This is a genomic window from Aminobacter sp. J44 (genome assembly GCF_007829415.1).
Lineage (GTDB): Bacteria > Pseudomonadota > Alphaproteobacteria > Rhizobiales > Rhizobiaceae > Aerobium.
Map to the genome: position 1 here is coordinate 1 of NZ_VLJG01000009.1, position 57,671 is coordinate 57,671.

A 57,671-nucleotide genomic window follows, 5' to 3' on the forward strand; every position below is an offset into this window, starting at 1 on the left:
AGAGGCCACACTCGTCGCTTGGATACAAGCCACCGGCACCCGAGGCCATCATCTGGCCTGCGCCAGCAAGCGGAGCAGCACCGTCATCTGCCCGGGCAATAGCCCCAAGGCCGATCATGAACTAAGATTGAAACCGGACCACCCTATGGGGTCAGGCCAATCACTGAACTGTTGAGCATAGTTCCATGTACATTAGAAATAATAATCACCTCACGAGTCGTAGTGCTGTGTTTAGTCGCGAGAGGTGTTTTACGCGCCCGAGGTGACGGTATTCCGGTCGTTGAGCCTCGACCCGAGTAGAACAGTGAGGGTGCGACACCTGGCGCCCGAACCACCTCCGGCCAAAGACAAAAAAAGAACCGCGCCAGGATCCCTGAGCGCGGTTCATAAGAATCAAGTTGCGGAGATGGTCTACTCGTCGCTGAACACCATTCGGAACGCGACAGGCTCATAAGCCTCGAGGAGTTTCATTGCGAATTCCCGCGGTGGTACGTTCAGGGCTTCCGCCCACATCTCCCAGCGCTCCGGAACAATCTTGCCCTGGCCGAGTTCGATCTGCGAAATGTAGGTATAGTACAGCGTGCCGACTTTCGCGGCGAATTCGCGCTGCGTCATTCCCAGCGCCTCGCGCCGTTCCCTCAGCCAGCGGCCAAGTTCGGCGCGATTTTTCGATCGGTCTACAGCACTAATATCAGCGCTGGTTCTGCCTCGTGCCATGTGAACCTACCTTCCCGCCCCCAGCCACTGCTGATTGCAAATGAGCCTGTTCGGCTCGGACGATACACCGGAATTCCAGTGAATGCATTTCATCCCGATCCGTACCCGCAGAAGGTTGTTGTGGTCAAGCTAGCATATTGTAGCATTTGATGTACTTCTCTTGCGGATTGTGAGTTAGCGGGCCAGTGAAACGTGGACCTCCACCGCCTCATCCCCCGTCCGCCACTCCACGCCGAAGATCGGCGTTGCCTCGCTGCGGCCTTTGACAGCGATGCGGTCGAGTTCGCGAATGTTGAAGCGGTCCGCGACGCGGCGGGCGGTTTCGGGACCGATGATGACGGGGGCGTCGTAGTCGCGGGTCTTGCCCTCGAGGCGCGAGGTGAGGTTCACGGCGTCACCGATCGCCGAATAGTCGAAGCGCATCTGCGAGCCCATGTTGCCCACCACACACTCGCCGGTGTTGATGCCCACCCCGATGCCAAGCCGCAGCGGCTCGCCCTCGCCAATCGTCTCGCCCTCGAGCTCCTCGTTGAGGCGGTCGATCGCCTCCTGCATCCTGAGCCCCGCGCGCACGGCCTTAGCGGCATGGTCCGGCTCGTCCATCGGCGCGTTCCAGAACGCCATGATGCAGTCGCCAATATATTTGTCGATGGTACCGCCTTCCTCGAGCACGATGCGCGACAGCGGATCGAGCAGGCGGTTGATGAGGCCGATGAGCCGCTGCGGGTCGTCCTTCAGCTTCTCGGCGATGGTGGTGAAGCCGCGCACGTCGGCTAAGAGGATGGAGAGCGTGCGCTTCTCGCCGCCGAGTTTAAGCTGCGACGGGTCGCTCGCCAGCCGCTCGACCAGCACCGGCGACAAATATTGCGAGAAGGCGCGGACGATCTCGCGCCGCTGCCGGCTTTCCGACGCATAGTCCCATGCCGCCTGCGCAGCGGCGACGAGGACGAAACCGAGCGCGGGGGCGAGCGGCGGCACGAAGACGCGCGCCTGGTGAAGCAGGACATACGAGCCGAGCGCGATGACGGCGAGCGCCACGAGACCGGCGGCAACGGTGTAGGCGCTGCTTGCGCGCCAGACGGCGGCCGCCAGCACCGCAAGGCCGAGCACGACAAGGCGCGTCTCCTCGTTGGCGGCGCTGACGAGGAGGCCAAGGCGCAGGTTCTCGTAGAGCGTTGCCTGGATCTCCGCCCCGGCGACCAGCCGGCCGGTGCGCCAGGTGGCGGACGTGGCGTAGGCGTCGGCACCGCCGGCTTCGACCGTCGGCGCGTTCTGGAGGCTGAGGCCGACGATGACGGTCTTGCCGCGGAAGAAGTTTTCCGGAAGCGAGGTTTCCGGTTCCAGCGCCTGATAGTAGCTGACGGTCGGAAAAGTGCGGCTGGGCCCGAACACCTGCACGAGCCCGCGTCCGACCTTGTCGAGCTCGTGACCGGCGGCACGCAACAGCTGCGCAGCAAAGCCGTCGGGATAAAGCGGCATGCGCCTGAGCGCCCCGTCGCCGTCGAGCGAGATGGTGGCAATGCCGTGCAGCGCGCCCGCATCGGTCAGCTCGGGAAGCGGCATCACCCGCACCAGCTGGTCGGCGTGCTGCGAGGAAAGCACGGTTTCGTCGGCCGCCAGCACGACGTCGCCGCCGACGGCGGCGGCAAGGGCTGCATCGGCTTCCGGATTGCTCGGGTCGGCAAAAATGATGTCGAGGCCGATCGCCTTCGCGCCTGCCTTGCGCAGCGCCTCGACAAGGTCGGCATGGACGCCGCGCGGCCACGGCCATTGCAGGGCAAGGTCGGCGAGCGACGGCTCGTCGATGGCGACGATCACCGGCGCCTCGGGGTCGACTGGCGGGACGCCGAGGGTCGAGATGACGTCGAAGGCGCGCAGCTCGAGCAGCCGCCATGGCGTCGAGCTGGACAGGGCCGCGACGCCGATGAGCACGGCGGCAACGATTACCGCGAGCCCGTTGCGTCGGTCCCCGCGGCTGATGCGCCACGGCACCTGAAGTGCCATCAGAAGCGAACCTTGATCGAGCCGGTAAAGGTCCGGCCCCAGCCTGGCGTCGCCGGCGCCACCTCGAACTTTTCGTCGAGCAGATTGTAGGCGGCGAACTCGATCAGGAAGCGCTTGTCGAACGGCTCGAAGGTGGCAAAAGCATCGACCGTCCAGTGCCCCGGCAGCGTCGGCCCGGTGTCGGAGCCCAGGCGCTTGCCGACATAGGTGCCAGCGAGCGTCAGCTTGACGTTTGCCGGGTTCACCCAGGTCACGCCCACCCGCGCCGAAGTTTCCGGCACGAACGGCAGCGGCTCGCCAAAGCCGAGGCTGTTCGGGTCGCGGTTTTCGGAGCGCGTATAGGCGAAGGTGCCGAACAGGCCAAAGCCGTGGCCGAGCTGGACATTGGCGGTGGCCGCGACGCGGTCGATGCTGCCGCGGGCAAGGGCGGTCGACTCGATCGTGCCGGGCGTGGTGATCGACAGGTTGCGCAGGTTCTGGTGCTGGTAGTCGAGCGTCGTGAACAGGTGCTTGTTCCACTCCGCGCTCCAGCGGGCGGCAAAGGTTTCGGCGCTGCCGCCGATGTCGAGCGGCGCCTGGTTGGGCTGCAGCCCGACGATGCCGACCGGCGCCAGCGATGTGTCGTTGATGCTGTTGGTCTCGCGGATGTAGCCGCCGCTCAGCCAGTGGTCCTGGAAGGGCGACCAGGAGATGCCGACGCGCGGGTCGACGCGGGACAGCGACATGTCGCCGTCGATGAAGGTGCCGAACAAGCCCGCTTCCGCACGCAGGTCCGGGCGCATGTCCCAGAGCGCATCGGCATAGGCGCGGCCGAAGCGCAGGTCGAGGCTGCGCCCGTCGACCGTCTCGTCCGAACCGAACGGGAAGATCAGCAGGTCGCGCCAGCTCTGGTCATAAGATAGCGTGCCAGCCTCGACGCCATAGCGCCAGGTCACGTCGCCGGTCGCAACCGTGTGATTCACCGCGCCGGTATAGGTGCGCTGGCTGACCGAGGCCGAGGTTTCGCGGGCGGCCACCACGTCGGGAATCGTCGTGTCGATCAGCAGGCCCTGCTCGAGGCTCGACTGGTCGAGGTCGGTGACGAAGAAGGCGGTGTTGAGGACGTTCCTGTAGCCGAAGGTATGGCTCCAGCCGACGCCGCCTCGCGAGGAGCGCAGGTCGAGGTAGCGGTTGTAGTTCAGTGCGTCGAACGCCAGCGTCGGATCGTTGAGCAGCACCGTCGCGTCGGTGATATTCGGCTGCCAGCGGTTAAGGTCGGCATAGACGACGACGCGGTCGTAGGGTGTCGGGCGGGCGGTGAAATAGCCCTGGCCCGAGATGAGCTCGTTGTCGAGGTCGAGCCGGGCGAAGGGCACGCCCGTGCCGGGGGCGTTGCGCTCGCGCAAATCGTCGTCGCGCTTCATGCTGCCGGACAGATAGAGGCTCCACGGGAATGGCGAGACGTTGAACGCCTGCACCTCGCCAGAAGCCGTCCAGCCGTCCCCGTCGCCGTTGCGGATGAAGCCGCCGCCGGCCGCACCCTCGATGAACGGGCGGCGCAACAGGTTGGCGCTTCGCGAGCGGCCCGCCAGCATTTCCGGCGTCAGCATCAGCCCCTGGAACAGCGAGGAGAAGCTGCGCACCGTCGTGGTCGGGGCGACAGGATCGCGGCCGGGCTCCATCGAGGTGTAGAATGGGTCGGGCGCGCCGGATACCGCCTGGTCGAGCAGCGTCGTGCCCGCGAACGGGTCGAACACGGCGTCGCCATAGAAGCGGCCCCACGCGTCGAGGCCCTGCAGGCGGAAGGCGTTGTTGAGCAGCGAGCCGGCATCACGGTTGCCGGTGAGCGCGGCATAGTTGCCGCCGCGCGCCCGCGAGCGTTTCAGTGTCTCCTGCGCATGGCGGATCGCCCCGTCGGCATCGTAGTCGTCGATCGCAATCGCCGTCGCAAAGGAGGAGGTGGCCGGGTCGTTCGGGTCGAGCCGGTCGGCGTTGCGCAGCGCCTGTTCGGCCGGCACGCGGTCGCCGGACTCGTAATGGGCGGCGCCCAGCATCAGCAGGCCCTGGGCATAGGCGGGGTTAGCGGTGGTGCCGGCGAGAAGGTCCGCGCGCGCCTTGTCGAGCTCGCCGGTCTGCATGTGGTAGCGGCCACGCGCAATCAGCGCGACGTCGAAGGCGGGATCGAGCTCAATGGCGCGCTTCAGCGAAGCTTCCGCCTCCCGCTCGGCGCCGCGCTCGCTCTCGAACAGGCCGAGCGAGTTCCACAGCGACGACGAACCCGGCGCGATCTCGACGGCCTTCTTCAGGTCCTCATAGGCGCCGTCGATGTCTCCCTCCATGCCGGCGCGATAGCGGGCGCGCGCTTCGAGCGCGAGCGGATTTTCCGACTCCAGCGCCAGCGCGCGCTCGACGGCTTCCCTCACCTGCTCGCGGTCGTCCATCAGGATCGCGAACTGAGCGCGCGCGGCCGGCAGCACCGGGTCGTTCGGATAACGCCGCTCGGCGTCCCTCAGCACATTGATGGCGGCAACGATGTCGCGCAGGAAGCCCGCAGCATAGGCGTCGGCGAGCGCGCCATAAGGGCCGCTAGTAGCAACCGGCGGGTCCTCGGCGTGGTCCGGATTGGCCAGCGAGCGGGCAAAGTAACCGCCATAGGCCGCCATCGACCGCCGCTGCGGGTCGAGATGCGGCATTGCCCTGGCAAAGAGCGCGGCGGCGTCCCTATAGCGCTGCTGGGCCGCGAGCAGGAAAGCCTCGGCAAGATCGAGCCGGGCGCGCTGCTTCGCTGTCAGCCGCATCGTCCGCGCCTTGGCAATTGCGGCAAGCGCATCCGCGCGGCCGGTCAGCGAATGCGAAGTCTCGGCGAGGGTGATCCAGTCCTCGGCGTTGCGCTGCGCCTCCGGCAAGGTCGCGACGCGCTGGTGCTCCTGACGCATTTGTCCGAGCGGCAGCGAGGTCACCGGCAGCGAGGTGAATGCGCCGCGGAGCGTCAGATAACAGCATCTGCTCCCGGTCGTCGGGCGAGACGATGATGGTCTTGGTCGGCGCCTGGCCGATGCGCGCGCTGGCCGCCTCGCCGGCGGSGACGCTGACCGAGCCATATTCGTTGAAGAGGTCGACGCGCCCGTCGAGCACGATCAGCGAGGTGCGATCGCCCTCGACATTGAGCGAAAAGTCGGTGCCGCGAATGGCGGCCGCCGCCGGCGTCTCGACCTTGAGGCCAATGCCACCCGTCTCGGCGCGGCCCCAGACGGAGCCCGCTTCCAGCGCAAAGACGCTGTCGGAGGTTTCGCCGATATGCTTGACGACGAGCGTCGTGTTGCGACCGAGCCTCAGCTGCGTGCGGTCGGAAAACAGGATCGCGAGCTGGCCGATTGCATTGGTGCGCAGCGTGTCACCGGGAAGCAGGTCCTGCTTGACGTCAACGCTGCGCCACGAACCGACCTCGATGAAACGCGCTTCCTCGCCCGCCTTGCGCGAGACGACTGAGCCCGCCGCCTGGCCGGAGCGGGGGATGACATCGGCAATGGCCGGCGCAGCTGCGTGCAGCAAGAGCAGGCAACAGGTAGTCGCAACAACACCGCGCATGTACAAGACCGAATAAAGAGGGGCAGTGGCCGGAGCTATTCGCAAGTTAATTTCGGAGTCAAGCGCCTCGCCGCTTCGACATTGCTTAAACCTTTGTGGTAGATCAAAAGAATCTGGGGGGAGTATTTTCGTGGACGAAAAGACGCTTGAGGCAGCAGCAGCGCACGCCGTCACCGAAGAAGGCTTATCCCGTTCGCTCCGGCACCACTAGATGTGGCCCCCGCGAGGAGCCAGGGAAAAGTCTGGATCGGAGGAGAGAGAGGGCGTATGTTGTCTAGTGGATGGCAGCCGTAAGAAGGCAGGCGAAATGATCATTGAGCATTGGCGCAGGAACGAAGCAAGGGTCCGTCAGGCAGGCAGGATTGCCATTGAGGAAGCCCGTCGTGCAGGAGCGCCCGCTTACTATCACGACCCGAAGGCAGGCGGAATCGTGCGTGAGATGCCAGACGGCTCGCGGCAACTCGTCGCGGTCGTCGGCGGTCAGGACATCGTCATGCAGGAACTTGGGCCGAGACGCTAGTTGCCACGCGAAGCCAAGCAGTATTGTACCGTTCTGGGCGGCCCGAACGGTTCCGGGAAATCCACGATCTTTCGATATCTGCAGCCGCCGGGCGACTTCATCAACACGGATGTCGTGGCGAGAGGAATCAATCCTGTCTCGCCAGAATCGGCATCCATGGCAGCCGGCAGGTGGGTCTTGAACCGTCTGGACCAGGTGATCGCAGCCCGACAGAACTTCGTCTACGAATCCACCCTCAGTAGCCACCAATCCCTGGCTCTGATGTCACGATGTCGATCTGTTGAATATGAGGTTTCCCTGGTTTTTGTTGCGCTCAATTCCGTCGACCTGAATGTGCGACGGGTGGCCGAGAGAGTCGCAGCAGGCGGGCACCACATCCCCGAGCACGTTATCCGAAGGAGATATGAAACCGCGTTTTCTCGGCTGCCGGATGCAATTCGGATAGCGGACAGAGTGCTGTTGTTCGACAACAGTTCAGTCGAGCCTGCCATGCTCATGTCCATCGAATTCGGGAACATCGCTGAGAACCATCTCGATGAAGCGTTTTCGTTGCATATGAGACTGGCCGAGGCCGTAGGACAGGCGCTAGACATCAGTTCGGATATGGTACTCAAGGCCGCGCGATACAGCTAAAGCACCTCGATGATCGACCTCACGGTCAGTGCGTATCGAACACGAACGCCGTCCGCCTCTTGGCCAGCACAGGCCGCGACGGCTTCTTCCGGCGATAGGCGCGCTCATCCGGCGGGTAGTCCGGATCGAGCAGCAGCTTGGCGTAGCGCAACGGGACGTTGGCCTGCCGCGCCCGCAGGTATGCGTCTTCCCGTGCCTCCTCGTCATACTCCCCGCGGATGGCCTTCTTCAGCTCGCGGAACACGGGCCGCTTCCCGGTGATATCCCAGTAGGTCCCGGCGCCGACCTTGACGCCGATCCCGAGCAGCCGCTCGAAGGACGACCGATAGTGGCGCCGTCGGTTGAAGCGGTAGACGAACTCCTGGAGATACACCTCGGCGTGCTTCTTCCGGAGGCCGTGGTAGACGCCCATCGACCAGCGCTTCAGCAGCGAGAAGAGGCGGTGTATCTGCTTCAGCAGCACGTGGGCCGGGATGTGCTTGGGGATCGGGATCTCATGATGTCCGCGACCCGCCATGTTGCGGTAGGCGGTGTTGCCGTCTGTCACGATCAGCGTGCCCGGCGCCGTGTTCTCTTCCACGAACGGGTGAAGTGAGGCGCGGCCGCGGCTCTTGATGATGCTCAGCCTAACGCGCCCCATGAGGCCGTCATCGAGACATTCGACAGCCCCCGCGATCATGATCTTGTCGGCGTCGGGCTCGCCCTTGAGACGCTCGAGGGTGTCGGCCTTCCGGCGAAATCGCATCTCGGTCTCGTCCACCTGGACGACCTCGTCAACCCCGCCCAGCGGCTCCCGATAAGGATCGACCATCGCCCGGCGCAGCTTGTGGAGAAGCAGCCAGGCGGTCTTGTAGGAGCCGATCCCGAGCTTACCCTGGAGCTGGAGGGCGGAAATGCCGTTCGAGTGAGTCGTCACCAGATGGGCCGCCATGAACCACGTCCGGAGCGGCAAGTGAGTGCCTTGCATGAAGGTGCCTGCGATGACGGAAACCTGCTTCCGGCACAGCGACACAACCCCGTCCTCGTCCGCCTTCTCGCCAGCGCACTCCCAGACCCAGGGCTTGCCCCTCAGCTTCCATCCCTTCGGCGATCCGCAGTGCGGGCAGACGAAGCCATTCGGCCAGCGGCGCTGCGCCAGATAGGCCGCGCAGGAGTAGTCGTCCGGGAACATCGTCTGGAACTGCTCCAGCGACGGCGGGCGGTCATACCTCCAGCGGAAGACGTGCTCGTGGGCCATGCGACACCGCTAGCATGGCGAGGTGAGGCGGCGCGAGCCAATCCACTAGATATGGTTAAACCGGAGCGAGCGGGATAAGCCCTCACCGAAGAGGCACTTGAGGCAATTGTCGAGCGTGGGCACTATCTCGACCACCTCAAGAAGGTTAATGATGTCTATTACGACCAGATCAAGATAGCCGACCAAAAGGCGGCCTACCTGTTCACCTTTATGGTTGCTTTCCTCGTTACTTCCGCAGAGGGTCGCGACGTCTTTAGCGCGGCGCGCTATGCGCAGGGAAGCTGGCACACCATCGTGCTTTCTGCCTGCATGGCGCTTGCGGTCGTCACCACGATATTTGCGGCGGTGCTGGTCGTGCTTCCGCGCAAGGCGACGGGCGGCACAACGCTCTACTGGGGGGGCCTGGTCCGACAACCGCCAGCGCTTCATCGAGGCCGACCGCACCGGCGACCCGCAGTTCCTGACGCGCGAATATCTCGGCAATGTCGACGCTCTGGCTTCCATCGCCCGGCGCAAGTTCATGTTCGTCGCCACCGCCTTCCGCGGCCTGCTACTCGCCATCCTCGCCTATGTCCTGCTGCTCGCGACGAGGTGAGGTGTCTCACAGCATCAGGTGCCGCCGTACTTCCGGGTCATCCAGCCCCGCCGCTTCGCCGGCGAAGACAATCTCGCCGCGGTCCATGATGGCGACGGAGTCCGCAAGTTCCCGCGCGAAATCGAGATACTGTTCGACTAGCAGGATCGTCATCCCGAGCGTGTCGCGGAGCCAGGCTATCGCGCGGCCGATGTCCTTGATGATCGACGGCTGGATGCCTTCGGTGGGCTCGTCGAGGACGAGCAACTTAGGCCGCATCACCAGCGCGCGGGCAATTGCGAGCTGTTGCTGCTGGCCGCCCGACAGGTCGCCGCCGCGGCGTGACAGCATCTCCTTCAGTACCGGGAACAGCTCGAACACGTAGTCCGGGATCGCCCGTTGCGACTTCGGCAGCGGCGCAAAGCCAGTCTCGAGGTTTTCGCGCACGGTGAGCAGCGGGAAGATCTCGCGGCCCTGCGGCACGAAGCCGATGCCGGCGCGCGCACGGTCGTAGGCCGCCAACCGGTCGATCGGCTTGCCGTCGAAGGAAATGCTGCCGCCTGATAGCGGATGCTGGCCAACGACGGCCTTGAGCAGGCTCGTCTTGCCGACGCCGTTGCGTCCGAGCACGCAGGTGATGCGACCTTCTTCCGCGTTCAATGAGACGCCGCGCAGCGCCTGGGCTGCGCCATAGTGGAGGTTGGCGTTGTGGACTTGGAGCATCGTCATCTCCCGAGATAGACTTCGATGACGCGCGGGTCCTGCGAGACATGATCGATGCTGCCTTCCGACAGTACCGAGCCCTCGTGCAGGCAGGTCACCTTGACGCCAAGCTCGCGCACGAAGTGCATGTCGTGCTCGACAATGATTACCGAATGGCGGGTGGCGATGTCGCGCAGAAGCCGCACGGTTTCTTCCGTCTCCGCATCCGTCATTCCCGCGACCGGTTCGTCGACGAGCAGCAGCTTTGGTTCCTGCGCCAGCAGCATGCCGATCTCGAGCCACTGCTTCTGGCCGTGGCTGAGATTGCAGGCGAGTTCATTGCGCCGCTCCTCGAGCCGGATGGTGGCGAGGATCTCACCGATCCGCGTGCTCTCCTCAGCCGAACTGCGGTCGAAGACGGTGCGCAGGATGTTGCGAGGGCCTTTGAGCGACAGGGCGATGTTGTCCTCAACCGTGTGGCTCTCGAACACGGTGGGTTTCTGGAACTTGCGGCCGATGCCGAGATTGGCGATGTCTGCCTCATCGTAGCGGGTGAGGTCGTGCTCGCCGTCAAAAAAGATCTCGCCCTTGTCCGGCCGCGTCTTGCCGGTGATGAGGTCCATCATCGTTGTCTTGCCGGCGCCGTTCGGGCCGATGATCGCGCGCATCTCGCCTTTGTCGAGCACCAGGGAGAGGTCATTGATAGCGCGAAAGCCGTCGAACGAGACCGACACCGCATCGAGATAGAGAATGGTGTTGTTACTGCTCATCGATCACTCGGCGGGTTGCGGACGTGCGGCTAGGGCCGGCCCGGTGACGGGCGCGGCTGCGGGGCCGGATGGGGATACCGCGGGCGGTTCGGCTGGCGGCACGGGTGCCACGCGCCGGCGAGCCTTGAGCGACGAGCGCCACTGCTCCCACACTCCGACGATGCCCTTTGGCATGAGAAGCGTTACGGCGATGAAGAGGCCGCCCAGCGCAAACAGCCAGACTTCGGGAAGAGCAGCGGTGAACCAGCTCTTGCCCCAGTTGACGGCGATCGCGCCGATGACCGGGCCGACGATGGTTCCGCGCCCGCCAACAGCTGTCCAGATCACCACCTCGATGGAGTTCGCGGGGGCAAATTCGCTCGGATTGATGATGCCCACCTGCGGCACGTAGAGCGCACCTGCAATGCCGGCCATCACGGCGGAGATGGTGAAGGCGAGCAGCTTGATGTTCTCCGGCCGCCAGCCGAGGAAGCGCGTACGGCTTTCGGCGTCGCGCACGGCGACCATCAGCTTGCCGTACTTGGAGCTGACCAGTCTCGCGGTGGCGACCACCGCGAGTGCCAGCATCAGTGCGCTGGTCGAGAACAGCGCCGCACGCGTTGCCGGCGCCTGCAGGCTGAAGCCAAGGATGTCCTTGAAGTCGGTGAGGCCGTTATTGCCGCCAAAGCCCATGTCGTTGCGGAAAAAGGCCAGGAGCAGCGCATAGGTCATCGCCTGGGTGATGATCGACAGGTACACGCCCGTGACGCGCGAGCGGAAGGCGAGCCAGCCGAAAGCGAAGGCAAGCAGGCCCGGCGCGAGCATCACCATCAGCGCTACGAACCAGAACTGATCGAAACCGTACCAGTACCATGGGAGCTCCTTCCAGTTGAGGAAGACCATGAAGTCGGGCAGCACCGGGTGGCCATAGACGCCGCGGCTGCCGATCTGGCGCATCAGGTACATGCCCATCGCGTAGCCGCCGATGGCGAAGAAGGCGCCATGGCCTAGGCTGAGGATGCCGCAGTATCCCCAGACGAGGTCGAGCGACAGCGCCAGCATCGCGTAGCAGAGGTACTTGCCGAGCAGTGCCACTGCATGCGGCGGCATATGGAAGCTGCTGGAAGGCGGCACAGCAAGGTTCAGCACCGGCACCGCGATGGCAGCAGCGACGAGAAGGATGAGGAGCAGGAGGACGCGGCGGTCGAGCCCGCCGGAAAACAGTCGCGAGAATATCATGCTTCTACCGCCCGGCCCTTGAGCGCGAACAGTCCGCGTGGGCGCTTCTGGATGAACAGGATGATCAGCACCAGGACGACGATCTTGCCCAACACAGCACCGGCATAGGGCTCAAGGAACTTGTTGGCGATGCCGAGAGAGAAAGCGCCAAGCAGCGTGCCCCAGAGATTTCCGACGCCGCCAAAGACGACGACCATGAAGGAGTCGATGATGTAGCCCTGGCCGAGATTGGGTGAGACGTTGCCGATCTGGCTGAGGGCGACGCCGGCAATGCCCGCGACGCCTGAGCCCAGGCCGAAGGTGAAGGCGTCGACCCAGGGTGTACGGATACCCATCGAGGCGGCCATGCGCCGGTTCTGGGTGACCGCCCGCATATGCAGGCCCCAGGACGTGCGGTTGAAGATGAACAGCAGCAGCGCAAACACCGCGAGCGAGAAAACGACGATCCAGAGCCGGTTCCAGGTGATCGCCATCTGGCCGATCTCGAAACTGCCGGACATCCAGGAAGGATTTGCCACCTCGCGGTTGGTCGGGCCAAAGATCGTGCGAACCGCCTGCTGCAGCACGAGTGAGACGCCCCAGGTGGCCAGCAATGTTTCGAGCGGCCGGCCGTAGAGGAAGCGGATGATGCCGCGTTCGATGGCTATGCCGACGGCACCCGCGACGACGAAGGCAATTGGCAGGGCGAATGCGAGCGACCAGTCCTGCAGGTTCGGCGCGATGCTCTGGACCGCTCCCTGCACGACAAAGGTCGTGTAGGCGCCTAGCATCACCATCTCGCCATGTGCCATGTTGATGACGCCCATGACGCCGAAAGTGATGGCAAGCCCAATAGCGGCAAGCAGCAGCACCGAGCCAAGCGAAATGCCGAACCAGATGTTCTGTGCCGCGTCCCATGCGGCAAGCACGCTGCGGATGTTGTTTGACGCGCGCTCGGCGGCGCGTCTCAGGTCGCCCTCAGACTTCGCCTCGACGGCGGCAAGCAGCGACAGGACGTTGCGGTCGCCAACGGAGCCCAGAACCTCGACTGCGGCGATCTTTTCAGCGTCGGGCAGGTCAGACTGAAGGACGGCTGCGGCGCGCGCTTCCTGCATCCTCTGCTTCACCGCAGGGTCCCCCTCGGCGGCGATCGCCGCATCGAGCGCCTCGACCATGGCAGGATCTGGATTGGCGAGCATGTTGCTGGCGGCGGAGAGCCGCGCTTGCGGGTTTTTCGCGCCCAGCGTCAGCGAGCTGAGCGTGTCGCGGATGACGCGGCGCAGACCGTTGTTGACCTTGACCTTCTTCAGCCCGGATGCAGAAGCGTCCGGCACTTCCTCGCCGGTCAGCGGGTCGAGGAGCTTGGCGTTCTTCCCAGAACCTTCAACGATATAGACGGCGCCGTCCGACTTGCGCGCCTGCAGCCTGCCTTCGCCGAGGGCTTCCAGCAGCGGCCGTACCGCCGGGTCCCCGGTTGCGCCCAGCTCACGCACCAGCGCTTCGGTCTGGTCGAACTTTTCAGCAGTCGCGAATTTCGCGGCGATTTCGGCAAGCGACGGATCCTGCGCGCGCGCGGTGCCCGCAACAAGCAGCAGCGGCAGCAGGATGAGGCACAGGGCGCGCAGGATCATCGTTAGCTCATTTCAGTCTGGGAGGAAGGAAGGCCGGGGCGAAGGCGGCATTCTTCGCCCCGGCTGTCGGGCATCAGTTGATGCCCTTTCCGCCGCACTTGCCCGTTGCGACGTTGAAGTTTCCGCACGACAGCGGCGCGCGCCAGTCGGCGATGAGGTCCTTGGAATCAGGCAGGAAGTCCGACCACTCGTCGCCCACGACGAGGCCCGGCGTCTCCCAGACGACCTCGAACTGGCCGTCGTCCTGGATCTCGCCGATCAGGACCGGCTTGGTGATGTGGTGGTTCGGCATCATGGTCGAATAACCGCCCGAAAGGTTCGGGACCGACACGCCGACGATGGCGTCGATGACGGCGTCGGCATCGGTGGTGCCGGCCTTCTCGACCGCCTTCACCCACATGTTGAAGCCGATGTAGTGGGCTTCCATCGGATCGTTGGTGACGCGCTTGTCGTTGCCGGTGTAGGCGTGCCAGGTCTCGATGAACGCGGCATTCGCCTCGCTCTCGACCGACTGGAAGTAGTTCCAGGCGGCAAGGTGGCCCACCAGCGGGCCGGTGTCGATGCCGGCAAGTTCCTCCTCACCGACCGAGAAGGCGACGACCGGGATGTCCTCGGCCTTGATGCCCTGGTTGGCGAGTTCCTTGTAGAACGGCACGTTCGCGTCGCCGTTGATGGTCGAGACCACCGCCGTCTTCTTGCCGGCCGAGCCGAAGTTCTTGATGTCCGTGACGATCGTCTGCCAGTCGGAGTGACCGAACGGCGTGTAGTTGATCATGATGTCCTCTTCGGCGACGCCCTTGGACATCAGGTAGGCCTTGAGGATCTTGTTTGTCGTCTGCGGATAGACGTAGTCGGTGCCGGCGAGCACCCAGCGCTCGACGCCTTCCTCATTCATCAGGTAGTCGACGGCCGGAATCGCCTGCTGGTTCGGGGCAGCACCGGTGTAGAAGACGTTGCGCTGGCTTTCCTCGCCCTCGTACTGGACCGGATAGAACAGCAGCGAGTTCAGCTCCTCGAACACCGGCAGCACCGACTTGCGCGACACCGAGGTCCAGCAGCCGAACACGGCGTCGACGCCGTTGACGGAGATCAGCTCACGCGCCTTTTCGGCAAAGAGCGGCCAGTCCGAGGCCGGATCGACCACCACTGCCTCGAGCTTCTTGCCGAGCAGGCCGCCCTTCTTGTTCTGCTCCTCGATGAGCATGAGCATGGCGTCTTTCAGCGTCGTCTCCGAGATCGCCATCGTACCCGACAGCGAGTGGAGGATGCCCACCTTGATGGTGTCCTCTGCGGCAAAGCTCTGTCCGGCGGACATCATGCCTGCGATGATGGTTGCGCCCATCAGCATGCCTCTGGCGCGCGAAGTCAGTTTCATGACACTTCCCCTCTGGTTGTTTGCTGCGCTGCAAAAAGCAAAGCAACCAGCGTGCCAAATTACTTGTCAGTGGTCTTTTTCCTTACCAATTCAAAAAGTTGCGTTTGTAGCTTGATAGGCCGGGAGGTGTAGTAACGACGGGAGGACTACCAGTTAATGCCGAGGCCCTGCATATTATTTGAGCATTTGCACAATATGAGCAAAGTAGATGCAGAGCAGGATTGCGGAGGCGATTACGCAGCTGGCGGAAATCCCCGCCCGTTTGTCATTCATGCCGCGCCTTGCTGCTTGTAGGTTCTGGGCATCCGAAACCCGGTATGCCTGAGCCCAAGCAAAAAGTTTTGCGGCAGCGGTGTCGGAGCCGACGCTTTACACGCGTCTTTAATGAGCCAGCTGCTCGAGCTGGCGATCATCGGTCATGCCGGCGAAGCCTTGCAGAGCCAGAGCCCGCGCTGAGCATTCGACGACAACAGAGCAACGGGAGTGTCACATGCCAAGTACTATCCGTCTGCACCGCGTCTTCGCCGCCAAGCCTGAGAAGTTGTACCGGGCATTCACCGAGCCTGACGCCGTGGCGAGCTGGCTGCCGCCCTTCGGATTCACCTGTACTGTTCAACAGTTGGAGCCCAAAGTCGGCGGCCGGCACAGGATCTCGTTCCGCAACTTTTCCACCGGATCCAACCCTTTCTACTTCGGCGGCACCTATCTGGAACTCGTTCCGAACCAGCGGCTTGTCTACACCGACAGCTTCGAAGACCCGAACATGCCGGGCGAGATGAAGGTTACGGTCGATCTCAAGGCCGTGTCCGTTGGCACCGAGGTCAACATCGAGCAGCAGGGCGTGCCGGACGCGATTCCCGCGGAAGCCTGTTACCTCGGCTGGCAGGAGTCGCTGCAAAAGCTCGCGAAGCTCGTGGAGCCCGAGATTCCGGACGAATAGACCCCTAGCCACAAAGAGGAGGAAGCGATGAATTTTCCCAAGAACATCATCTGCCTCTGGTACGACCAGGATGCCGAGGAAGCGGCCAACTTCTATGCCAAGACCTTCCCCAACAGTTCGGTCGGTGCAGTCCAGCGGGCGCCGAGCGACTTCCCGTCCGGAAAGGAAAAGGACGTTTTGACGGTCGAGTTTACCGTCGCCGGAATTCCGTGCGTCGGCCTCAACGGCGGGCCGATGTTCAAGCACAGCGAGGCCTTCTCCTTCCAGATCGTGACCGAGGACCAGGAGGAGACCGACCGCTACTGGAACGCGATCGTTAGCAACGGCGGCCAGGAAAGCATGTGCGGCTGGTGCAAGGACAAGTGGGGCATTTCCTGGCAGATCATCCCGCGCGTGCTTCTGGAAGCAATGGCCGCGGGCGGCGCCGAAGCCAAGCGGGCCTTTGAAGCCATGATGCCGATGCGCAAGATCGACGTCGCGACGATTGAAGCCGCCCGGCGCGGGTAAGCGCGGGCGGCAGAACCGACCTACCTCAACGCAGCCGCCATGTTGCCGCCGTCGACGGTGGTAACGTCCGCGGTCGTGCGTTCGGCGAGCGCATGGTGCAGGAATGCCTGGGCGACGTGGTCGGCAGTGACTTCAAGTCCGAGCAGGTTGCCGGACATGTAGTCCTTCTCAGAGAGCCCGCGCGCCTTCGAGCGGCTGGCGATCATTTCGTCCGTCAGGAGGCCCGAACGGATGCGGTCGGCATTGACCGCGTTCGAGCGCACGCCGATCGAGCCATATTCCAGCGCATACTGACGCGACAGGAACAGGCTCGCGGCCTTCGGCAGGCCGTAGGCACCGAATTTCGGGCCGGGATTCACGGCCTGCTTCGAGGTGTTGAAGAGCAGCACGCCGCCGGTCTGCTGCGCCTTAAAAATCCGGACAGCTTCCCTGGCGACGTTCTGGTGCGAGAAGAAGTTGAGCTCGAAGCTCTTGCGAAGGAGCGCATCGTCAAGCTCGCCGATCTCGCCCTCGAAGGCAGCACCCGCATTGGAAACGACGATGTCGACGCCGCCATAGGTGCGCACGGCCTTGTCGAAGGCGGCGGCGATGTCGACAGGATTGGTGATGTCCGCACCGACGCCGATCGAGCCGTTGCCGGCTGCTTTCGCGGCTTCCGCTGCGCGGTCTGCGTCAAGGTCGACGACGACGACATGCGAGCCCTGTGCGGCAAACAGCTTGGCCGTTGCCGCACCGATCGCACCGGCGCCTCCGGTCACTAGCGTGACCTGACCGGTGAGCGGCTTCGGCTTGTTGCCGGCGAGCTTGGCCTGTTCTAGCGACCAGTATTCGAGCTCGAAGAGGTCCGACTTTGCCAGCGGGCGGAAGTCGCCGATGGCTTCCGCGCCACGCACGGCCTCGATCCACATCTCGCCGACGTCCGAGGCAATCTTCGCGTCCTTGAGCGTGCGGCCGAAGCCGAACATGCCGAGGCCCGGTACCAGCAGGAGGCGCGGCATCGGGTCGAGCATGGTGCGCTTCATATCATCGCGCGCGTCATTCTCCTCAAAGTAGCGGGTGTAATCGTCGACGAAAGCGACGACGCGCTCCTTCACCACTTGCTCGTAGGCCGCAAGATCGTCGGCGTCTGGCGCGGGCAGGGCAAGGGGGCCCGTCTTGATGCGGATGGAAAGGTCCGGCGTCGACACGCCCCGTGCGGCGCGGCGCTCGAGGCCCTCTGCGTTCACGAATTCAAGGACCTGCGGCGAAGTGCGGAAGTCGCAGACCATGCGGTCGAAGCGGCCTTCGCCGTGTCGGACGGCGACCGCTCCACGCAGCATCGGCGCGATCTGGGCCGGATCGGGCAGGCGATTCGGCAAGGTGATCGGAACCAGCCGGTTGACCTTGTTTGCCGCGATGTAATCTTCCGCCACTGTTACGTGTTGGATCATGCGGTCGTAAGCTTCTTTCGCCGTCGCCCCGAAGGTGAAGATGCCGTGCTTGTCGAGGATCAGCCCCTCGACCGAGGTGTCCTGCTCGTAGATCTCGGCCGCGGCCTTGGCGAGGTCGAAGCCCGGCTTGATGTAGGGCACGTAACCCATCTTCGGCCCGAACACCTTGCGGATCAGCGCCTCGCTGTCGCTGCCCTGGTCGACGATGGCGAGTACGGCGGTGGAATGGGTGTGGTCGACGAACTTGTGCGGCAGGAACGCGTGCAGCAGCGTCTCGACCGATGGGTTGGGCGAGGACGGATTGATGAGGTTGGCGCGCTGCAGCGCGACCATGTCCTCATCCGAAAGCTTGTCCAGCGTGCGTGCCTTGAGGAGCGGTCCGAGCTTCACAGCCGGCAGCCCCTCCGGTTCGATCACCGCCATATCCCAGCCGCTGCCCTTGACGTGCAGCACCGGCCAGCGATCGCCGACTAGGTCAATCGCCTCAAGCTTGACCGAGGTGTTGCCGCCGCCATGCAGCACCAGCCGCGGATCGCCGCCGAGGAGGCGGGTCGTGTAAACCCGCAGCGCAAGGTCGCGCTCAACGCCCTTCTTCGCATAGCTCTCGACGAGGGCTTCGGCTTCGGTTTCGTTCCACAGGTTCTTCATGTCGGGTCCGGCGGTCTGTTGGATTGGATCAGGAACTTTTCGGCAGGTCGGCCAGAAGGCGCTCGGCCATGCCCTGGGTGAGCACGAGATGGGTGGCGAAGCGCCCGGCGAGTGCCGCCTTCAGCGGCTCGAGCTTGGCCTCTTCCTGCACGACCATCATTCGCTTCGGAATGCTGCGCAGCGAAGCGAAGTCGGCGGAGATGACGCGGCGGTTGTAGTCGCAATCGAGCAGCTCGCCCCTCGCGTCGATCATCTGCCCGGCAATCACGCCCGTGGCACCCTGACGGCGCAGCTCTTCGACTTCCGCAGACGTCATCGCGCCGCATTTGACGACGTGCGCGTCTTCGCTGACGAGGCCGACGGAGTAGAGCGCAAGGTCGCAGTCGGCGACACCGGCCAGCTGCTCGCGGATCACCGGCTCCTCGCGCAGCTCGCGCGCCAGCCGCTCGTTCGTCAGCACCAGCGGCGCGTAGAAATTGAGGCCGCGCGCGTTGAGCCGGCGGGCGATCTCCATGGTGCACTGATCCGGTCGGTAGGAGTAGGGCGCGCCGAGATTGCCGCAGAGTTGCACGACGGTGACGTCGTGGAGGTCCGCGTAGGACATGACGTCGGCGATATTGTAGACGGTGCGGCCCCAGGCGATGCCGATTTTCTGGCCGCTTTCGGCGAGCGAGAGGAAGACGCTGGCGCCGAGGGCCGGGATCTCGGTTGCCGGATCAAAGGACGCGCCGTTTTCGGGGGCTACCCAGACGCCGTCTAGCCCGAAGGCGTCCTCGATCCGCCGCGCAAGCACGTCGCTTGCGAAGAGCGCGGTTGAGGTGGCGATGGTGACGATGCCGGTTTCGCGCGCCTTTCGCAGATAGAGCGCGACAGACGCGCGCGAGATGTCGAGCCGCTTGGCGACCTCGTCCTGCCGCAGGCCGTGGGTGTAATAGAGCCACGCTGCCTTGTGCACGATCTGGTCGGCGGGGCGGATGGACATCGACTTCTCCTCTTGGCTCGACATTATTCAATGTGAATGACAAAAGTCAATTCGCATGGCCGTTACGAAGAGGCAAGGGTGGCGGGTTCACGCCGGGGACCCAGATGGTGATCAGTCAGCAAGCTAATGCTGAAGGCAAAACCCGCCGGAGACCGGCGGGTTTTGTCGAGGAAGCGCTCAGCTGACGCCGCCTTACTCGTTCGGGTTCGGCATCCATGCCGGCATGGCAACGTCGGCATGGCGGAACTGCGGCATCTTTGCCGACAGGTCTTCCATGTTCTTGATATCGTTGTCGTTGAGGTCGGCCTGGGTGATGAGGGTCGGCGGCACGACGACGCTGCGGCCCGGATCTTCGCCAGCGAGCATCATGGCAAGCGCACGGACGGAGACCTGACCCACTACGGCGGGGTTGGTTGCCGCGGTTGCGGCCCAGGACGAGCCGGGCTCGCGCATTGCCGAAATGTCTGCGGTCGAGACGTCAGCCGAATAGATCTTGATGTCCGAAGACAGGCCTGCTTCATCGACCGCGATCTTCACGCCCTTGGCGAACTCGTCATAAGGGGCGAACACAACCTGGACGCCGGGGTTGGCGGTCAGCACCGAACGGGCCTGATTGGCGACGGAATTAGCGATCGGGTTGTCGAGCGTGCCGAACTGCGCGACTTCCTGGATGCCTGAATACTTCGCCTTGAACTCCTTCCAGGTCTCGTCGCGGCGGTCGAGCGGGGCGATGCCCGCGACATAGACATAGGCGGCCTTCCAGGATTCGCCGTTGTCCTTGATCGCCTGCTCAAGGGCGAGGCGGGCAAGGTCACGGTCCGACTGCTCGATCTGCGGGATTTTGTCGTTCTCGACGTTGACGTCGAAGGCGACGACCTTGATGCCGGCGTCGACCGCGCGCTGCGCGGCTTCTTTCATCGACTCGGTCAGGCCGTGCTGGATGATAATGCCGTCGACGCCGAGCGCGATCGCCTGGTCGACCATGTCGGCCTGCAGCGCGGCGTCCTGGCGGCTGTCGAAGACGCGCAGGTCGACGCCCAGCGCCTTGGCCTGCGACTCGACGCCCGACAGGTACGCCTGGAAGAAGTCACCGGTCGAAAGGTAGCGCACGAGCGCGATGCGCACGTTCTCCGGCTTGTCGAACGGTGCCGGGCGGTCCTGCGCCAGCGCCGGCAGCGCCAGCAGGCTGGCTGCGGCGAGCGTCAGCCTGCCCAATGTCCTGCGTGTGATGCTCATTCCTCACTCCTCCACGTTATGCCGCTGTGCGGCGTATGCATTGCTCCCTATTTCGTCCTGCTCGACAGCGCGAAGGTGAACACGAGCGCCACGACGAGCACCGCGCCCTTGACGAAATCCTGCGTGTAGTAGGGGGCGTTCATCATGGTCAGCCCCTGCAGGAGAACGCCCACGAAGAGCGCGCCGATGGCGGTGCCGAAGGCGTTCGGCTTGGCGGCTCCCAGTACCGCAAAGCCGATCAGAGCGGCGGCAACCGCGTCGAGGAGCAGATTGTTACCTGAGGCGATGTCGCCGCGTCCAAGTCGCGCAGCGAGCAGAATTCCGCCGATCGAGGCGAAAATTCCAGATATGACGTAGGCCCAGATCTTGTATGCCTTGACGGGTGCGCCGGCGAGTTCGGCTGCCTTCTCGTTGGAGCCGACGGCGTACATCATTCTCCCGAAGCGGGTGAATTCGAGGAAGAACCAGATCAGCACGGCCAGTACGAGCAGTACCATCACTGACACCGGCACGAGGTTCGGCAGGAAGAAGTCGAAGCGGTGACGGCCAAGCGACAGGAACGCTTCGCTGAAGGTGCCGGTAGCCGTCGAGCCGTCCGGCAGGGTCATGCCGGCCGCGATCGAGCGGCCTTCGGTGGGGATGCGCTGCAGGCCGACCAGCAGGAACATCATGCCGAGCGTCGCCAGCAGGTCCGGGACGCGCATGTAGACGATGATGATGCCGTTGATGAGGCCGACGATGGCGCCGATGGCAAGGCAGAACAGCACCGCGACAAACGCGCTCTGCTCCATCACCACCATCGCATAGGCCGCCGCCATCATCGCACTGGTCGCGACCGAGCCGATGGACAGGTCAAAGCCGCCGACGACCAGCGTGGCCGTGACGCCCAGTGCCAGGATTCCGGTAATCGCCACGGACTGGAAGATGAAGACGGCGCTCTGCGGTGAGGCAAAGCCGGGCGCGGCAACCGCGAAGAAAATGATGAGCCCTGCAAGCAGCGCAAGGAAGCCGTAGCGGATGACGATGTTTGCCATCAGGCGGCACCTCTTCTGTCGTCTTTGTCTTCGCCGGCGACCTGCGCCAGCAGTCTGTCCATGTCCAGGTTGGCGTTCCGATGCTCGCCGACGATGGTGTGCTCCGACATCACGAGGATGCGGTCGGCCGTCTCGAGCGCTTCGTCGAGCTCAGTAAGGAACAGGAGCGTCGCGCGGCCCGGCGCGCTGGCGCGCAGCTTTGCGGCAATGTCACGCCGCGCCGCGATGTCGACACCCTGAAAGGGCTCGTCAAGGATCAGCAACTGAGAGGGCTGCGACAGCCACCGGCCGACCATCACCTTCTGCTGGTTGCCGCCCGAGAGCGTCTGCATCCGGTCGCGCTCGTTGCGGCAGACGATGCCGAGGCTCTGGATCTGCTCGCGCGCGATCGCCCGTTCGGCACGGGTGCGCAGGATACTTCCCAACGACAGCCGGGGCAGGAACGGCAGGCTCATGTTCTTGTAGAGATTGAAGTCCGCGACAATGCCGCTCTCGGCGCGATCCTTGGCGACGAGGAAGACGCCGGCTGCGATGGCATCCGCAGACGTGCGCGGCGCATAGTCTTGTCGGGCTAGCCGCATCGTTCCGCCGAGCGGCCGGCGCACGCCGAACAGCGTCTCGGCGAGCTTCGTCTTACCGACGCCCACGAGACCGGTGATGGCGACGACCTCGCCGTCACCCAAGGTGAGCGAAAAGGGGCGGGCGGACGGCGCAATGCGCAGATCGTTCGCCTCGAACACTTTGCGAGTCGCATCCGCGACGGTCACTGCCGCATGACCCATCTGGCGGCCCAGCATCGCGTTGACCGCGCCCTCATAGTCGAGCGGCTTTTCCTCGAACACGCCGGTGATGACGCCGTCGCGGAGTGCTACGATCCGGTCGGCGACGCGGCGAATGTCCGACATGCGGTGCGAGATATAGAGAATGGCGACGCCGTGGGCGCGCAAGCGGTCGATGACCGAGAACAGCCGGTTCGCCTCCGCGCTCGACAGCGACGAAGTGGGCTCATCAAGCACCATCACCTTGGGCTCATGCGCCATGGCGCGTGCGATCGCGACCATCTGCCGGTCGGCGAGCGAAAGATCCGAAATGCTTGCCCCGAGGTCCACCTGGAGCCCGAGCCGGTCGGCAACTGCCCGCGCCTCTCGACGCACCCGGCGCGGGTTGAAGATCAGCGGCGCGCTCTTGCCGCTGAGCCGGTCCATGGTGAGGTTCGTGGCCACGTCGAGCGTCGCAACGACGCCGTCATTGATGTTCTGGTGGACGGTGACCACGCCCGCCCGGATCGCCTCGGCAGGCGAAGCCGGTTCATAAGGCTGTCCCGCCAGCTCCATCACGCCGCCGCCGCGAGGATAGACCCCGCTCATGATCTTGACGAGAGTGGACTTGCCGGCGCCGTTCGCGCCCATCAGCACGGTAACGGTTCCCGTATGCAGTTCAAGATTGACGTCGTTCAGCACCCGGATGGGTCCGAACGACTTCTCCAGCCCTGCAATACGGAACATGGCATCCATGCCGCCATTCCTCCCCTGGACACGACGCTACGGCACGTTGTCGGCAAATGTCAACATGATTGACAATTGCCAGACCGCTCACTAGCGTTTTCGACATTGGAGGCGGCCGCATTCATCTCGCGGCCGGGTGCGGGTGCGACGGGAGGAGTTGCATGGACGCCAAATCTTTTGAGGCGTTAACGGTCGAAAGTTTGCCGGCACGGCTTGGTGGGCTGGAGGAGCTGCGGAGTCGGCTTGGCGCGGAGCCTTCGGCCTGGCGCGTGCGCGAGGTCGGCGACGGGAACCTCAATCTCGTCTTCATTGTCGAGACCGACAAGGGCGGCGTCATCGTCAAGCAGGCATTACCCTATGTACGCCTTGTCGGCGAAAGCTGGCCGCTGCCGCTGAAGCGGTCCTTCTTCGAATACCACGCGCTGACGCGCCAGCAGGCGCGGGCGCCTAGGCAGGTGCCGGAAGTCTACCACTTCGACGAGGCGCAGGCGCTCGTCGTCATGGAGTACCTGACGCCGCACGTAATCCTGCGCCGAGCGCTGATCGAGGGCCGGCAGCTGCCGAGCATCGCCGACGACCTCGGTCTGTTCATGGCGCGCACGCTGTTTCGCGGCTCCGACCTTTCGATGTCGACGCGCCAGCGCAAGGCCGACCTTGCCCTTTTCGCCGACAATGTCGAGCTGTGCGACATTACCGAAAACCTGGTCTTTTCGGATCCCTATTTCGAGGCCGAGCTGAACGCGCATACCAAGCCGCAGCTTGATCCGCTCGTTGCGGAGCTGCGCGCCGACCGCGACCTGAAGGTCACTGCACAGCGCATGAAGCACCTGTTTACCGCCAAGGCCGAAACGCTGGTGCACGGCGACCTGCACACCGGCTCGATCATGGTGACCGACAGCGACACGCGCGTCATCGATCCGGAATTCGCCTTCTACGGGCCGATCGCCTTCGACGTCGGCATGCTATTCGCCAATTTCTGGATGTCCTACTTCTCGCAGGAAGGACACGAGGAGGGGGGCAGCCGCGAGCCGATGCGGGCCTATCTCCTCGACGTTCTGGAACGCTGCTGGAGCGTTTTCCGCACCGAGTTCTCGCGGCTGTGGCGAGAGGAGCGCAATGGTATCCTCTACCAGCGAACGTTATTTGAAGACCAGGGTGATGCGCTTGGCGCCGAACAGGCGCTTGATGAGCTCTTGCACGAGATCTGGGTCGACTTGCTCGGCTTTGCGGGTATCGAGATCCATCGCCGCATTCTCGGCCTCGCGCACAATGCCGACTTCGAGACCATTAGCGACCAGGACCTCAAGGCGCGCTGCGAGGCAAAGGCGCTGAAGTTCGGTCGCCACATCGCCGTCAACCGCGACCGGATCCACTCCATGAGCGAGGCAAATGCGCTGGCGGCACGACTTTGCAAGGGAGCGGTAACGTGAGGGTTGGCGACAGGCACTATCGCACGATCTGGCTGGCCGAGGACGGTCGCTCAGTCGACATCATCGACCAGCGCTGGCTGCCGCACGAGTTCCGCATCGCCAACCTTTCCAGTGTCGAGGATGTTGCGGTCGCCATTCGCGAAATGTGGGTGCGCGGAGCGCCGCTGATCGGCGTCACCGCCGCCTACGGCGTTGCCATCGCCATGCGCGACGACCCGTCGGATGCCAGGCTCGAATCTGTCTGGGACCAGTTGCACGAAACCCGCCCGACCGCGATCAACCTGCGCTGGGCGCTCGACGAGATGACGCGTGTGCTGAAGCCGCTGCCGTCGGAGGAACGCGCAGAGGCCGCATTCGCCCGCGCGGCGGAAATCGCCGACGAGGACGTCGAACTTAACCGTGCCATCGGCAGTCACGGTCTCACCCTGATCCGGCAGATCGCCGCATCAAAGAAGCCCGGCGAGCGCGTCAACATCCTCACCCACTGCAATGCCGGCTGGCTGGCAACGGTGGATTGGGGCACGGCGACGGCGCCGATCTACATGGCTGTCGAGGAGGGAATTCCGGTCCACGTCTATGTCGACGAGACCCGTCCGCGCAACCAGGGCGCGCAGCTGACCGCGTGGGAGATGGCTGGTCACGGCGTGCCGCACACGCTGGTGGTCGACAATGCCGGCGGCCACCTGATGCAGCATGGCGAAGTCGACATGGTGATCGTCGGTACCGATCGCACCACCGCCAATGGCGACGTCTGCAACAAGATCGGCACCTACCTGAAGGCGCTTGCTGCCCGCGACAACGGGGTGCCGTTCTACGTCGCCTTGCCGTCACCGACCATCGACTGGACCGTGAAGGACGGGGTCAAGGAAATTCCGATCGAGGAGCGCTCCGGCGACGAGGTTTCGCTGGTGTGGGGCCGCACTGCTTCGGGCGAGGTTGTGCAGGTCCGCATTTCACCCGCCGCCACCGGTGCGGCCAATCCGGCGTTCGACGTCACGCCCGCCCGGCTCGTCACCGGCCTCATAACCGAACGCGGCGTTGCCCCGGCCTCGGCCGATGGTCTTCGCGCGCTCTTCCCTGACGAGCCCAGATAATAGCTTCCAGTCCGTCCACAAGACGGACTAAGCCCGCTGCTGATGCAGCAACGCACTGACGCATCATGCGTGGAACAAACTGCCAGCCTGACCGTTGCGGCTCAGGATCCGGCGTTGAGGCTGCGTGAGGGATGTCTTCAAGAACAGTTATATGGCTGGTTGCGATCGCGGTTATCGCCATCGCGATCGTCTTCCTGACGAGCGGGCGCGATGCGTCCGACCGTCCCGGCACGCCTTCGCCTCACGCTATCGACCAGGACCAGTAACCTGTCATTGCTCGCCTGCGTGAGCGGTGGCCCCTGCAGCGGGAGACGACATGACGCTCACCATCACTGCCATCGTGCTCGCCCTGTTCGGAATCGCACTTGCAGGCGGCGGCCTGTGGCTGGTGGTCCTGGGAGGCAGTTTCTTCTACCTGATCGCCGGGCTGGTGATGCTGGTGACGGCGGCGCTGCTCTTTCGTCGCTCGCTTGCTGCGCTGTGGCTTTATGCCGTCTTCGTCGTTGCTGCGCTCGCCTGGGCGATCTGGGAGGTCCGCTTCGACTGGTGGCAGCTTGGGCCGCGCGGCGGCATCATCATTCTGATGGGCATCTGGCTGCTGACGCCATGGGTGCGCTGGCGGCTACTTCCTGCGAGCGGGCAGCCGACGGCCGGTTTCGCGCTCGGCGCGGTGGTTCTCGTCGCGATCGCCGTAGCCGTCTATTCGATGTTCCAGGATCCGCATGATATCGCGGGCAACCTTCCTGAAGAGCGGCTCGCGGGGGCGCGCATCGGGGAGGTGCCCGACGGAGAATGGCACCAATACGGGCGGACCGCGCTTGGCCAGCGCTTCTCGCCGCTAGACCAGATCAACACCGAAAACGTTTCGACGCTTCAGGTCGCCTGGCAGTACCAGACCGGAGATGTGAAGCTGCCGGACGATGTTGGCGAGACGACCTACCAGGTCACCCCCCTCAAGGTGGGCAATACCCTCTACCTGTGCACGCCGCACAACTGGGCGATCGCACTTGACGCCACTACCGGCGAAGAAAAGTGGAAGTTTGACCCCAATGCCGGGATGAACCCCGACCGGCAGCACCAGACCTGTCGTGGCGTCACCTTCTGGGCCGACCCCGCGACCGGCGCCGACACGCCCTGTGGCCAGCGCGTCTACCTGCCGACCTCGGACGCACGCCTTATCGCGTTGGACGCTGCCACCGGCGAGGTCTGCACCAGCTTTGCCGACAACGGCGAGCTGCACCTCGAACAGGGCATGCAGTACAACCCCGCGGGCTACTACTATTCGACCTCGCCCCCGGTCATCAGTGCCGGCAGGATCATCATCGGCGGGGCCGTCAATGATAACTATTCGACACAGTCGCAGTCCGGCGTCATCCGCGCCTTTGACGTGCGTACCGGACGCCTGATCTGGAACTGGGATTCCGGCAACCCGGACGATACCGCGCCTATCGGGGAGGGCGAGTTCTACACCACAAACTCTCCCAACAGCTGGTCGGTGTTCAGCTACGATCCTGATCTCGGCCTCGTCTACATACCGCTCGGCAATCAGGTGCCGGACCAGCTTGGCATGGGCCGCAGCGAGCATGTCGAGAAATATTCGTCTTCGATCGTCGCGCTCGACATAGAGACGGGACAGGTGCGCTGGGTGCGCCAGACGGTGCACCATGACCTGTGGGATATGGATGTGCCGGCGCAGCCGGTGCTGATCGACTTGACGCTGCCTTCTGGCACGGTACCTGCGCTGATCGGTCCCACCAAGCAGGGCGACATCTACGTGCTCGACCGCCGCACCGGCGAGCCGGTCATCCCCGTTCGTGAAGTGCCGGCGCCCACCGGCGCAATCCCGGAGGATTTTACCTCACCTACGCAGCCGGTCTCGGACCTGTCACTGGAACCCCCGCCGCTCGAGGAGCGCGACATGTGGGGCATCACGCTGTTCGACCAGCTGGCCTGCCGCATCCAGTTCCATCGCTACCGGTATGAGGGGCGCTACACGCCGCCCTCGCTAGAAGGCACGATCGTCTATCCGGGAAATTTCGGCGTCTTCAACTGGGGCAGCGTCGCGGTCGATCCTGAGCGGCAGATCATGTTCGGCATGCCGACTTATCTCGCCTTCACCTCGCGGCTTGTACCGCGTGATCAAATTCCGTCGAAGGGCGAGGACGAGAAGGCGAGCGAGCAGGGGCTCAACCGCAATGAAGGCGCGCCCTATGGTGTGTTCATGGGGCCGTTCCTCGGGCCCCTTGGCATTCCCTGCCAGACCCCGCCTTGGGGCTACGTGGTTGGCGTGGACCTGCGTACCGGCGAGATCGCCTATAAGCATCGCAACGGCACCGTCTACGACATGACGCCGCTGCCGCTTCCCTTCAAGCTCGGTGTCCCGGGTATCGGCGGGCCGATGATTACGCGCGGTGGCGTGGTTTTCCTCGGAGCCGCGGTCGACAATTATCTGCGCGCCTATAACGTCACCACTGGCGAACAGTTGTGGGAAGCCCGCCTGCCCGCCGGTGGGCAAGCGACGCCGATGAGCTACACCGGCGAGGATGGCAAGCAGTATGTCCTGATCGTTGCCGGCGGCCACGGCTCCATCGGCACGAAGGCTGGTGACTACGTCATCGCCTATCGGCTGCCGTAGTGTTAGCTCGCTAGTGCCGCCTGGTAGGCCGCAGTCAGGTGGCTGCGGGGCTGTCCTTCATTATCTCCTGCCACGCTTCGTAGGCGGCGAGAACGGTCTCGCACTGCGCAGTGTGGCCGGCGACGAAGAGGTCGTCGTAGATCGTCTCGTCAGGATACTCGGTGATCAGCGTCACGGGGGCGCTGTTGCGCTCATCCAGCGAGACGAGGCAGGGGAAGCCGTTGATCATCTCGAAACCGGTCTCCCCGGCGTGGGTTTCGAACAGGGCGATCTGCTGCGCGTTCATTTCGAGCAGGCCTGGGATTCTGGCAAGGTGCTGTGTCACCGCCTCGGTCAGCGAACGTGCAGGCTCGTCCCAGCCCTTGTGATAGCGCACGATGAGGAAGAAGCCCTTGGGCACCGTCCACATCGCGAAGTTGCGCGGTACGTAGCCGGAAAGCGGCCGCGTCCACTCGTGCGAGGGGTAGCCGTGCAGGTTGACGTGCAGCCGCGCGCCGCTCATGGCCTGCGCTTCAAGGCGGATCGCCTTCTCGAACAGAAACGGGCCTGCGTTCTCGGCGCTACGGTACTCCAGGTCGTCGCCGAGCGCGGTGTAGCGGGCGGCGTGCGACATGTGGCGGGGATTGTCCTGGCGCAGGCGCTGGTGCAGGGCATAGCCGTCGGGGTTTTCGCTCGGAGCGAGGGTGAAGTGCGCACCGGGGCGCTTCGCGAGAAACTTCGAGGCCCTCAGGGCACCTACGACGCCAGTCGTCTCGTTGGCGTGCTGGCCGCCGCTGATCATGACGGGGATGTCGCTGCCGACCACATAGGTCGCCTTCACCTGCCGGCCGGAGCGGGCGGTGGCGGCGAAACTCTTTCCGCCGATGGCGGTAAGCTCGGATGCGATCTGCTCGGCCGAAAGCGGCGCCGTCGCCGTGTCGAGCGGCTGGTCAGGTGAGGGGATGAAGCCGGTCGTGAACGAGCGGGTCTCGATGCGGAGGGCGACCTCGGAGCCCTGGACGACTTCCGGCACGATCTGGCCGGGGCGCAGGGTGCGGGCGGTGAAGGCGCGGCCGGTCTTGCGGGTGAAGAATTCGATGCCGGAGAAGTAGAGGTCCTCGTGCAGTGCCTCGCGCAGACTGACGACTTCGTCGCCCACGTGGAGAGCTTCGTCCTCGGCGGGGAATTCGACGCGGATGTTCAGTTCCTCGAAGAACGGCTCCTTGTCGCCCCAATCTCGAGCGGCGATAGCACCCATCGCCGCGTCGTAGACTTCCTCGAAGTCGGTCACCAGCCGCTCGCCCTTGGCGTCGCCCGCGCGACGGATCCAGCCTGTCGGGGAGACGGCCGACTCGCCCGCAGCATCGTCATGGACGCGGTTTGGTGCGAAGACTTGCAGTTCGCGGCTCCCGCCGTTGGCACCCGTCAGGCGGACGTCATAGTGGAACGCGCCGTCATTGCGCGCGACGAAACTGATTGCGCGCTCACCGACCATCGCCGCCAGCGGGTAGCACTCGAGCCGGAAGCGGTTCTGCGGTGCTGCCTCGTGCACTGGATAGCGGATCTCGATCGCGGCAATGCCGGCGAGGTCAATCTCCTCGAGGAAGGCATAGAGCAGCGGCTTGTAGGCCGAGCGAATTCGCGCCTTCACGCCCTTTTTCGCAAGCGCTTCTTCTGCCGCCTTGCGGCTCTTGCGGTCATCGAAAACCCAAGCTTCGAATTCGTCACCCGGTTTTGCTTCGGCGATGATGCGGTTGAGGGTGCGTTCGAACTTGCGTTCAGTCAGCAGGAAGGTGCTCATGGTCTGGAACTGCGTCCACTCGGATCAAGGGTGTCTCGGAGCCAGTCACCCAGGAGGTTCAGGCCGAGGACGGTAAGAAGGATGGCAAGGCCCGGGAAAACGCTCACCCACCAGGCGGTCTGCAGGTAGGTGCGGCCGTCGGCCAGCATGCCGCCCCAGCTCGGGGTGGTCGGGTCGATGCCGAGGCCGAGGAAGGTCAGGCTGCTTTCGAGCAGGATGTTGTTGGCGACGTTGAGAGTCATCAGCACGATCACCGGGCCAAGCAGGTTCGGCAACAGGTGCTGGAAGATGATGCGGAAGTTGCTGACGCCGATCGCCTTTGCGGAAAGGATGAACTCGCGCTCGCGCAGCGACAGCACCTGGCCGCGCACGAGGCGCGCATACTTCACCCACTCGGAGATGATAAGCAGGAAGATGGTGTTGGTGAGGCTCGGGCCCACGATGGCGACGAAGGTCATCGCGAGCAGGATGAAGGGCATCGCCAGCTGAATGTCCGCAAAGCGCATCAGCAGCATGTCCCAGAAGCCGCGATAATAGCCGGCAACGAGGCCGAGGACGGTACCGAGAATGACGGCGCCGATCACCGATACGACGCCGACCAGTAGCGAGACCTTGCCACCGGCAAGCACGCGCGCCAGCACGTCCCGGCCGAGCGGATCGGTACCGAAGGGGTGCGCGAGGCTCGTGAACGGCGGCGTCAGGCGGGCGGCGAGGTCTACCTTGGCGGCTCCGCCCGGAAACAGGACGTCGGAGAACAGCACGCCCAGGACGATCAGTGCGGTCAGCACCGCGCCGAGGATGAATTCGAGATTGTTGAAGCGGGCTCGACGGGCCGTGGCTGTGGCCATGGGGTGCTACTCCAACCGGATGCGCGGATCGACAAGGCCGTAGGCGATGTCGACGATGAGGTTGACGCCGACGATCAGCAACGCCAGCACGGTGATGACTGCCTGCAGCACCGGATAGTCGCGAGCGTTGACGGCGTCGAAGGCGAGCGTGCCCAGACCCGGCCAGCTGAATACCTTCTCGATGACGACGAGGCCGCCGAGCATGCCGCCGAACTGCAAACCGAAGTAGGTGATGAGCGGAATGGCGCAGTTGCGCAGCGCGTGCTTGTAGAGAACGCGGCGCTCGCTGAGGCCCTTGGCCCGCGCGACCATGACGTATTGCGACTGCAGCGTCTCCAGCATGGCCGTGCGCACGAGGCGCACGTTGGTGGCTGTGAGGATCACGCCCATGGTCAGCGTCGGCATGATGTAGCTCTCGAAGCCGACCATGCCGCTCGGCGGCAGCAGGCCGAGGAAGATAGAGAACAGCAGCACCAGCATGGTGGCGAGCCAGAAGTTCGGGAATGAGACACCGACCAGCGAGAAGATGCGAATGATCTGGTCCGCTGCCTTCCCCTTCGAAACGGCTGCCCAGATTCCGAGCGGGATCGACATGACGATCGAGATCAGCATCGAGACGAAGGCGAGCTTCAGGGTCGACGGGGCTGCGGCGGCGATCAGGTTGGAAACCGGGGCGCCGCTGGCGAAGCTGCGGCCGAGGTCCAGTGTGAGGAGGCCATGCAGGAAGGCGAGATACTGCTGGTAGAAGGGCTTGTCGGTGCCGAGCGCCGCCCGGACGCGTTCCAGGTCGGCTTCCGACACGGAGCCGCCGCCGCCAGCAAACATCATCACCGCCGGATCGCCGGTCAGACGTACGGCGTACGACACGAACAGCGTGATGACGATAACGACGAAGACGGCCTGCAGTATTCGCTTGAGCAGATAGCGTGCCACGGTCTCAACCTCGGGTGAGAGGAGCGCCGCTGAGAAGCGGCGCTCCGATTGACGTTACTCGACGGTGATTTCGTTGAGCTTCAGACGGTTGTCCGGAGCTGCCTGGAAACCCCTCACGCGCTTGGCGACGCCATAGATCGCGTTGGTGTTGTAGAGCGGCAGCTCGAGCGCGTTCTCCGCGACGTACTTGCCGATCTCCTGCAGCATCTTCTCGCGCTGGGCGCGATCGGTCACCGGGCGCTGCTCCTCGAGCATGCGGTCGAGCTCGGCGTCGTTGCCGTACGGGTTCCACTTCTCGCCGGTGTGGTACATGGCGTAGGCGGTGTTGTCGTAGTCGAACGTCCAGCCGCCCCACTTCTGCTGGAACATCGCGCCGGTCTTGCCCTGCGGGATGATGTCCGAAATGAGCGTGCTGGTTTCGTACGGCTTGATCGTCGCGTTGAGGCCAATCGCCTGCAGGTAGCTGACGATGACCTGTGCGACCTCGTTCATCGAGGCGTCGTTGCTGCGGATGTCGATCTGCAGCTCGGTGCCCTCGGCAACGCCGGCTTCCGCGAGCAGCTTCTTGGCGCCTTCCGGATCATACGGCAGGCCCTTCAGTTCGGGATCGTAGCCGAACGACAGTGCGCTCTGGAAGCTGACGATCTCGGAAGCCTGGCCAGCAAGGATCGCTTCGACGATCGAGGCGCGGTCGACGGCCATGATGATCGCCTTGCGCACGCGCACGTCGGCGGTGATGCCGTCGCGGGTGTTGAAGCGCAGCGCGTCAACGGTCGGTCCAGGAACGCTGACGACCTCAAGTTTCGAGTCGCCTTCGATGACCGGGATCATCGCGATCGGAATGGTCGGCGGGACGACGATGTCGACGCGGCCGGCCTGAAGCTCGGCAACAGCGGTCGAAGGCTCGGAGATGAAGCGGTATTCAAGCTCGGAAATCTTCGGTGCACCACCCCAGTAGTCCGGGTTTGCCTCGAGCTTGATGCTGACCTTCGGATCGTAGGAGACGAACTTGAACGGGCCCGTACCGACCGGGTTCAGGTTGAACTCCTCGCCGTTCTCCTGGACGTATTTCGGCGGAACGATCATCGCGCCATAGCCGGCGAGCTTGGTGAGCAGCACCGGATCCGGGGCGTTCAGCTTGAAGTCGACAGTGAACGGATCGATGATCTCGACGCTCTCGATCGAGGTGTAGTTCGAACGCTGCGGGCCCTTGCCGCCTTCTTCGCCAAGCAGGCGGTCGAAGGTGAACTTGACCGCTTCGGCGTCGAACTCTTCGCCGTTGTGGAACTTGACGCCCTGGCGCAGCTTGAAGCGAATGCGCTTGCCGTCGTCCAGCTCTTCCCACGACTCGGCGAGGCCCGGGACGATCTGCATGTCCGGACCGCGGTAGGTCAGGCCGTCGTAGATGTTGGTGGCAACGGCCGCCCAGGCGACCAGGAAGGTGTCGATCGGGTCCCAGCTGCCGGCATCCTGCGGCACGGACACAGTCACCTTGCCCTCGGCATGCGCCGGCATCGCAGCAAACGACACGCTGCCCAGTGCAAGCGCTGTCAGGCCCGCCAGGATTCCCCTTCTGATGATCTTCATGTGTTCACTCCTCTATGAGCTGTTAATCGGGCACTCGCGCCACGAAATGGCCAGGGGCGATCTCGTCGTGAGCAAGAATGGCGGGTTCGTCGCCGACGGCGCGGACGGGGTTCGGGATCTCGCCGTCGATCCGGATCGCTGCGCGCTCGTGCGCGGGGTCGGCAATCGGAACGGCTGACAGAAGGCGCCGGGTGTACGGGTGGGACGGGTTCTCGAAGATCTGCTGGCGGCTGCCCATCTCCATGATCTGGCCGAGATAAAGAACCGCCACGCGGTGGCTCATCTGCTCGACGACGGCGAGGTCGTGGCTGATGAACAGATAGGCAAGGCCAAGATCCGCCTGCAAATCCATGAAAAGGTTGATGATCTGGGCCTGGATCGACACGTCCAGCGCTGACAGCGCCTCGTCGGCGATGATCAGCTTCGGGTTCGATGCGAGCGCACGTGCAATGCAGATGCGCTGGCGCTGGCCACCCGAAAACTCGTGCGGATAGCGCGAGGCCACGGACGACGACAGGCCGACGCGCTCAAGCAGTTCGTGGACGCGCTTCGTCACTTCCTTACCGCCGGTGAGGAGCCTGTGCGTGTTGATCGGCTCGGCGATCGAGAAACCAACTGTTTTGCGAGGGTCGAGCGAGGCGAACGGGTCCTGGAAGATGTACTGCACTTCCTGGCGCATCTTGAAGAGTTCCGCCGCCGTCATGTCGGCAAAGCGCTTGCCGCGGAAGCGGATGGTGCCCGACTGCGCCTTCTGCAACTGCTGGATGGTGCGGCCGATGGTGGACTTGCCGGAGCCGGACTCACCCACCAGCGCCAGCGTCTCTCCCGGATAGACGTTGAAGCTGACCTTCGACACCGCGCTCAGCCGGTGCGTGACCTTGCCGAGGAAGGTCTTTTTGATATCGAAGCGCACCATCATGTCCTCAACGGACAGGAGAGGGGCATCTCGGCGCACAGTGTCCTGCACACGTTCCTCGCCCACGATCTTCGGCTGACCGTCCTCGAGGACGGTGAGCGGGCGCCGCTTCGGCAGGGTCTCGCCCTTCATGCTGCCGAGGCGGGGKRCCGCCGACAGCAGCGTGCGCGTGTAGGGATGCTGCGGGTCGGCGAAGATCTCGCGGACCGGGCCTTCCTCAACCTTTTTGCCCTTCCACATCACCACGACATGGTCCGCCATCTCGGCGACGACGCCCATGTCATGTGTGATGAAGATCATGCCCATGCCGAGCTCGCTCTTGAGATCGCGCATGATGTTGAGGATCTGCGCCTGGATCGTCACGTCGAGCGCCGTGGTCGGCTCGTCGGCGATCAGCAGCTTCGGCCGGCATGCAAGTGCCATCGCGATCATCGCGCGCTGCCGCATGCCGCCCGAGAGCTGGTGCGGATAGCGGTTCATCAGGTTCGCCGCGTCGGGCAGGCGCACCATTTCCAGCAACTCGCGCACCTTCGCGCGTGCTGCCGAGCGGGAGATATTCTCGTGCAGCAGGATAGCTTCGCTGATCTGGTCGCCGACGGTGAAGACCGGATTGAGCGAGGTCATCGGCTCCTGGAAGATCATCGCGATCTCGTTGCCGCGGATCGAGCGCATTTCGCGCTGCGAGGCCTTCGCAAGGTCGCGGCCCTCGAACAGGATCTTGCCGCTCTCGAAATGGGCTCCAAGATTGTCGGTGAGTCGCATGATCGACAGCGAGGTCATAGACTTGCCCGAGCCGGACTCGCCGACGACGGCGACGGTCTGCCCGGCTTCGACGGTGAAGCTGAGGTTCTCGACCACGCGCGACTGGCCAAAGGCGACGGTCAGGTTCTCGATCGACAGAAGCGGCGTCGAAGTCGTCATGATGGTGTCGCCTCCTGGGTGCTGTCTGGAACGATGCGGCCGAGCTCTTCGCCGGCACTGACCGGGCTGCCGGCGGTAACCGAGGCTGTAAAGGTGCCATTGCTGCCGGCGAGGATCTGGGTCTCCATCTTCATGGCCTCCATCACCCCGAGCACGTCGTTCTCGCGCACGGTCGCGCCGTCCTGAACGCGCCATGCAAGGAGTGTCCCGGACATGGGCGCCAGCACGCAGCCCGGATCTTCACTCGCCGTCTCTCGGTTCTCCTCGGCGTCGTCGGCTGCGCCGGCTCCGAACACCGTCCAATAGGCCCGCGGTACATCGACGTCGACCATCCTGCCTTCAATCTCGACCCTGGCGCGCCGGGTCTGCTGCGATCGTGCAGGCTTGGCGCGGGCGTGGGGTTCGAGCTTAGCGGCGAAATCGGTCTCGATCCATCGGGTGTGGACACGGAATACGGGGCCGGTGAAGTCGGCCTCTTCGAGCACCTGCCGGTGGAAGGGCAGCACGGTCGGAATGCCCTCGATGTTGAACTCGGCGAGCGCCCGCCGCGCACGCGCAATCGCCTGCTCACGGGTGGCGCCGGTTACGATGAGCTTGGCAGTGAGCGAGTCGAAAGTGCTCGGCACAACGGAGCCTGCCTCGACGCCGCTGTCTAGACGGATGCCGGGGCCCGTCGGCGGTTCGAACCGCCTGATCTCGCCGAAGGCAGGCAGGAAGCCACGGCCCGCATCCTCGGCGTTGATGCGGAACTCGATGGCGTGGCCGCGCGGGGCAGGGCTTTCGCTGATCGACAGCGGCAGTCGATCGGCAATACGTAGCTGCTCGACGACGAGGTCGATGCCGGCGGTTTCCTCCGTCACCGGATGTTCGACCTGCAGGCGGGTGTTCACTTCGAGGAAGGAGAGGACGCCCGAGGCGCTCAGCAGATACTCGACGGTTGCCGCGCCGGTATAGCCAACTTCGCGGCAGATCGCGGCTGCGGACTGGTGGATCGCAGCGCGCTGCTCATCTGTGATGAACGGCGCGGGGGCTTCCTCGACCAGCTTCTGGTTGCGGCGCTGCAGCGAGCAGTCGCGTGTGCCGACCACGACCACGTTGCCGTGCGTGTCGGCTATGATCTGCGCCTCGATGTGGCGCGGGCGGTCGAGATACTGCTCGATGAAGCACTCGCCGCGGCCAAATGCGACCAGAGCCTCGCGCCGGGCGGATTCGAAGAGCTCCTCCACCTCAGCAAGGTCGTGGGCGATCTTCAGGCCACGCCCGCCGCCGCCATGCGCTGCCTTGATCGCAACGGGGACGCCGATCTCGCGGGCAAAGGCGAGTGCCTCAGCGGCACTGTCGATCGCGTTTTCGCTGCCACGGGCAAGCGGCGCGCCGATCTTCGCGGCAATGCGCCGAGCTTCGAGCTTGTCGCCGAGCGCGCGGATGACATCTGCCGACGGGCCGATCCAGGTCAGGCCCGCATTGACGACCGCCTCTGAAAATTCCGCCCGCTCCGACAGAAAGCCATAGCCGGGATGGACGGCATCCGCCCCGCTGCGCTTCGCAATCTCGATCAGCTTGTCGATGTTGAGATAGGTGTCCTTTGGCGTCGAGCCGCCCAGCGCAAAGGCTTCGTCGGCGTGACGCACGAACAGGGCGTTGACGTCCTCGTCCGCATAGACGGCGACCGACTTCACCCCGTAGTCGCGGCAGGCGCGCACGATGCGCAGGGCAATCTCGCCGCGGTTTGCGATCAGAACCTTCTTCATGGTCTGCCGCCCTTTCTCGTGGTCTCGACGGCGTTGAAGCGGATGCGCGCTCCCGCCGGAATCTGGCTGGCGTAGCTGAGCTGCTCTTCGCGCAGCGTGGCGATGACGGGGTATCCACCGGTCACCGGATGGTCGGTGAGGAACAGCACCGGCTGACCATTGGCGGGTACCTGAATGGCGCCCGAAAGCGTAGCTTCGCTCGGCAGTTCGTCGCGTATCTTGCGTTCCAGCGGCTCGCCGGTAAGGCGCATGCCGACGCGGTTGCTCTGCTGGCCGACCGTCCATTCCTGTGTGAGGAACAGCTTGACTGCCTCGTCCGCGAACCAGTCGCTGCGCGGGCCGAGATAGACGTCGAGCTCTACAGTTTCGCCGGTAGCCGGCATCGCAAAGGGCGGCGCGGCCGATGGCTGCACGGCAATCTTAGTGTCCGTCTCGCGGACGAACACCTTGTCGCCCGCTTGCAACGGGGTGGGGCCCAGCTGCGCAAGCGTGTCGGTCGAGCAGCTACCCAGAACCGGCTCGACGTCGAAGCCACCACGGATGGCAAGATAGGAACGAACGCCCCGGCGCGGCGCCTCGATGGTAACTGTGTCCCCGTCGTTCAGAGCAAGCGGGGTCCAGTTTGCAAGCCTCAGGGCGTCACCGTCGACGTCGCGGACGAGGATGCCCTCGGCAGCGCCAGTGACCGCGGCAACGAGGTAGCCTTTCACGCGGAAGGTGAATGGAGCGGGCGGAATCTCCAGGGCCGCGGCATCGCGATCATTTCCGACAATGCGATTGGCTGCGATCAGGGAGCTGCGGTCGGATGCGCCCGATAGGCTGATGCCCTGCGGTGCCAGGCCGGGACGCCCAAGATCCTGCGCCATCACCGGGAGAGGCGAGCTCACCACCTCGATCCATTGCGATGACGCGGGAGCCGTGGTCGCCTTCTGCACTGGCTGGGCAGGCCTTTTCGCGTAAAAATTCTCCACGCGGCGGAAGCGGACGCTCATGCCGGGGCGTAGCAGCGCAGCCGGTTCGCGGTTGATGTCGAACATGGCAGTATCGGTACGGCCGATCAGCTGCCAGCCGCCGGGGCTGGCCTTGGGGTAGACGCCCGTGAACTCACCTGCGAGCGCCACGGATCCTTGCGGCACGACCGTGCGCGGCGACGAGCGGCGCGGGACGCGCAACGTGGAATCCTTGCTGGCGAGATAGGCAAAGCCCGGCGCGAAACCGGTGAAGGCGACCGAAAAGAGCGTCTCGGTGTGCCGGCGGATCACCTCATCGACGCTGCATCGGAGGATTTCGGCGACGTCGCCCAAGTCTTCGCCGTCATAGACGACCGGAATTTCGACAACAGTGCCAGGCGCACCGGAGGGCGCTGCGCGGCTGCGCGCAAGGATCTCTCGGAGCAGCTGATCCGGGTTGGTTTCGTGCGGGTCATGACGCACGAGAAGGGTCCGCGCGCCCGGAACCAGCTCCTTGATCTCGTCGATCGGCBGCTCCGCCAAGCCCATGCTCGCCGCCATCACCTCGTCGAGCGTGTCGAACTCGATAAGGAACGCGCCCGGCCGCACCGGACGAATTCTCGCAGGTGATGATGACGACGTTTCACTCATTTTCAGGCGCGGCCCGGGGCAAAAGGCGCAATCTCGATGCCCGCTTCATCAAGCGCCCGGCGCACGGCGCGCGCCATCGCGACGGCGTTGGGCGAGTCGCCATGAACGCAGATCGACTGGGCGTTGAGCTTTACCGTCGTGCCGTCGATCGCCTCGACAATACCGTCGCGTGCCATCACAAGCGCGCGTTGCGCGACCGCCTCGACGTCGTGGAGCACCGCGCCAGGCTTGGTCCGGGAGACGAGCTGGCCGTCGGTCGAATAAGCGCGATCGGCGAATACTTCTTCAACTACCGCGAGGCCGGCCGCACGAGCCTGTTCCACAACCGGGGCCCCCGCCAGCGCCAGCAGCACAAGCTCGGGATCGACGGCGAGGATGGCGCGGATGACGTCGTCGGCCTGCCGCTCGTTGTGCGCGATCGTGTTGTAGAGCGCGCCGTGCGGCTTCACGTAGGTGACCTTGCCCTTCGCGGCCGTCGCGATGCCCTGCAGCGCGCCGATCTGGTAGATCACGTCGCCAAAAAGCTCTTCGCTGGTCGGCTCCATGTTGCGGCGGCCAAAGCCCGCGAGATCGCGATAGCCGACATGGGCGCCGATCGCGATATTCCGCTCGAGGGCTGACTTCACGGTGCGCAGGATTCCCGCAGGATCGCCCGCGTGGAAGCCGCAAGCGATGTTCGCGCTACTGACGACATCGAGCATGGCGACATCATCGCCCATCGGCCAGGGCCCAAAGCTCTCGCCAAGATCGCTGTTCAAATCACAGACCAATTGTGCCTCGCGGGTCGATTAACATGTTCACCAGGTTGCGAGCCGCAACGTCGGACACTAACAAGCTCCCACAAACTTGTCCAGACTGTTGAACAATCACGTCAACAAGATTGGATGACGACACGTATCCTGCGTTTCTGGTACAAAATCGATACGAATCGGACGTGGTTGTTGAACGCTTGGGCATCACCATCCGCCTCAACTCGATTTCAGCAGCAGTGTGAGAATTGCATGCCAGCACCAGACAAGATCGTGACCCCGATCGTCACTGCAGTCCAGCCGTTGGCTGACTCCGTTGCCGCGCGCATCCGGGAGAAGGTCATTTCGGGAGAGCTGTCGCCGGGCGAGCACCTGTCGGAAGTGTCTCTGAGTGAGGAATTGCAGGTCTCGCGCAACACGCTGCGTGAAGTCTTCCGGCTGCTGACCAAGGAAGGCATTCTCCGTCACGAAGCGAACCGGGGGGTCTTCGTCACGACGCCGAGCATCTCGACGATCATCGACATTTACCGCATCCGTCGGCTGATCGAATGCCAGGCGCTGGCGGGCGCCTATCCGCGCCATCCGGCAATCGCGAAAATGCGCGAAGCCGTCGAGTCGGCGAAGGAGGCGCGCAAGGCCGGCAGGTGGCTTGCAGTCGGCAGCGCCGACATTGCCTTTCACAGCGCGATCGTCGAGCTCGCAGACAGCCCGCGCCTGTCAGCCTTTTATTCGCATATTTCGCTCGAGCTGCGCCTTGTCTTCGGGCTCTTGAAGGATCCTGAATACCTGCATGCGCCTTTCGTTGACCAAAACGAGAAGCTGATCGAGCAGGTTGAGGCCGGCAACTTCAAGCAAGCAGCGGAGATGCTGGACTCGTACCTGCAGCAGGCCGAGCGCTTCATCATGCTGGCCTACTCAAAGGCGATCGAGGGCTGACGTTTTGTACCGGGTCAGACGGCCACGGCATATTTCGCGATCATTTCGCGCAGGTAGCTGGCCGCTTCCGCACCCTTGAGGGCAGATCCCCAGAGCCTCGCGGCAATATCCTCGTGCAGCGTCATTGCCTCGGGCGCCGACGTAATCAGCGCGACGCCGAGCCGGACATTCGGCTGCTCGCCGAGCCGGAACGGGCTGATTGCCAGCACGGACCGATCCGCCTGGCGAAAGATCTGGAAACTCGTCGCGGGGACGGGTTCGCGCACAATGCCCATCTGGACGCCGATCGGCTGTGACTCGAAGGTCGCGAGAATGTGCTCGGCCTCGCGGCGGGCAGCGATCCTCCGCTGGGTGGAGATCTCGTTTGGCAGGTCGTGCCGGCCGATCAGGCCGTTCAGAAGAAAGCGCTCCAGGTCAACGGATGAAATGAGGCTCACGATATGCGGGCGGCGCTCGCGAAAGGCGGCCTTGCGCGCGGCCAGCGTCGACATCAGCTGGTCGATCATCTGCAGGCCGTCTTTGTCGATGCCTGCCGGAGCCGACTCATGCAGCACCGTCGACAGCATCTCGTCGTAACGGTCGGAGGTGAGCAGGTATGACACCGGGCTGAACAAGCCGATGATCTGCTGGCACTCTTCCTCTAGCTGGCGCATGCGCTCGAAGAAGACGGTGGAGCTGCTGATATACTCGACGCCAACGCCCATCAGGCTCGGAAGCGAAACTCCGAGCTCATTGGCAATGGCCGTCAGCGTCTCGATCTTGCGGATATCACCTTTTTCGACCCGGTAGAGCGCGGCGCGCGAGATTCCCAGCTTCGCGGCAAGCGTCTCAGGCGCAAGACCGCGGCCAAGCCGGTGCGCACGCAGGCGCGCGCCGATGTCGCCGAAGTTCACTCCATCCGCCGCGTTCGAGCTCAAGCCTTGCCTCTTCCGTTATCGTTGCGCCCGTTATCGGGGCCAAACTGACGTGATGTCAACAAACGTCCAAATTTTGAGGTGTGGATCATTAACGAGACGGCGCGGCCTCTCGTCTCATTTTTGAGAATTGCGATTGACAAGGGTAGAAGCGGTTCGTACGAATTTCGCTTTCTTGAACTCCACAATAACGAGTTGAGGTGGGACATGAATATTTTCGCGCGCGGGCTAAAGAGTGTAGCGATGGTCAGCATCGCTGCCGTGATGGCCGCTTCTCCTGCATGGGCAGCTGACTTCGTTGCCAAGATCGGTCACCTGGAGGCGGCCCAGCAGTCGCGCCATGTCCATCTCGAAAAGGTCGCCGAGCTCGTCAAGGAGCGCACCAACGGCGCCGTCGAATTCCAGATCTTCCCGCAGGGCCAGCTGGGCCAGCAGCGCGAGATGACCGAGGGCGTCCAGCTCGGCACGCTTGAAGCAACGGTTGCTCCGGCTGCGTTCCTCGGCGGCTTCAACCCGGTCGTGTCCGTCCTCGACATTCCGTTCCTGCTGCCGGACAATGATGAGCAGGCACAGCAGATCCGTAGCGGCGAGTTCGGCAAGGCGCTGTGCGACACCTTCGAGACGCGCGGCGTTCACTGCGTCACCCTCTGGCCGAACGGCAAGAAGCACTTCACCTCGAACCGTCCGCTGGCCAAGATCGACGACTTCGCCGGCCAGAAGTTCCGCGTGATGGACTCGAACATCCTCATCGAGCAGTTCAATGCGCTCGGTGCTTCGGCGATCGCCCTGCCGTTCGGCGAGCTCTACACCGCGCTGCAGACCGGCGTGATCGACGCGCAGGAAAACCCGATGGATACCATCCAGCGCATGAAGTACTACGAGGTGCAGAAGCACCTGGTGGTTTCCGACCACGGCGCGATGGAGGATGTCGTCCTCTTCAACCCGACCTTCTGGAGCAGCCTGCCGGAGGAATACCAGAAGATCATCACCGACACCTTCGTCGAGGTCATTCCGGACCTGATCGCGCACAAGGCTGCTTCGGTTAAGGAAGCGCTTGACGAGATCAAGGCCTCGGGCATCGACATCCGCGAGATGGATGCCGCCGAGAAGGAAGCCTTCCGCGAGAAGATGTACCCGGCGACCCGTGCCGCCTTCCTGAGCCGTACCGGCGATGAGGGCCAGCGCATCATCGACATCTACGAAGCCGAATACGCCAAGGTCACCAAGTAATCATTCCAACCCGGGTGGTCTCCGCTCCGGCGGGGATCACCCATTTTCTTTTCGGCCAGTAGCCCAGAGCGTTTGCTGATTGGAGAAAGCCGCATGAAGGCCCTAGCTGCACTGCGGACTGTCGAGCGGGTCGCCGTTGTGGCGATCTTCCTCCTCATGATCGTCCTTTACTTCATCAACGTGGTGTCGAGGCAATTCGGCGGTTCGTTCGCCACCAGCTTCGCCTGGGTTGAAGAGACTGTGCGCCTGCTCAGCCTGTTCCTGGTCTTCCTGGCGCTCGGCCTCGCACTGGAGCGCGGCCGCCATGTCGGCGTCTATAGCTGGCGCGACCGCATCGCCGAGCGGTTGCACCTGCCGATCCGCAAGATCATCGACGCGATTGCCATCGTCTTCAGCCTGTACCTCGCATGGCTCGGTTATAGCATGACGGCTTTCGTTTACTCGACCGGGCAGATCAGCCCGACGCTGAACGTGCCGATCTTCTGGATCTATCTCGCCCCGACAATCGGGTTCCTTCTGCTTGGCCTGCGCTATGCGCTCAGCCTTTTCGGCGTCATTGACCGCTATGCCGGTCAGGACGGGGGAGAACACTAAATGCTGCTCCTGGTCGTCGCAGCCGCTGCGGTACTGCTGCTTGTTCTCGGCTTTGAGATGATGCTTGTCCTCGGCGTCCCGGCGCTGATGGTCAAGGAATTCTTCTACGGCAACCTTCCTGATCCGGTGATCGTCCAGAAGATCGTGGGTGGCATCAACCACTCGACGCTCCTGGCAATTCCCTTCTTCATCCTATCTGCAGAGCTAATGGGTGACGGCCAGATCGCGCGCCGCCTGACTCAGCTGGCAGATGCCTTCCTTCGTCACTTCCGCGGTGGTTCCGGCTATACCGCGATCGGCGGCTCTCTCGCCTTCGGCTCGGTCTCCGGATCTGCACCCGCCACCGTTGCCGCGATGGGCAAGATGGTGTTCCCGGAAATGCAGAAGGCGGGATTCAAGGACAAGTTCAGCCTTGGCCTCATCGCTTCGAGTGCCGAGACCTCTCTGCTTCTCCCGCCCTCCATTACACTCATCATCTATGGTTGGATGACCGGCACCTCGGTCGCAAAGCTGTTCATCGCCGGCATCGTGCCGGGTTTCGTCCTCGCATTCGCCTTCGCTCTGCTCGTCTGGTGGGAAGCGCGCAAGAACGGCGTCTCCCGTGGCGAGAAGGCGAGCTGGAGCGAGCGCCTGCAGTCGATTTCTCGTGCCGGCTGGGCGCTGGGCATGCCGCTCATCATTCTCGGCGGCATCTACACTGGCTATTTCACGCCGACGGAGGCTGCGGCGGCCAGCGTCGTCTACGCCATCTTCGTTGAGAGCGTGATTTTCCGGACCCTTACGCTCAAGAAGCTGTTCGCGATCACCGAGCGCGCTGCGCTGTCGACCGCGATCATCTTCATCCTGCTCGCGCTGGGCGGCCTCCTTTCCTATTTCGTCACGCTCGCGCAGGTGCCGCAGGCGATCCTCGCCTTCATCAACCACATCGATGCTGGCCCGATCGTCTTCCTGATCGTCATCAACGTGATCTTCCTGATCTTCGGCATGTTCGTCGACCCGAACTCGGCGCTGCTGATCCTGGTGCCGCCGCTCTACCCGGTGGCCATGGCGCTCGGCATCGATCCGGTTCACCTCGGCGTCATCGTCACGCTGAACATCACGATTGGCATGATCACGCCGCCGTTCGGCCTGGACCTGTTCGTAGCAGCGTCGACGCTGTCGAGGCCGGTTATGCTGATCATCTCCGGCATCGGGCCGTTCATCGTCGCAAACATCGCGACGCTGTTGGTGATTACCTACATCCCCACGGTCTCGACCTTCCTGCCAAACCTCATAATGAACTGAGTTTGTCATGAATGCAGCTTTGAAGCTGGGTGACGTGCGCGAAGCCATCAAGCCGGTGGTCTTCGAGCGCGACCTGCAGATCATTTCCAACGTTCAGGTCAATGGCGAGTATCGCCAGATGGTCCTGAAGGCGCCGCGCGAGATGCTGGAGCAGTGCCGGGCCGGCCAGTTCTTCCACCTGCTGTGCCCGCAGCTTGGTGGGGAGAACCCGTACCTGCGCCGGCCGATGAGCATCTACGGATTCTACCCGGACAAGGGCGAGCTGCATTTCCTCTACAAGGTCACGGGCGAGGGTACGCGCGCTCTGGCGCATCTTGGCGCCGGCGACACGCTCAACGTTCTTGGGCCGCTTGGTCGTGGTTTTACGATCGCTGATAACTGGCAGCATCTGGTGCTGGTCGCGCGTGGTGTTGGCCTTGCGACGCTGGCTCCTCTGGCGCTCGAGGCCAACCGGCTTGGCCGCAAACTCACCGCGATCTGCAGCGCGCGCAGCGACGACGTGCTGATGTCGGTCCACTACTTCCGCTCGCTCGGCGCGAATGTCGTCACCGTCACGGATGCCGAAGGCACGTCTTCCATTGAAAACCTTGAGGCGATCATCGAAGGGTTGATCGCAGAGGAAGGCGTCGACGCCTTCTACACTTGCGGCTCCAACCGGATCCTGCGGCTGCTGCAGCGCATCGGTGAGAAGCACGAAATTCCCGGCGAGATCGCGCTTGAGCAGCAGATGGCCTGTGGCTTGGGCATGTGCCACTGCTGCGTGCGCCCGTTCCGCAAGGAAGACCGGGTCGTCAATCTTCGCGTCTGCCGCGAAGGCCCTGTCTTCGACATGCAGGAGGCGATGCCATGGTAGATCTGACGGTTGATGTCGGTTCGCTCCGGCTGAAGAACCCGATCATGCCGGCTTCTGGTACGTTCTCGGAAGACTTGGCCGACGTGTTCGACCTCGACCTTCTTGGCGCGCACGTCACCAAGACGATTACGCGCGGCTGGCGCGACGGGAACCCCACGCCGCGCGTTTGCGAGGTTTCCGGCTCGATGCTGAACTCGATCGGCATTCCGAGCAAGGGCGTTGGCTATTTCATCGAGAGGGTCATTCCTTTCTACAAGCGCTACGAGACGCCGCTCGTCGTCAGTATCTCCGGCAACACCGCCGATGAGTTCGCAACGCTGTGCTCCGAAGTAAGCGTCGACGGCGTGGCAGCCATCGAGGTCAACATCTCGTGCCCGAATATCGAGGAAGACGGCAAGGCGTTCGCCATCCGCCCGTCCTCGACCTTCGACGTGATGACCAAGCTGCGCAAGGCGACGCATCTGCCGCTTTGGGCGAAGCTGACGCCGAACACGGGCGAGACGCCGGAGGTCGCGCGCGCTGCCGAAGACGCGGGCGCCGATGCGCTGGTGGTAGCCAACACCATTCTTGCGATGGCGATCGACATCAACACGCGCCGACCGAAACTCGGCAACCTCATGGGCGGGCTCTCCGGCCCGTCGCTCAAGCCGATCGCGCTGCGCATGGCCTACCAGTGCGCACGTGCGACGAAGATCCCGGTCATCGGCTGTGGCGGCATTTCCAGCGTCGAGGACGTTTTGGAATTCCTGATCGCCGGTGCGACCGCGGTTCAGGTCGGCACGGCGACCTTCATCAACCCGCTCGCCATGCCGCGGATCATTGATGAGCTTGCCGCATGGCTGGCCCGCCATGGCTACAGTTCCGTAAAGGACGTGATCGGCAGCGTCATCGATGACGAGCAGAAGGCGGGAGTGGTCTTCATGGAGGCTGCGCCATGAACGCGCTGCCCAGGCCCGCGGATGTGAGCGCGGTCTCGGACCTCGAGATCGCCAGCTATCTCTTCGACGAGATCGCCAGTCGTACCCGCGACGTCGAGGGCGTCAGCCGTCCGGCCTTTTCGCAGATCGAAACGGACACGCTCCGCTTCCTCGAAGATTTCGCGCTGAGCCACGGCCTGTGCGTCTGGTATGACGCGGGCCAGAATGCCCGCTTCTGTCTGCCGGAAGATCGTGATGCAAAGCGCTATGTGATCGTCGGCTCGCATGTCGATAGCGTCCCGGCCGGCGGCAATTTCGACGGCCTTGCCGGTGTCGTCGCTGGCCTCCTTTGTCTGCTACGAGCCAAGCGCGAGGGCGTGAAGTTCTCCCGGCCTGTGCACGTGCTTGCGATGCGCGGCGAGGAAAGCGCCTGGTTCGGCCCATGCTATATCGGCTCGAAGGCGCTCACCGGCACGCTGGCGCCCGAACTGGCGGCAAAGCACAAGGCTGACGGCCGCACGCTCGATGAGCATATGGCCGATGTCGGCATCCCGATGGAGAAGGTGCGCGAGTCCGTGCCGCTGATGGATCTGTCGGAGATCGAGGCCTATCTGGAGCTCCACATCGAGCAGGGCCCGCTGTTGATCGGCAAGAAGCTGCCGGCGGCGGTCGTCTCCGGCATTCGGGGCAATTTCCGTCACCGCCGTATCCGCTGCCTCGGCGAAGCCGGTCACTCCGGCGCCGTGCCGCGCGCCTATCGTCGTGACCCGGTGCTGGCCATGTCGGACTTGCTGGTACGCCTCGATGAAAGCTGGATGACCATCCTCAACATGGGTGACGACCTAGTGCTGACCGCAGGTATGGTCAGCACCGATCCGGCCACGCATGCAATGTCGCGCATTCCGGACGAGATCAGCTTCAGCCTCGACATCCGCAGCCAGAGCGCCAAGACGCTTGACGACATGCGCCGCCTGCTCGACGCGGAGATGCGGCAGGTCGAGAAGGAGCGCAAGGTTCGCTTCGAGCTCGACCGCGAGATGCGCGTGGAGCCTGCGCTCTGCGCGCCGGAAATCGTGGCAGGACTCAAGGCCGCGATGGAGCGGCTCGGCATGGAGCCTTTCGTCATGCCGTCAGGCGGTGGCCATGACGCCGCCGTGTTCGCGGCCGCGGGCGTGCCATCCGGCATGGTCTTCGTGCGCAACCGCAACGGGTCGCACAATCCGCAGGAAGCTATGGATCTGCCCGACTTCCTCGCGGGAACCGACATCCTGCACGAGTTCCTCAAGGGGTAATCGATGGCACACGCGCTTGCTGCACGGTTTTCGGTTAACGCGGGGCCTCGTCGCGCCGCGCCGAAAGCCGGCGGCGAGGCGCTTTCCGTTTTCCCGGTCAAGTTCCGGGTCCAACCCGCTCTGCGGCTGGATTGATAGCCGGGAAGTTGGTAGCGAAGGCTATCAATAGGAAGGATTCAGCGATGTTCCCGAATACATTCCCGGATCGCTCGGTAATTTCCGAAACGGTGGCGAAGATGCTGCTGGAGGTGAATGCCGTGCATTTTCGGGCTGACCAGCCGTTTACGTTTACCTCTGGTCTCGCGAGCCCGGTCTACATCGATTGCCGGCGGCTGATTTCCTATCCTCGCATCCGTTCTGCCATCATGGACTTCGGCGCATCGGTCGTGTTCCGCGACGTCGGTTTCGAGCAGTTCGAGGCTGTCGCCGGCGGTGAGACCGCCGGCATTCCGTTCGCAGCCTGGCTGGCGGATCGTCTTGCCCTGCCAATGGTCTACGTCCGCAAGAAATCGAAGGGCTTTGGCCGCGACGCGCAGATCGAGGGCGCGTTGTCAGAAGGCCAGCGGGTACTGCTGGTTGAAGACCTGACGACGGATGGAGGCAGCAAGCTCAAGTTCGCGGAGGCCGTCGCCAAGACGGGCGCGCGGGTCACCGACACCTTTGCAGTGTTCTACTACGGCATCTTCCCGGATACACCGCGCAAGCTCGAGGCGGCAGGCATGCGCCTGCACTATCTCGCTACCTGGTGGGACATCCTGAAGGTGGCGAAGGACCAGAACCGGTTTTCTAACGAGACCATTGCGGAAGTCGAACGCTTCCTCACCGAGCCGGTGAAGTGGTCAGCCAACCACGGTGGCATTTCGGCGCTGCCGCTCTAGATCAACAAGGGAAACAGCATGTTTGATGTATTCTTGAAGGAACTGAACGACAACGGCGGCAGCGTGCGTGCCTACGACGCGGTGGCTCGCGCTGCCCGCGCGCGCATTGCCACCGAGCCGCAGAACGCAGCCGCCCTGCTGCTGATCTCGGCGGCGGCGCAGCAGTTTGTCGACGCTTATGACGATCAGCCGCTGACTTCGGATGCTGCGACCGAGGAGCTTTCGCGCTTCAGTGCCCTCGTCACCTCGCTCGACACCGCCTTTACCAGTGGCTCCTTCGAGAACCAGCTGAAGGCTCTCAACGAAGTCGCGACCGTTCTGGTGAACCATCGCGCCTGAGCTGGTTCTTTCGGGAGGATGATTTTGAACGGCCAGCCGTGAGGACAGCCGGACCGTTCGACCTGTACCCTGTGATCTAGCCCTGTGCGATCAGCGATGCGTAGGCCCTGCCCGCATCGCTGACTGCCTGCGCCTGCCCGCCTTCAAGCCGTTCAGCGAGCAGCCTGAACGCGCGCGTGTCGGCGCGCGGGTTATTGTCCAGCTGGCCGATCCGTCCCATGACGAGCTCCGCTGCCCGCCGCACCGCCGCTGTGGTGTCGCTCGCCCCAGCCAGTTCGCGGCAGAGGAATACAGTCTGCTGCAGCACGAACATTGCCTTTCCCGCCACCTTTGCCCGCTCCTCGGCACGCGCCAGCCGTTCCGAGATGCGTACGAGCCGCAGCACGCGGTGATACATCCGCGCCTCAAGGACCTGCCGGTTAATCGGCTCCGACAGCGGTGTCGCCGCCAGGCCTGCAAGTTCCCGGCGCGTGATTTCGAGCAGGTGCTGCTGGCGTCGCTGCAGGTTGATCGGGAAGACGAAGAGATAGGCTGCGAGCGCGACGACCGGACCGGCGAGCACCGCCAGCGCCTTGACGATCGAGTCGCCGAATGTACCGGTAAGTGGCAGGCCGGGCTGCGACATCAGCAGCATGATCATGCTGAAGTCGGTCGCGGCAATGACCGTGCGCCGGTGTGCGACAAGCAGCGGGGCGATCATGATGAACGGGAAGAAGAGCAGAAGCTGTTGAAGTTCGTTTGCGGCGATCGGCCATGCCATCCACCGAACGGCCAGCGCCGCTAGCACGCCGAGGAACTGGCCGAGGATGATGTGGCGCATGGTGATCGCCGGGCTCTCGAAGGTCGAGAACAGCGAGATCATCACCGACAGGCCGAGCAGCATAAAGCCGCCGAAGTCCCAGCCGGTGAACAGCCAGATCAGCCCGAACAGCATCATGCCGCCGCCGGCGCGAAGGCCGGCTTCCCGCGCTCCAGGCCAGTCGCGATGCAGGAAGACGGCGGGCGCGCCGGTGCGACGAACAGAATCGTTTCCAGTCGGAGTATCGCTGGGAAATAGATCGGCGAGTGCCGTCGCGAGCCGGTCCAGCGGGCCGGCTGGCATCGTCTTGATCTCGGACAGCAGTCGCGCGGCTCTGGTGCCGTCCCCCCGCTCCAGCGCATCGGCAACGGACGCAGTACGCGGATTGCGTTCCGGAGTGCGCTGCATCAGCAGCGGGACCACCGCCAGAAGTACCGCCCGCAAGCGCTTGATTTCATGCCGGGAACTGATCGAGCCCGCAGCGTGCGGCTCGAGGTCTTCATCGATGGCCGCGAGCTCCGAAAGATAACGGCGGCGGTCCCCGTCGCGCTGATCGATACCACCTTCGCGCAAAAGGCGAGCGACGAGCCGCGTGACGCGGCCTCGGAGATCCTTCTCGTCGGTGCGCTTGGCGAAATAATAGCCAACCAGCGTTGCGACGACGACGCCGGTGAGGACCGTAGCGAGGCGGTCGGCGCCGAGATGGAAGACGAGGTCCGGATGCTTCGTGTCGAGCAGCGCCACCATCGACGCCGAATATCCGGCGAGTACCGTACCGTATGTGACGACACCGCGCTGCAGGTTGCCGAACCAGGTGCAAAGGCCAATCCATACGGCGAGGCCGACGACGAGCACTGCCGGATGCACCCTCTGGCTGCCGAGGACGAGGCCAATACCTGCCACTGTACCGACAAGCGTGCCGAACATGCGGAAGAAACTCTTTTCGAGGAGCATTCCGCGCAACGGCTGAGACGCCGCCCAGACCGACATCCCGGACCATTGCGGGTGCTCAAGCCCCATCAGCCATGCGAGCAGGATCGCGAGCCAGCAGGCAAGCGCAGTACGCGCGGCGAAGCGCAGCCGCGCGATGTCGAATCCGTTTCGGGTCAGCCGGTCGGTCATCTGCTGTCCATACAGCAGTTTTGTTCCTCGGCTCAAACTGTGGCTGGGTGAGACTGGCTGCGCACCCTCCCGGAGGCTGTCGTATCAGATTATGAGGGATAGCGGCCTCGCAACGTCAGTGACCTTACGTAAGTGACTGTTTTCTCAGGGGACGAAGGCCGTTCCGCAGCGGCATCGTTTCCGCAACAGAATTGCGTGCTGCGGGTGTGATCGGCAACAGTCCGAACCGTTGTGACACACAAGCTTTATCTTAATATCTTTTCGATCGCGAAGAATGTGAATTCACGAACGCGCTTTACCTTGTTATATGCCGCCCCGTGTTCGCGCGAGGCTGCAGCATTCCTCCCTGCTTACGGCACTCGCGCATGCGCGTGACTCGGCTTGGCCGGCCGATCAGTCCCTCCCAAACGCGCTCCGCAAATTCCCCCGGCCAGGAGTAAAGTGAATGTCATCCACTGTTGCAGCTGCGCCGCAGGAACGAGCGCCAGCCAACCCCCGATCTCGTGTGCTGCTTGCCAGCCTCGTTGGCACGACGATCGAATTCTACGACTTTTATGTGTATGCGACCGCAGCAGTTCTCGTCTTCCCCCACCTGTTCTTCCCGGCAGGCGACGACACCGCGGCACTTCTCGCATCCTTCGCGATCTTCGGCGCTGCGATGATTGCGCGCCCGCTGGGCGCCATCTTCTTCGGCCACCTTGGCGACAAGCGCGGCCGCAAGATCACCCTCGTTGGCGCGCTGCTGACGATGGGTATCGCCACCTTCCTGATCGGCCTGCTACCGACCTACGCCTCGGTCGGCTGGCTCGCCCCGGCGCTGCTGGTGATCATGCGCCTCGCACAGGGCTTCGCGCTCGGCGGCGAGTGGAGCGGCGCGGCGCTCGTTGCCACCGAGAACGCTCCCGAGGGCAAGCGCGCCATCTTCGGCACCTTCCCGCAGCTTGGTGCGCCGCTCGGCTTCATCATCGCCAACGGCCTGTTCCTGATCATCGCGGCCGTACTGCCGTCCGAGGATCCGTCGCGTCCGTCGGAAGCCTTCCTCAACTGGGGCTGGCGCATTCCGTTCCTGTTCTCAGCCGTGATGGTCGTGGTCGGCCTCTGGGTCCGCCTCAATCTCGTTGAGAGCACCGCGTTCGAAAAGACGGTCAAGACGGGCAAGGTCCGCAAGCTGCCGCTGGCCGAGGCCTTCAAGAAGTATTGGGTCGAGCTGATCCTCGGCACCTTCTACATGCTCGCGACCTACGTCCTCTTCTACCTGATGACGACGTTCTCGCTCAGCTACGGCCGCGCCGGCGTCAACGGTCCGCTGCCCGGCCTGGGCTATGACTACAGCGACTTCGTGCTGATGATGATCGTCGGCGTCATCTTCTTCGGCATCTTCACCATGGTGTCGGGCCCCTGGGCCGATCGCTGGGGGCGCCGCAAGACCCTGATCTGGGTCACGATCGCCATTGCCGCGTTCGGCATGCTGTGGGTGCCGATGCTGTCGGCCGGCTTCGTCGGCGTCATGGCCTGGCTGATCATCGGCTTCACGCTGATGGGCCTGACCTTCGGCCCGATGGGGGCGCTGCTGCCGGAGCTGTTCCCGGCCAACGTCCGCTACACCGGCTCGGGCATCTCCTACAACGTCTCGTCGATCCTCGGCGCGGCTGTTGCCCCGTTCATCGCGGTGGCGCTGTGGAGCTACGGCGAGGGCAGCCCGTTCTGGGTTGGCGTCTACCTCACGGTGATGGCTCTCATCACGCTGATCTCGCTGCTGGTCGGCAGCGAAACCAAGGATATCGACATCGAGCAGTAAGCTGCCTGATGTAGCGATCTCAGAAGGCCCGAGCCGATGTTCAGCCCGGGCCTTTTTTCTTTATCGGGCTCAATCAGTCACAGCGATTGCTGGCAGCATTCGACGAAGGCGCGAACAGCAGCAATTCGCGGGCCGGAGCGCCCCCACAGCACGCCGGTCTGCCGCACGTCGCCAGCGTCGAGCCGAACCTTCTGAAGCCTGAGGCCTTCCGGCCACGGCGGCGCCCATTCTGGTACAATGGCAAGGCCGAGACCGCGATCGACGAGGGCGGCAATCGCATCCAGCGCATCAAGTTCCAGCCATTCGCGCAACTTCAGCCCTTGCTTGCGCAGATAGCGATCGACGATCTGCCCGCCCCACTGGTTGCGGTCGTAGCGGATGAAGGGTGCCTGCGTCAGTGCCGCATGCGGATCCTCAATCGGCGTGTCCTCCGGCGCAATGAGCACCAGCGGCTCGTCGCGCAGGGTCAGCCATTCGTGGGACTTCGGAATTGGGAAATGGGGGCGCACAAGGATGGCGGCGTCACATTCGCCTGCCAGCAGCGCGTGGTAGAGGTCAACCGAGGCGCCGGGGCGGACAAAAACCTCGATACGCGGAAAGTTCTGGCCAAGCGTGGCGAGAATGGCGGGCAGCAGTCCGGTCAGCGCTGTGGCCGTCGCGCCGAGACGCAGTTGCCCGGCCGGCATGTCATTGGCTGCTGCTGCCTTCAGTGCGCGCGTTGCTTCAAGCAAGGCATGAGCCTCGGCCAGCACCGCAAGGCCGGAGGCAGTCGGTCGCACGGTGCGTCCGGTGCGGCTTACCAGCGAGTGTCCAAGCTCAGCCTCAAGCGCGCGCAGCCGCTGGGCGACAGCGGCAGGTGTCAGGTTCAGGCGACGGGCGGCCTCGGCAATCGAGCCGCAACTCGCAACCGTCACGAAGCTTTCAAGGAAGCGGGTGTCCATCTTCTACAAAAACTATCGTTTGAAGATATGAAAAGCAACATTTTACAACTGATCGTCGTCGTCTATCAGGAGATGGACAACGCGCATGTCGCGGCAGCAGATCAGGAGATGACAGGTGTCGATCGAAGAGAAGTTCAGCAGGCTGGGAACCGACAATGCGCCGGGCCAGGAAGTGCGCCAGAGCGCCGCGGGCATCGAGGCGCTGATGCGCGGTGAAAAGCTCGAAGGCAAGCCGGTCGACTTTTCGCATGGCGACGTCGACGCGTTTCTGCCGACGCCGGGCTCGTTCGAGGTGTTCTCGGCCGGCTACGCATTAGGTGGCAAGCAGGCCTACACCGAGTACCGCGGCGACTACGGAATCCGTGAGCTGCTAGCCGAACGTCTGGCTTCATTTACCGGCGCGCCGGTAAACGCCCGCGACGGCCTCATCATTACGCCGGGCACGCAGGGCGCACTGTTCCTTGCGATCGCCTGCACCACGGCGCGCGGCGACAAGGTCGCGATCATGCAGCCGGACTACTTTGCGAACCGCAAGCTGGTCGAGTTCTTCGAAGGCGAGATGATTCCGGTCCAGCTCGACTACGTCAATGCAGGCAACAATGCCGGCATCAACCTCGGCGAACTCGAGGATGCCTTCAAGGCGGGGGCCAAGGTGTTCCTGTTCTCGAACCCGAACAATCCGGCAGGCGTCGTCTATTCTGCCGATGAAATCGCGAAGATTGCCCAGCTCGCTGAGCGCTACGGGGCGACTGTCATCGTGGACCAGCTCTATTCGCGTCTGCTCTACACCAGTGCCACCTACACGCATCTGCGCGCCGGCAACATCGATCCTGAGAACGTGATTACCATCATGGGCCCGTCGAAGACGGAGTCGCTCAGCGGCTACCGCCTCGGCGTAGCGTTCGGCTCGAAGAAGCTCATCAACCGCATGGAGAAGCTGCAGGCAATCGTCTCGCTGCGCGCGGCAGGCTATAGCCAGGCCGTGCTTCGCACCTGGTTTGCCGAGCCGGAAGGCTGGATGGACGAGCGCATCCGCCTGCACCAGGCGATCCGCGATGACCTGCTTACCGTACTGCGGGGTTGCGAAGGGGTATTCGCCCGCACGCCGCAGGCGGGCAGCTATCTGTTCCCGCGTCTGCCGAAGCTTGACGTTTCCTATACCGACTTCATCAAGATCCTGCGCCTGCAGGCAGGCGTGTCGGTTACGCCGGGTACCGAGTTCAGCCCGCACTGCGCCGACAGCATTCGCTTCAACTTCTCGCAGGATCATCAGGCGGCTGTCGCAGCCGTCGAGCGTCTGGTTACGCTGGTCGAGCGCTACCGCGCCTGATTTTTTTGGTCCTTCCCTGTGAGGTCAGCGCCCTTGCGAGAACCTCGCGGGGGCGTTGATTTATGTGCGCCAGCCGGTGAAACTGCGGTCAGGCAGGTGGGGAACCTGCATCGCCAGCATTCATCAGCCGGTTCTTTCCGAGCCGGCTGCAGCAGCACAAAGGATTTGCCCATGACCGAGCGCGCCATCAGCCGGTTCCCGGTGCCCAAGCTCGAGGACCTTCCCGAGGATATCCGTGAACGCATCATGGCGGTGCAGGAAAAGTCGGGCTTCATCCCGAACGTGTTTCTGGCTCTCGCGGACCGCCCGGACGAGTTCCGCGCCTTCTTCGCCTATCACGACGCGCTGATGGATAAGCCCGGCAACCTCACTAAGGCCGAGCGCGAGATGATCGTGGTGGCGACGAGTGCCGCCAACCAGTGCCAGTACTGCGTGATCGCACATGGCGCGATCCTGCGCATCCGTGCCAAGAACCCGCTGATTGCCGATCAGGTCGCGATCAACTACCGCAAGGCCGACATTACCCAGCGACAGAAGGCGATGCTCGACTTCGCCATGAAGGTTTCGACCCGTGCTTCCGAGGTCGGCGACGAGGACTTCGAGATGCTGAATCAGCACGGCTTCACCGAGGAGGACATCTGGGACATCATGGCGATCACCGCTTTCTTCGGCATGTCGAACCGGATTGCCAACGTCACCAGCATGCGCCCGAATGACGAGTTCTACACGCTCGGCCGGTAAGGCAGAGGGGCATTCAAGGTGAATCGAACGGGCGGCCTTGAAACTGAAAAGTTCTGAAACTAGCTCGATATGCGCGGCGCCTTCTGGGCCGCGCCCCGCATCGGTCCGGCCGGACCGGTGCGGCGGAACCTCTCAATGATTGTTTGTCCTTCAGGGAGAACGAGTATGAAGTTCCATCATTGCTGCGACCGCTTCCACGCAGACTTCGCGCATCGACCATGTCGAACGTTCACCGCCGCTTCAGCGCTAGTGATGTGACCCCGCCACCGACGGAAACTGCAGGCTCTGCTTTCGAGGGAGAAGCATAGAGTACGCTGATCGGAGTTTGACATGAGCATGATGCCACGCTTTGACCAGGTGCCGACCCCCAACCACCCGCCGAGCGAATTTCTCTCGCATGACGCTGAGGCGCGCGAGGTGATCAAGCCGATGATCGATAATATGCTCGACAGCCTGGCGCGCGCGGGCTGGGATCCGCGCACGGCCGCTTCGGCGATGATGTTCCACGCCGCTGCGCGCGTGTCCTCCTTCTCCATGGGTGAAGCAAACCGACACCCCGCGGGATGATGAAGGTCCGTCGGACGTCGTAACTGCAAGTCAATTCCATGCCGCGCCACGCATGCCCCCTTCTGTTCTGGCAATCTCGCCTGTCCAGAGAAGGACGAAGCGTGCCTGCGCGGCCCGCCGATTCTTCGTACATCAACGAAAATGGGAGAGAACGATGACAACCAAGTCGGGATCGCTTTTGGCTGTGACCGCTCTTGTGACCACTCTGCTCGCGGCCGTGCCGGCCGGCTCGCAGGAGGCAGGAACGGGGGAGGCGCTGAAGGGTTTCTGGCTGACCACATCCTATCCGGAACTGGCGATCAAGCCGGGTGAGACCCATACCCTCTCGCTATCGCTGCGCAACGAGAACCTGCCGCCGCAGCGTGCCTCGATCGAGGTGACCGGCGTGCCGGAAGGGTGGGAGTGGGCGCTGAAAGGCGGCGGCAAGGAAGTGTCGGCCGCGATGGTCTCGCCGGATTCCACGGAACGGCTGTCGCTTGAGCTGACCCCCCCGCAGGACGCGGCTGCCTCAGAGGCCTACAACATCGAGGTGAAGGCCCGCACGGCGACCGACACCGTTATACTGCCGCTGATCGTGAGGCTGTCGGGCTCAGAGACGGCGTCCTCCGGGCTGTCGCTTGATCCGGAACTCCCCGGCCTTCGCGGCACCTCGCGCTCCACCTTCTCCTTCAAGATCAAGGTGAAAAATGAAGGCGCCGAGGACGGCCTGTTCAATCTCGCCGCCAGCGTTCCGAGCGGCTTCAATACCCGCTTCAAGAAGGGCTATGGCTCTGAGGAGATCACCGGCGTGCCGATCGCTGCGGGCGCGACCGAGACGGTGACGATGGAAGTCATTCCGGCGCGCAATGCTGCAGCCGGTCGCTATGATGTCGGGCTTGAGGTTTCGGGCAACGGCGTCGCAGAGTCGACGCAGGTGAGCCTCGAGATCACCGGCGAGCCGCAGCTGCGCCTGGTCGGTCCGCAGGAGCGCCTATCTGGTGAAGCCGTCGCCGGCAAGGAGACCAGCTTCGCGTTTACTGTCGTCAACGCCGGCACCGCGCCGGCCTCTGGCATCGAAATGGCCGCGACACCGCCGACCGGCTGGAACGTCGAATTCGAGCCCAAGGAGCTTGGCCAGCTTGCGCCGAACTCCACCGCGGAAGTCAACGTTAAGATCACGCCGTCGGAAAAGGCGGTGGCCGGCGACTACATGGTCTCGCTGCGCGCGGAAAATGACGCCGTGTCCGAAAGCGTGCAGTTCCGCACCACCGTCCGCACCTCGACGATGTGGGGCGCCGCGGGCCTCGGCATCATTGCTGCAGCCGCGCTGATCCTCGGCGGCGCCGTGACGAGGTATGGCCGGCGATGAGCGAAATCGTTCTTGAGGCGAAAGGCCTGACGAAGAAATACGGCAACTTCGCCGCCGTTTCTGGCATTGACCTCAGCGTCAGCAAGGGCGAGGTTATCGGCCTGCTCGGTCCCAACGGCGCGGGCAAGACGACGACGATCCTGATGCTGCTTGGGCTCACCGAGGCGACCGAAGGCACCGTCAACATCCTCGGCAAGGACCCGCTGCGCCAGCCGCTCGAGGTCAAGCGGGAGGTCGGGTATTTGCCTGACGCCGTCGGCTTCTACGACCTGATGACGGGGCGCGAGAACCTGCGCTTTACGGCGAAGCTCTCGGGCATGAGCCGGGAGGAGGC

49 protein-coding genes and 1 pseudogene (1 of these 50 running past the window's edge) are annotated in these 57,671 nt (G+C 63.7%); 25 read left to right on the forward strand and 25 right to left on the reverse strand.

What is annotated here, in order from left to right:
• Nucleotides 1-125 (forward strand): annotated as a pseudogene (locus L610_RS20440) (IS3 family transposase); the annotation flags it as partial.
• Between the two features lie 286 nt (nt 126-411).
• Here the strand turns inward: L610_RS20440 and L610_RS04765 are convergent.
• From L610_RS04765 to L610_RS20830, 3 genes are all read right to left on the reverse strand, one after another.
• On the reverse strand, nt 412-717 hold the full coding sequence (locus L610_RS04765) for a helix-turn-helix domain-containing protein (RefSeq protein ID WP_144702920.1): 306 nt from the start codon (nt 715-717) through the stop codon (nt 412-414).
• A gap of 174 nt (nt 718-891) precedes the next feature.
• Nucleotides 892-2,721, reverse strand: coding sequence for a CHASE2 domain-containing protein (locus tag L610_RS04770; protein WP_144702923.1), 1,830 nt, complete (start codon nt 2,719-2,721; stop codon nt 892-894).
• Between the two features lie 2,700 nt (nt 2,722-5,421).
• On the reverse strand, nt 5,422-6,288 hold the full coding sequence (locus L610_RS20830; protein WP_371712954.1) for a FecR domain-containing protein: 867 nt from the start codon (nt 6,286-6,288) through the stop codon (nt 5,422-5,424).
• 307 nt (nt 6,289-6,595) lie between these two features.
• Here L610_RS20830 and L610_RS04780 point away from each other — a divergent pair, with 307 nt between their 5' ends.
• A complete protein-coding gene (locus L610_RS04780; protein WP_144702926.1) occupies nt 6,596-6,808 on the forward strand; it encodes a hypothetical protein in 213 nt (70 codons plus the stop codon).
• The gene (locus L610_RS04785) at nt 6,809-7,441 is read left to right on the forward strand and encodes a zeta toxin family protein (protein WP_144702929.1); all 633 of its coding nucleotides are present in this window, start codon (nt 6,809-6,811) and stop codon (nt 7,439-7,441) included.
• Between the two features lie 25 nt (nt 7,442-7,466).
• Here L610_RS04785 and L610_RS04790 read toward each other — a convergent pair whose 3' ends face one another.
• A complete protein-coding gene (locus L610_RS04790) occupies nt 7,467-8,678 on the reverse strand; it encodes an IS1595 family transposase (protein ID WP_144702932.1) in 1,212 nt (403 codons plus the stop codon).
• Nucleotides 8,679-9,015: 337 nt separating this feature from the next.
• Here L610_RS04790 and L610_RS20445 point away from each other — a divergent pair, with 337 nt between their 5' ends.
• The gene (locus tag L610_RS20445) at nt 9,016-9,273 is read left to right on the forward strand and encodes a hypothetical protein (RefSeq protein WP_144708639.1); all 258 of its coding nucleotides are present in this window, start codon (nt 9,016-9,018) and stop codon (nt 9,271-9,273) included.
• A gap of 6 nt (nt 9,274-9,279) precedes the next feature.
• Here L610_RS20445 and urtE read toward each other — a convergent pair whose 3' ends face one another.
• From urtE to urtA, 5 genes are all read right to left on the reverse strand, one after another.
• Complete coding sequence (urtE, locus tag L610_RS04800; RefSeq protein ID WP_024848248.1) at nt 9,280-9,975, reverse strand: urea ABC transporter ATP-binding subunit UrtE; 696 nt, start codon at nt 9,973-9,975, stop codon at nt 9,280-9,282.
• Between the two features lie 2 nt (nt 9,976-9,977).
• Complete coding sequence (urtD, locus tag L610_RS04805) at nt 9,978-10,724, reverse strand: urea ABC transporter ATP-binding protein UrtD (protein ID WP_144702935.1); 747 nt, start codon at nt 10,722-10,724, stop codon at nt 9,978-9,980.
• A gap of 3 nt (nt 10,725-10,727) precedes the next feature.
• Nucleotides 10,728-11,942 (reverse strand): urea ABC transporter permease subunit UrtC, encoded by a 1,215-nt coding sequence (urtC, locus tag L610_RS04810; protein WP_024848250.1) that lies wholly within the window; start codon nt 11,940-11,942, stop codon nt 10,728-10,730.
• Nucleotides 11,939-13,552 carry an urea ABC transporter permease subunit UrtB gene (gene urtB / locus L610_RS04815; RefSeq protein ID WP_144702938.1) on the reverse strand — a complete coding sequence of 538 codons (1,614 nt, stop codon included), beginning with the start codon at nt 13,550-13,552 and terminating at the stop codon, nt 11,939-11,941. Before urtB ends, urtC begins: the two co-directional genes overlap by 4 nt.
• Nucleotides 13,553-13,625: 73 nt before the next feature.
• Nucleotides 13,626-14,900, reverse strand: a complete 1,275-nt coding sequence (gene urtA, locus L610_RS04820; protein WP_371712956.1) for an urea ABC transporter substrate-binding protein — start codon at nt 14,898-14,900, stop codon at nt 13,626-13,628.
• A 517-nt stretch (nt 14,901-15,417) separates the two neighbouring features.
• On the opposite strand from urtA, the gene L610_RS04825 reads away from it, so the two are divergent.
• Together L610_RS04825 and L610_RS04830 are read left to right on the forward strand one after the other, a co-directional pair.
• Entirely contained in the window at nt 15,418-15,867 is a 450-nt protein-coding gene (locus L610_RS04825; protein ID WP_024848253.1) for an SRPBCC family protein, read from the forward strand.
• Nucleotides 15,868-15,894: 27 nt separating this feature from the next.
• On the forward strand, nt 15,895-16,374 hold the full coding sequence (locus tag L610_RS04830; RefSeq protein WP_144702941.1) for a VOC family protein: 480 nt from the start codon (nt 15,895-15,897) through the stop codon (nt 16,372-16,374).
• Nucleotides 16,375-16,394: 20 nt separating this feature from the next.
• Here L610_RS04830 and L610_RS04835 read toward each other — a convergent pair whose 3' ends face one another.
• The 5 genes from L610_RS04835 to L610_RS04855 all read right to left on the reverse strand — a co-directional run bounded on the left by L610_RS04835 (nt 16,395) and on the right by L610_RS04855 (nt 23,218).
• Nucleotides 16,395-18,452 carry a bifunctional aldolase/short-chain dehydrogenase gene (locus L610_RS04835; protein ID WP_144702944.1) on the reverse strand — a complete coding sequence of 686 codons (2,058 nt, stop codon included), beginning with the start codon at nt 18,450-18,452 and terminating at the stop codon, nt 16,395-16,397.
• 28 nt (nt 18,453-18,480) lie between these two features.
• On the reverse strand, nt 18,481-19,434 hold the full coding sequence (locus L610_RS04840; RefSeq protein ID WP_024848256.1) for a sugar-binding transcriptional regulator: 954 nt from the start codon (nt 19,432-19,434) through the stop codon (nt 18,481-18,483).
• A gap of 192 nt (nt 19,435-19,626) precedes the next feature.
• Complete coding sequence (locus L610_RS04845; protein WP_144702947.1) at nt 19,627-20,670, reverse strand: substrate-binding domain-containing protein; 1,044 nt, start codon at nt 20,668-20,670, stop codon at nt 19,627-19,629.
• Nucleotides 20,671-20,717: 47 nt separating this feature from the next.
• The gene (locus L610_RS04850) at nt 20,718-21,704 is read right to left on the reverse strand and encodes an ABC transporter permease (protein WP_144702950.1); all 987 of its coding nucleotides are present in this window, start codon (nt 21,702-21,704) and stop codon (nt 20,718-20,720) included.
• Nucleotides 21,704-23,218, reverse strand: a complete 1,515-nt coding sequence (locus L610_RS04855; protein WP_024848259.1) for a sugar ABC transporter ATP-binding protein — start codon at nt 23,216-23,218, stop codon at nt 21,704-21,706. Before L610_RS04855 ends, L610_RS04850 begins: the two co-directional genes overlap by 1 nt.
• Nucleotides 23,219-23,370: 152 nt before the next feature.
• On the opposite strand from L610_RS04855, the gene mtnK reads away from it, so the two are divergent.
• The 4 genes from mtnK (at nt 23,371) to L610_RS04870 (ending at nt 28,368) form a co-directional block, all read left to right on the forward strand.
• A complete protein-coding gene (mtnK, locus tag L610_RS04860) occupies nt 23,371-24,639 on the forward strand; it encodes an S-methyl-5-thioribose kinase (RefSeq protein ID WP_024848260.1) in 1,269 nt (422 codons plus the stop codon).
• Nucleotides 24,636-25,733, forward strand: coding sequence for an S-methyl-5-thioribose-1-phosphate isomerase (mtnA, locus tag L610_RS04865; RefSeq protein ID WP_024848261.1), 1,098 nt, complete (start codon nt 24,636-24,638; stop codon nt 25,731-25,733). The genes mtnK and mtnA overlap by 4 nt, the downstream gene beginning before the upstream one ends.
• 131 nt (nt 25,734-25,864) lie before the next feature.
• Entirely contained in the window at nt 25,865-25,999 is a 135-nt protein-coding gene (locus tag L610_RS20710; protein WP_256366536.1) for a hypothetical protein, read from the forward strand.
• Between the two features lie 50 nt (nt 26,000-26,049).
• Nucleotides 26,050-28,368, forward strand: coding sequence for a glucose/quinate/shikimate family membrane-bound PQQ-dependent dehydrogenase (locus tag L610_RS04870; protein WP_024848262.1), 2,319 nt, complete (start codon nt 26,050-26,052; stop codon nt 28,366-28,368).
• A 34-nt stretch (nt 28,369-28,402) separates the two neighbouring features.
• Here the strand turns inward: L610_RS04870 and L610_RS04875 are convergent, their stop codons facing one another.
• From L610_RS04875 to L610_RS04910, 8 genes are read right to left on the reverse strand one after another with little or no spacing between them, the layout of a single operon-like run.
• Nucleotides 28,403-30,148, reverse strand: a complete 1,746-nt coding sequence (locus L610_RS04875) for a peptidase M14 (protein ID WP_024848263.1) — start codon at nt 30,146-30,148, stop codon at nt 28,403-28,405.
• Nucleotides 30,145-30,996 carry an ABC transporter permease gene (locus tag L610_RS04880; RefSeq protein WP_024848264.1) on the reverse strand — a complete coding sequence of 284 codons (852 nt, stop codon included), beginning with the start codon at nt 30,994-30,996 and terminating at the stop codon, nt 30,145-30,147. The genes L610_RS04875 and L610_RS04880 overlap by 4 nt, the downstream gene beginning before the upstream one ends.
• A gap of 6 nt (nt 30,997-31,002) precedes the next feature.
• The gene (locus L610_RS04885) at nt 31,003-31,929 is read right to left on the reverse strand and encodes an ABC transporter permease (RefSeq protein WP_024848265.1); all 927 of its coding nucleotides are present in this window, start codon (nt 31,927-31,929) and stop codon (nt 31,003-31,005) included.
• Between the two features lie 54 nt (nt 31,930-31,983).
• The gene (locus L610_RS04890) at nt 31,984-33,516 is read right to left on the reverse strand and encodes an ABC transporter substrate-binding protein (RefSeq protein WP_144702953.1); all 1,533 of its coding nucleotides are present in this window, start codon (nt 33,514-33,516) and stop codon (nt 31,984-31,986) included.
• A gap of 22 nt (nt 33,517-33,538) precedes the next feature.
• Nucleotides 33,539-35,353 carry an ABC transporter ATP-binding protein gene (locus L610_RS04895; RefSeq protein ID WP_144702956.1) on the reverse strand — a complete coding sequence of 605 codons (1,815 nt, stop codon included), beginning with the start codon at nt 35,351-35,353 and terminating at the stop codon, nt 33,539-33,541.
• Nucleotides 35,350-37,104, reverse strand: a complete 1,755-nt coding sequence (locus L610_RS04900; RefSeq protein WP_144702959.1) for a biotin carboxylase N-terminal domain-containing protein — start codon at nt 37,102-37,104, stop codon at nt 35,350-35,352. Before L610_RS04900 ends, L610_RS04895 begins: the two co-directional genes overlap by 4 nt.
• Complete coding sequence (locus L610_RS04905) at nt 37,101-38,663, reverse strand: 5-oxoprolinase/urea amidolyase family protein (protein WP_246658919.1); 1,563 nt, start codon at nt 38,661-38,663, stop codon at nt 37,101-37,103. Before L610_RS04905 ends, L610_RS04900 begins: the two co-directional genes overlap by 4 nt.
• A gap of 44 nt (nt 38,664-38,707) precedes the next feature.
• On the reverse strand, nt 38,708-39,463 hold the full coding sequence (locus L610_RS04910) for a LamB/YcsF family protein (protein WP_256366537.1): 756 nt from the start codon (nt 39,461-39,463) through the stop codon (nt 38,708-38,710).
• A gap of 243 nt (nt 39,464-39,706) precedes the next feature.
• Here L610_RS04910 and L610_RS04915 point away from each other — a divergent pair, with 243 nt between their 5' ends.
• A complete protein-coding gene (locus L610_RS04915; RefSeq protein WP_144702965.1) occupies nt 39,707-40,390 on the forward strand; it encodes a GntR family transcriptional regulator in 684 nt (227 codons plus the stop codon).
• A 14-nt stretch (nt 40,391-40,404) separates the two neighbouring features.
• Here L610_RS04915 and L610_RS04920 read toward each other — a convergent pair whose 3' ends face one another.
• Nucleotides 40,405-41,307 (reverse strand): helix-turn-helix domain-containing protein, encoded by a 903-nt coding sequence (locus L610_RS04920; RefSeq protein WP_246658920.1) that lies wholly within the window; start codon nt 41,305-41,307, stop codon nt 40,405-40,407.
• 204 nt (nt 41,308-41,511) lie between these two features.
• On the opposite strand from L610_RS04920, the gene L610_RS04925 reads away from it, so the two are divergent.
• The 8 genes from L610_RS04925 (at nt 41,512) to L610_RS04960 (ending at nt 48,691) form a co-directional block, all read left to right on the forward strand.
• Nucleotides 41,512-42,534 (forward strand): TRAP transporter substrate-binding protein, encoded by a 1,023-nt coding sequence (locus L610_RS04925; RefSeq protein ID WP_024848273.1) that lies wholly within the window; start codon nt 41,512-41,514, stop codon nt 42,532-42,534.
• A 93-nt stretch (nt 42,535-42,627) separates the two neighbouring features.
• Nucleotides 42,628-43,128, forward strand: coding sequence for a TRAP transporter small permease (locus tag L610_RS04930; RefSeq protein ID WP_024848274.1), 501 nt, complete (start codon nt 42,628-42,630; stop codon nt 43,126-43,128).
• On the forward strand, nt 43,129-44,412 hold the full coding sequence (locus L610_RS04935) for a TRAP transporter large permease (protein WP_024848275.1): 1,284 nt from the start codon (nt 43,129-43,131) through the stop codon (nt 44,410-44,412).
• A gap of 7 nt (nt 44,413-44,419) precedes the next feature.
• Nucleotides 44,420-45,265 (forward strand): dihydroorotate dehydrogenase electron transfer subunit, encoded by an 846-nt coding sequence (locus L610_RS04940; RefSeq protein WP_144702969.1) that lies wholly within the window; start codon nt 44,420-44,422, stop codon nt 45,263-45,265.
• The gene (locus L610_RS04945; protein ID WP_144702972.1) at nt 45,259-46,203 is read left to right on the forward strand and encodes a dihydroorotate dehydrogenase; all 945 of its coding nucleotides are present in this window, start codon (nt 45,259-45,261) and stop codon (nt 46,201-46,203) included. Before L610_RS04940 ends, L610_RS04945 begins: the two co-directional genes overlap by 7 nt.
• The gene (locus tag L610_RS04950; RefSeq protein ID WP_144702975.1) at nt 46,200-47,474 is read left to right on the forward strand and encodes a Zn-dependent hydrolase; all 1,275 of its coding nucleotides are present in this window, start codon (nt 46,200-46,202) and stop codon (nt 47,472-47,474) included. The genes L610_RS04945 and L610_RS04950 overlap by 4 nt, the downstream gene beginning before the upstream one ends.
• Nucleotides 47,475-47,656: 182 nt before the next feature.
• Complete coding sequence (locus tag L610_RS04955) at nt 47,657-48,352, forward strand: orotate phosphoribosyltransferase (protein ID WP_144702978.1); 696 nt, start codon at nt 47,657-47,659, stop codon at nt 48,350-48,352.
• Nucleotides 48,353-48,370: 18 nt separating this feature from the next.
• Nucleotides 48,371-48,691 (forward strand): hypothetical protein, encoded by a 321-nt coding sequence (locus L610_RS04960; protein ID WP_144702981.1) that lies wholly within the window; start codon nt 48,371-48,373, stop codon nt 48,689-48,691.
• 76 nt (nt 48,692-48,767) lie between these two features.
• Here L610_RS04960 and L610_RS04965 read toward each other — a convergent pair whose 3' ends face one another.
• Nucleotides 48,768-50,612 (reverse strand): FUSC family protein, encoded by a 1,845-nt coding sequence (locus L610_RS04965; RefSeq protein ID WP_144702984.1) that lies wholly within the window; start codon nt 50,610-50,612, stop codon nt 48,768-48,770.
• Nucleotides 50,613-51,057: 445 nt separating this feature from the next.
• Between L610_RS04965 and L610_RS04970 the strand changes: the two genes are divergently transcribed.
• Nucleotides 51,058-52,410 carry an MFS transporter gene (locus tag L610_RS04970; protein ID WP_144702987.1) on the forward strand — a complete coding sequence of 451 codons (1,353 nt, stop codon included), beginning with the start codon at nt 51,058-51,060 and terminating at the stop codon, nt 52,408-52,410.
• A gap of 77 nt (nt 52,411-52,487) precedes the next feature.
• Here the strand turns inward: L610_RS04970 and L610_RS04975 are convergent, their stop codons facing one another.
• Nucleotides 52,488-53,351 carry a LysR family transcriptional regulator gene (locus L610_RS04975; RefSeq protein ID WP_144702990.1) on the reverse strand — a complete coding sequence of 288 codons (864 nt, stop codon included), beginning with the start codon at nt 53,349-53,351 and terminating at the stop codon, nt 52,488-52,490.
• A 115-nt stretch (nt 53,352-53,466) separates the two neighbouring features.
• Between L610_RS04975 and L610_RS04980 the strand changes: the two genes are divergently transcribed.
• The 5 genes from L610_RS04980 to L610_RS05000 form a co-directional block, all read left to right on the forward strand.
• Nucleotides 53,467-54,681, forward strand: a complete 1,215-nt coding sequence (locus L610_RS04980; RefSeq protein ID WP_144702993.1) for a pyridoxal phosphate-dependent aminotransferase — start codon at nt 53,467-53,469, stop codon at nt 54,679-54,681.
• A gap of 171 nt (nt 54,682-54,852) precedes the next feature.
• The gene (locus L610_RS04985; RefSeq protein WP_024848285.1) at nt 54,853-55,422 is read left to right on the forward strand and encodes a peroxidase-related enzyme; all 570 of its coding nucleotides are present in this window, start codon (nt 54,853-54,855) and stop codon (nt 55,420-55,422) included.
• A gap of 330 nt (nt 55,423-55,752) precedes the next feature.
• The gene (locus L610_RS04990; RefSeq protein WP_144702996.1) at nt 55,753-55,989 is read left to right on the forward strand and encodes a hypothetical protein; all 237 of its coding nucleotides are present in this window, start codon (nt 55,753-55,755) and stop codon (nt 55,987-55,989) included.
• Between the two features lie 154 nt (nt 55,990-56,143).
• Nucleotides 56,144-57,337 carry an NEW3 domain-containing protein gene (locus L610_RS04995; protein ID WP_144702999.1) on the forward strand — a complete coding sequence of 398 codons (1,194 nt, stop codon included), beginning with the start codon at nt 56,144-56,146 and terminating at the stop codon, nt 57,335-57,337.
• Nucleotides 57,334-57,671: the 5' end (the start) of an ABC transporter ATP-binding protein gene (locus L610_RS05000; RefSeq protein ID WP_144703002.1), read on the forward strand. Its footprint extends 601 nt past the window's final position; only the first 338 of its 939 coding nucleotides appear in the window; its start codon is at nt 57,334-57,336; the stop codon falls past the right edge of the window. The genes L610_RS04995 and L610_RS05000 overlap by 4 nt, the downstream gene beginning before the upstream one ends.

Coding starts and splice junctions, on each gene's coding strand:
- L610_RS04765 (WP_144702920.1), bottom strand. CDS start 717: ATGGCACGAGGCAGAACCAGCGCTGATATTAGTGCTGTAGACCGATCG.
- L610_RS04770 (WP_144702923.1), bottom strand. CDS start 2,721: ATGGCACTTCAGGTGCCGTGGCGCATCAGCCGCGGGGACCGACGCAAC.
- L610_RS04780 (WP_144702926.1), top strand. CDS start 6,596: ATGATCATTGAGCATTGGCGCAGGAACGAAGCAAGGGTCCGTCAGGCA.
- L610_RS04790 (WP_144702932.1), bottom strand. CDS start 8,678: ATGGCCCACGAGCACGTCTTCCGCTGGAGGTATGACCGCCCGCCGTCG.
- urtE (WP_024848248.1), bottom strand. CDS start 9,975: ATGCTCCAAGTCCACAACGCCAACCTCCACTATGGCGCAGCCCAGGCG.
- urtD (WP_144702935.1), bottom strand. CDS start 10,724: ATGAGCAGTAACAACACCATTCTCTATCTCGATGCGGTGTCGGTCTCG.
- urtC (WP_024848250.1), bottom strand. CDS start 11,942: ATGATATTCTCGCGACTGTTTTCCGGCGGGCTCGACCGCCGCGTCCTC.
- urtB (WP_144702938.1), bottom strand. CDS start 13,552: ATGATCCTGCGCGCCCTGTGCCTCATCCTGCTGCCGCTGCTGCTTGTT.
- urtA (WP_371712956.1), bottom strand. CDS start 14,900: ATGCTGATGGGCGCAACCATCATCGCAGGCATGATGTCCGCCGGACAG.
- L610_RS04825 (WP_024848253.1), top strand. CDS start 15,418: ATGCCAAGTACTATCCGTCTGCACCGCGTCTTCGCCGCCAAGCCTGAG.
- L610_RS04830 (WP_144702941.1), top strand. CDS start 15,895: ATGAATTTTCCCAAGAACATCATCTGCCTCTGGTACGACCAGGATGCC.
- L610_RS04835 (WP_144702944.1), bottom strand. CDS start 18,452: ATGAAGAACCTGTGGAACGAAACCGAAGCCGAAGCCCTCGTCGAGAGC.
- L610_RS04840 (WP_024848256.1), bottom strand. CDS start 19,434: ATGTCCATCCGCCCCGCCGACCAGATCGTGCACAAGGCAGCGTGGCTC.
- L610_RS04845 (WP_144702947.1), bottom strand. CDS start 20,670: ATGAGCATCACACGCAGGACATTGGGCAGGCTGACGCTCGCCGCAGCC.
- L610_RS04850 (WP_144702950.1), bottom strand. CDS start 21,704: ATGGCAAACATCGTCATCCGCTACGGCTTCCTTGCGCTGCTTGCAGGG.
- L610_RS04855 (WP_024848259.1), bottom strand. CDS start 23,218: ATGGATGCCATGTTCCGTATTGCAGGGCTGGAGAAGTCGTTCGGACCC.
- mtnK (WP_024848260.1), top strand. CDS start 23,371: ATGGACGCCAAATCTTTTGAGGCGTTAACGGTCGAAAGTTTGCCGGCA.
- L610_RS20710 (WP_256366536.1), top strand. CDS start 25,865: ATGTCTTCAAGAACAGTTATATGGCTGGTTGCGATCGCGGTTATCGCC.
- L610_RS04870 (WP_024848262.1), top strand. CDS start 26,050: ATGACGCTCACCATCACTGCCATCGTGCTCGCCCTGTTCGGAATCGCA.
- L610_RS04875 (WP_024848263.1), bottom strand. CDS start 30,148: ATGAGCACCTTCCTGCTGACTGAACGCAAGTTCGAACGCACCCTCAAC.
- L610_RS04880 (WP_024848264.1), bottom strand. CDS start 30,996: ATGGCCACAGCCACGGCCCGTCGAGCCCGCTTCAACAATCTCGAATTC.
- L610_RS04890 (WP_144702953.1), bottom strand. CDS start 33,516: ATGAAGATCATCAGAAGGGGAATCCTGGCGGGCCTGACAGCGCTTGCA.
- L610_RS04900 (WP_144702959.1), bottom strand. CDS start 37,104: ATGAAGAAGGTTCTGATCGCAAACCGCGGCGAGATTGCCCTGCGCATC.
- L610_RS04915 (WP_144702965.1), top strand. CDS start 39,707: ATGCCAGCACCAGACAAGATCGTGACCCCGATCGTCACTGCAGTCCAG.
- L610_RS04925 (WP_024848273.1), top strand. CDS start 41,512: ATGAATATTTTCGCGCGCGGGCTAAAGAGTGTAGCGATGGTCAGCATC.
- L610_RS04930 (WP_024848274.1), top strand. CDS start 42,628: ATGAAGGCCCTAGCTGCACTGCGGACTGTCGAGCGGGTCGCCGTTGTG.
- L610_RS04935 (WP_024848275.1), top strand. CDS start 43,129: ATGCTGCTCCTGGTCGTCGCAGCCGCTGCGGTACTGCTGCTTGTTCTC.
- L610_RS04940 (WP_144702969.1), top strand. CDS start 44,420: ATGAATGCAGCTTTGAAGCTGGGTGACGTGCGCGAAGCCATCAAGCCG.
- L610_RS04945 (WP_144702972.1), top strand. CDS start 45,259: ATGGTAGATCTGACGGTTGATGTCGGTTCGCTCCGGCTGAAGAACCCG.
- L610_RS04950 (WP_144702975.1), top strand. CDS start 46,200: ATGAACGCGCTGCCCAGGCCCGCGGATGTGAGCGCGGTCTCGGACCTC.
- L610_RS04955 (WP_144702978.1), top strand. CDS start 47,657: ATGTTCCCGAATACATTCCCGGATCGCTCGGTAATTTCCGAAACGGTG.
- L610_RS04960 (WP_144702981.1), top strand. CDS start 48,371: ATGTTTGATGTATTCTTGAAGGAACTGAACGACAACGGCGGCAGCGTG.
- L610_RS04965 (WP_144702984.1), bottom strand. CDS start 50,612: ATGACCGACCGGCTGACCCGAAACGGATTCGACATCGCGCGGCTGCGC.
- L610_RS04970 (WP_144702987.1), top strand. CDS start 51,058: ATGTCATCCACTGTTGCAGCTGCGCCGCAGGAACGAGCGCCAGCCAAC.
- L610_RS04975 (WP_144702990.1), bottom strand. CDS start 53,351: ATGGACACCCGCTTCCTTGAAAGCTTCGTGACGGTTGCGAGTTGCGGC.
- L610_RS04985 (WP_024848285.1), top strand. CDS start 54,853: ATGACCGAGCGCGCCATCAGCCGGTTCCCGGTGCCCAAGCTCGAGGAC.
- L610_RS04990 (WP_144702996.1), top strand. CDS start 55,753: ATGAGCATGATGCCACGCTTTGACCAGGTGCCGACCCCCAACCACCCG.
- L610_RS04995 (WP_144702999.1), top strand. CDS start 56,144: ATGACAACCAAGTCGGGATCGCTTTTGGCTGTGACCGCTCTTGTGACC.